Origin of the sequence: Lysinibacillus boronitolerans JCM 21713 = 10a = NBRC 103108, from assembly GCF_000772935.1 — a bacterium.
GTDB lineage: Bacteria > Bacillota > Bacilli > Bacillales_A > Planococcaceae > Lysinibacillus > Lysinibacillus boronitolerans.
Window position 1 is genome coordinate 1 of sequence record NZ_JPVR01000071.1, and the last position, 57,671, is coordinate 57,671.

The 57,671-nt window shown below is 37.4% G+C and carries 54 protein-coding genes; 36 read left to right on the forward strand and 18 right to left on the reverse strand.

Features of this window, described 5'->3' with window-relative positions:
• Window positions 1-156 precede the first annotated feature (156 nt).
• Window positions 157-1,404, reverse strand: coding sequence for an MFS transporter (locus tag CD31_RS08990; RefSeq protein ID WP_036077024.1), 1,248 nt, complete (start codon window positions 1,402-1,404; stop codon window positions 157-159).
• A gap of 548 nt (window positions 1,405-1,952) precedes the next feature.
• Here CD31_RS08990 and CD31_RS08995 point away from each other — a divergent pair.
• Window positions 1,953-3,518: a glycoside hydrolase family 10-like protein gene (locus tag CD31_RS08995; RefSeq protein ID WP_036077026.1), complete on the forward strand. Its 1,566-nt coding sequence runs from the start codon at window positions 1,953-1,955 to the stop codon at window positions 3,516-3,518.
• Between the two features lie 52 nt (window positions 3,519-3,570).
• On the opposite strand, the gene CD31_RS09000 is transcribed toward CD31_RS08995, so the two are convergent.
• The gene (locus CD31_RS09000) at window positions 3,571-6,660 is read right to left on the reverse strand and encodes an efflux RND transporter permease subunit (protein WP_036077027.1); all 3,090 of its coding nucleotides are present in this window, start codon (window positions 6,658-6,660) and stop codon (window positions 3,571-3,573) included.
• Window positions 6,661-6,759: 99 nt separating this feature from the next.
• Between CD31_RS09000 and CD31_RS09005 the strand changes: the two genes are divergently transcribed.
• Complete coding sequence (locus CD31_RS09005) at window positions 6,760-7,593, forward strand: TetR/AcrR family transcriptional regulator (RefSeq protein ID WP_036077030.1); 834 nt, start codon at window positions 6,760-6,762, stop codon at window positions 7,591-7,593.
• A 60-nt stretch (window positions 7,594-7,653) separates the two neighbouring features.
• Here CD31_RS09005 and CD31_RS09010 read toward each other — a convergent pair whose 3' ends face one another.
• The 3 genes from CD31_RS09010 to CD31_RS09020 form a co-directional block, all read right to left on the reverse strand.
• Entirely contained in the window at window positions 7,654-8,427 is a 774-nt protein-coding gene (locus CD31_RS09010) for a protein kinase domain-containing protein (RefSeq protein ID WP_036077032.1), read from the reverse strand.
• Between the two features lie 289 nt (window positions 8,428-8,716).
• Complete coding sequence (gene rnjA, locus CD31_RS09015; RefSeq protein WP_036077035.1) at window positions 8,717-10,384, reverse strand: ribonuclease J1; 1,668 nt, start codon at window positions 10,382-10,384, stop codon at window positions 8,717-8,719.
• Between the two features lie 5 nt (window positions 10,385-10,389).
• Window positions 10,390-10,599: a DNA-dependent RNA polymerase subunit epsilon gene (locus CD31_RS09020; RefSeq protein ID WP_004224712.1), complete on the reverse strand. Its 210-nt coding sequence runs from the start codon at window positions 10,597-10,599 to the stop codon at window positions 10,390-10,392.
• Between the two features lie 436 nt (window positions 10,600-11,035).
• On the opposite strand from CD31_RS09020, the gene CD31_RS09025 reads away from it, so the two are divergent.
• Window positions 11,036-11,806 (forward strand): Cof-type HAD-IIB family hydrolase, encoded by a 771-nt coding sequence (locus CD31_RS09025; RefSeq protein ID WP_016994990.1) that lies wholly within the window; start codon window positions 11,036-11,038, stop codon window positions 11,804-11,806.
• A 58-nt stretch (window positions 11,807-11,864) separates the two neighbouring features.
• Here the strand turns inward: CD31_RS09025 and CD31_RS09030 are convergent, their stop codons facing one another.
• Entirely contained in the window at window positions 11,865-12,620 is a 756-nt protein-coding gene (locus CD31_RS09030) for a DeoR/GlpR family DNA-binding transcription regulator (protein ID WP_052125362.1), read from the reverse strand.
• A gap of 151 nt (window positions 12,621-12,771) precedes the next feature.
• Between CD31_RS09030 and CD31_RS09035 the strand changes: the two genes are divergently transcribed.
• Genes CD31_RS09035 through phnX form a run of 5 tightly spaced genes read left to right on the forward strand, consistent with a single transcriptional unit; the run spans window position 12,772 to window position 18,047 of the window.
• Window positions 12,772-13,524, forward strand: coding sequence for an ABC transporter ATP-binding protein (locus tag CD31_RS09035; protein WP_016994994.1), 753 nt, complete (start codon window positions 12,772-12,774; stop codon window positions 13,522-13,524).
• The gene (locus CD31_RS09040) at window positions 13,517-15,148 is read left to right on the forward strand and encodes an ABC transporter permease subunit (RefSeq protein ID WP_036077041.1); all 1,632 of its coding nucleotides are present in this window, start codon (window positions 13,517-13,519) and stop codon (window positions 15,146-15,148) included. Before CD31_RS09035 ends, CD31_RS09040 begins: the two co-directional genes overlap by 8 nt.
• Window positions 15,145-16,131, forward strand: a complete 987-nt coding sequence (locus tag CD31_RS09045; RefSeq protein WP_016995002.1) for an extracellular solute-binding protein — start codon at window positions 15,145-15,147, stop codon at window positions 16,129-16,131. Before CD31_RS09040 ends, CD31_RS09045 begins: the two co-directional genes overlap by 4 nt.
• Before the next feature lie 13 nt (window positions 16,132-16,144).
• Window positions 16,145-17,245, forward strand: coding sequence for a 2-aminoethylphosphonate--pyruvate transaminase (gene phnW / locus CD31_RS09050; RefSeq protein WP_036077043.1), 1,101 nt, complete (start codon window positions 16,145-16,147; stop codon window positions 17,243-17,245).
• Window positions 17,235-18,047, forward strand: coding sequence for a phosphonoacetaldehyde hydrolase (gene phnX, locus CD31_RS09055; protein ID WP_036077045.1), 813 nt, complete (start codon window positions 17,235-17,237; stop codon window positions 18,045-18,047). The genes phnW and phnX overlap by 11 nt, the downstream gene beginning before the upstream one ends.
• A gap of 41 nt (window positions 18,048-18,088) precedes the next feature.
• Here the strand turns inward: phnX and def are convergent, their stop codons facing one another.
• Window positions 18,089-18,646, reverse strand: a complete 558-nt coding sequence (gene def / locus CD31_RS09060) for a peptide deformylase (RefSeq protein WP_016995004.1) — start codon at window positions 18,644-18,646, stop codon at window positions 18,089-18,091.
• 393 nt (window positions 18,647-19,039) lie between these two features.
• Between def and pdhA the strand changes: the two genes are divergently transcribed.
• The 5 genes from pdhA (at window position 19,040) to CD31_RS09085 (ending at window position 25,216) form a co-directional block, all read left to right on the forward strand.
• Window positions 19,040-20,155: a pyruvate dehydrogenase (acetyl-transferring) E1 component subunit alpha gene (pdhA, locus tag CD31_RS09065; protein ID WP_036077047.1), complete on the forward strand. Its 1,116-nt coding sequence runs from the start codon at window positions 19,040-19,042 to the stop codon at window positions 20,153-20,155.
• A gap of 3 nt (window positions 20,156-20,158) precedes the next feature.
• Window positions 20,159-21,136, forward strand: a complete 978-nt coding sequence (locus tag CD31_RS09070) for an alpha-ketoacid dehydrogenase subunit beta (RefSeq protein WP_004224734.1) — start codon at window positions 20,159-20,161, stop codon at window positions 21,134-21,136.
• Window positions 21,137-21,183: 47 nt separating this feature from the next.
• Window positions 21,184-22,533: a dihydrolipoamide acetyltransferase family protein gene (locus CD31_RS09075; protein ID WP_036077049.1), complete on the forward strand. Its 1,350-nt coding sequence runs from the start codon at window positions 21,184-21,186 to the stop codon at window positions 22,531-22,533.
• A 5-nt stretch (window positions 22,534-22,538) separates the two neighbouring features.
• A complete protein-coding gene (gene lpdA / locus CD31_RS09080; RefSeq protein WP_004224738.1) occupies window positions 22,539-23,954 on the forward strand; it encodes a dihydrolipoyl dehydrogenase in 1,416 nt (471 codons plus the stop codon).
• 479 nt (window positions 23,955-24,433) lie between these two features.
• Complete coding sequence (locus tag CD31_RS09085; RefSeq protein ID WP_016995007.1) at window positions 24,434-25,216, forward strand: SDR family NAD(P)-dependent oxidoreductase; 783 nt, start codon at window positions 24,434-24,436, stop codon at window positions 25,214-25,216.
• Window positions 25,217-25,269: 53 nt separating this feature from the next.
• Here CD31_RS09085 and CD31_RS09090 read toward each other — a convergent pair whose 3' ends face one another.
• From CD31_RS09090 to CD31_RS09110, 5 genes are all read right to left on the reverse strand, one after another.
• Window positions 25,270-26,796, reverse strand: coding sequence for a tripartite tricarboxylate transporter permease (locus tag CD31_RS09090; protein WP_036077051.1), 1,527 nt, complete (start codon window positions 26,794-26,796; stop codon window positions 25,270-25,272).
• A 17-nt stretch (window positions 26,797-26,813) separates the two neighbouring features.
• On the reverse strand, window positions 26,814-27,290 hold the full coding sequence (locus tag CD31_RS09095) for a tripartite tricarboxylate transporter TctB family protein (RefSeq protein WP_036077053.1): 477 nt from the start codon (window positions 27,288-27,290) through the stop codon (window positions 26,814-26,816).
• 95 nt (window positions 27,291-27,385) lie between these two features.
• Window positions 27,386-28,405, reverse strand: a complete 1,020-nt coding sequence (locus tag CD31_RS09100; RefSeq protein ID WP_036077055.1) for a tripartite tricarboxylate transporter substrate binding protein — start codon at window positions 28,403-28,405, stop codon at window positions 27,386-27,388.
• Window positions 28,406-28,530: 125 nt separating this feature from the next.
• Window positions 28,531-29,217, reverse strand: a complete 687-nt coding sequence (locus CD31_RS09105) for a response regulator (protein ID WP_016995009.1) — start codon at window positions 29,215-29,217, stop codon at window positions 28,531-28,533.
• Window positions 29,210-30,856, reverse strand: a complete 1,647-nt coding sequence (locus CD31_RS09110; protein WP_244905052.1) for an ATP-binding protein — start codon at window positions 30,854-30,856, stop codon at window positions 29,210-29,212. The genes CD31_RS09105 and CD31_RS09110 overlap by 8 nt, the downstream gene beginning before the upstream one ends.
• A 334-nt stretch (window positions 30,857-31,190) precedes the next feature.
• Between CD31_RS09110 and CD31_RS09115 the strand changes: the two genes are divergently transcribed.
• Together CD31_RS09115 and CD31_RS09120 are read left to right on the forward strand one after the other, a co-directional pair.
• A complete protein-coding gene (locus CD31_RS09115) occupies window positions 31,191-31,637 on the forward strand; it encodes a CidA/LrgA family protein (RefSeq protein ID WP_036077057.1) in 447 nt (148 codons plus the stop codon).
• Entirely contained in the window at window positions 31,630-32,307 is a 678-nt protein-coding gene (locus CD31_RS09120) for an LrgB family protein (RefSeq protein ID WP_036077059.1), read from the forward strand. The genes CD31_RS09115 and CD31_RS09120 overlap by 8 nt, the downstream gene beginning before the upstream one ends.
• A 191-nt stretch (window positions 32,308-32,498) precedes the next feature.
• Here the strand turns inward: CD31_RS09120 and CD31_RS09125 are convergent, their stop codons facing one another.
• Window positions 32,499-33,968, reverse strand: coding sequence for an aminotransferase class I/II-fold pyridoxal phosphate-dependent enzyme (locus CD31_RS09125; protein WP_016992872.1), 1,470 nt, complete (start codon window positions 33,966-33,968; stop codon window positions 32,499-32,501).
• A 145-nt stretch (window positions 33,969-34,113) separates the two neighbouring features.
• On the opposite strand from CD31_RS09125, the gene CD31_RS09130 reads away from it, so the two are divergent.
• Both CD31_RS09130 and CD31_RS09135 read left to right on the forward strand, forming a co-directional pair.
• The gene (locus CD31_RS09130) at window positions 34,114-35,073 is read left to right on the forward strand and encodes an NAD(P)H-dependent flavin oxidoreductase (RefSeq protein WP_036077062.1); all 960 of its coding nucleotides are present in this window, start codon (window positions 34,114-34,116) and stop codon (window positions 35,071-35,073) included.
• A gap of 20 nt (window positions 35,074-35,093) precedes the next feature.
• A complete protein-coding gene (locus CD31_RS09135) occupies window positions 35,094-35,381 on the forward strand; it encodes a UPF0223 family protein (RefSeq protein WP_036077065.1) in 288 nt (95 codons plus the stop codon).
• A gap of 102 nt (window positions 35,382-35,483) precedes the next feature.
• Here the strand turns inward: CD31_RS09135 and CD31_RS09140 are convergent, their stop codons facing one another.
• On the reverse strand, window positions 35,484-36,110 hold the full coding sequence (locus CD31_RS09140; protein ID WP_036077067.1) for a YktB family protein: 627 nt from the start codon (window positions 36,108-36,110) through the stop codon (window positions 35,484-35,486).
• A gap of 126 nt (window positions 36,111-36,236) precedes the next feature.
• Here CD31_RS09140 and CD31_RS09145 point away from each other — a divergent pair, with 126 nt between their 5' ends.
• Both CD31_RS09145 and CD31_RS09150 read left to right on the forward strand, forming a co-directional pair.
• Entirely contained in the window at window positions 36,237-36,434 is a 198-nt protein-coding gene (locus tag CD31_RS09145; protein ID WP_026023402.1) for a hypothetical protein, read from the forward strand.
• A 212-nt stretch (window positions 36,435-36,646) separates the two neighbouring features.
• A complete protein-coding gene (locus tag CD31_RS09150) occupies window positions 36,647-37,441 on the forward strand; it encodes an inositol monophosphatase family protein (protein ID WP_004224769.1) in 795 nt (264 codons plus the stop codon).
• 42 nt (window positions 37,442-37,483) lie between these two features.
• Here the strand turns inward: CD31_RS09150 and CD31_RS09155 are convergent, their stop codons facing one another.
• Window positions 37,484-37,669 (reverse strand): DUF5325 family protein, encoded by a 186-nt coding sequence (locus CD31_RS09155; protein ID WP_016992866.1) that lies wholly within the window; start codon window positions 37,667-37,669, stop codon window positions 37,484-37,486.
• Between the two features lie 138 nt (window positions 37,670-37,807).
• On the opposite strand from CD31_RS09155, the gene typA reads away from it, so the two are divergent.
• The 5 genes from typA (at window position 37,808) to CD31_RS09180 (ending at window position 42,889) form a co-directional block, all read left to right on the forward strand.
• Window positions 37,808-39,652, forward strand: coding sequence for a translational GTPase TypA (gene typA, locus CD31_RS09160; RefSeq protein ID WP_004224771.1), 1,845 nt, complete (start codon window positions 37,808-37,810; stop codon window positions 39,650-39,652).
• 30 nt (window positions 39,653-39,682) lie between these two features.
• Entirely contained in the window at window positions 39,683-40,081 is a 399-nt protein-coding gene (locus CD31_RS09165) for a YlaH-like family protein (RefSeq protein ID WP_036077070.1), read from the forward strand.
• A 259-nt stretch (window positions 40,082-40,340) separates the two neighbouring features.
• The gene (locus tag CD31_RS09170) at window positions 40,341-41,333 is read left to right on the forward strand and encodes an ABC transporter substrate-binding protein (protein WP_036077072.1); all 993 of its coding nucleotides are present in this window, start codon (window positions 40,341-40,343) and stop codon (window positions 41,331-41,333) included.
• A 1-nt stretch (window position 41,334) separates the two neighbouring features.
• Window positions 41,335-42,102 carry an ABC transporter ATP-binding protein gene (locus CD31_RS09175; protein ID WP_036077074.1) on the forward strand — a complete coding sequence of 256 codons (768 nt, stop codon included), beginning with the start codon at window positions 41,335-41,337 and terminating at the stop codon, window positions 42,100-42,102.
• Window positions 42,095-42,889 (forward strand): ABC transporter permease, encoded by a 795-nt coding sequence (locus CD31_RS09180; protein WP_016992766.1) that lies wholly within the window; start codon window positions 42,095-42,097, stop codon window positions 42,887-42,889. The genes CD31_RS09175 and CD31_RS09180 overlap by 8 nt, the downstream gene beginning before the upstream one ends.
• Window positions 42,890-42,943: 54 nt before the next feature.
• Here CD31_RS09180 and CD31_RS09185 read toward each other — a convergent pair whose 3' ends face one another.
• A complete protein-coding gene (locus CD31_RS09185) occupies window positions 42,944-43,147 on the reverse strand; it encodes a YlaI family protein (protein WP_004224776.1) in 204 nt (67 codons plus the stop codon).
• 11 nt (window positions 43,148-43,158) lie between these two features.
• Complete coding sequence (locus CD31_RS09190; RefSeq protein ID WP_036077076.1) at window positions 43,159-43,659, reverse strand: molybdopterin-binding protein; 501 nt, start codon at window positions 43,657-43,659, stop codon at window positions 43,159-43,161.
• Between the two features lie 182 nt (window positions 43,660-43,841).
• Between CD31_RS09190 and CD31_RS09195 the strand changes: the two genes are divergently transcribed.
• The 5 genes from CD31_RS09195 to CD31_RS09215 all read left to right on the forward strand — a co-directional run bounded on the left by CD31_RS09195 (window position 43,842) and on the right by CD31_RS09215 (window position 49,744).
• Window positions 43,842-44,123 carry an Fpa/YlaN family protein gene (locus tag CD31_RS09195; RefSeq protein ID WP_004224778.1) on the forward strand — a complete coding sequence of 94 codons (282 nt, stop codon included), beginning with the start codon at window positions 43,842-43,844 and terminating at the stop codon, window positions 44,121-44,123.
• Between the two features lie 60 nt (window positions 44,124-44,183).
• Window positions 44,184-45,365 (forward strand): FtsW/RodA/SpoVE family cell cycle protein, encoded by a 1,182-nt coding sequence (locus CD31_RS09200; protein WP_036077078.1) that lies wholly within the window; start codon window positions 44,184-44,186, stop codon window positions 45,363-45,365.
• A gap of 12 nt (window positions 45,366-45,377) precedes the next feature.
• Window positions 45,378-48,812, forward strand: a complete 3,435-nt coding sequence (gene pyc / locus CD31_RS09205; RefSeq protein ID WP_036077080.1) for a pyruvate carboxylase — start codon at window positions 45,378-45,380, stop codon at window positions 48,810-48,812.
• A gap of 130 nt (window positions 48,813-48,942) precedes the next feature.
• Window positions 48,943-49,563, forward strand: a complete 621-nt coding sequence (locus tag CD31_RS09210; RefSeq protein WP_036077083.1) for a TetR/AcrR family transcriptional regulator — start codon at window positions 48,943-48,945, stop codon at window positions 49,561-49,563.
• Window positions 49,556-49,744: a hypothetical protein gene (locus CD31_RS09215; protein WP_036077085.1), complete on the forward strand. Its 189-nt coding sequence runs from the start codon at window positions 49,556-49,558 to the stop codon at window positions 49,742-49,744. Before CD31_RS09210 ends, CD31_RS09215 begins: the two co-directional genes overlap by 8 nt.
• 51 nt (window positions 49,745-49,795) lie before the next feature.
• Here CD31_RS09215 and CD31_RS09220 read toward each other — a convergent pair whose 3' ends face one another.
• Window positions 49,796-50,719, reverse strand: a complete 924-nt coding sequence (locus CD31_RS09220) for a COX15/CtaA family protein (RefSeq protein ID WP_016992770.1) — start codon at window positions 50,717-50,719, stop codon at window positions 49,796-49,798.
• A gap of 336 nt (window positions 50,720-51,055) precedes the next feature.
• On the opposite strand from CD31_RS09220, the gene cyoE reads away from it, so the two are divergent.
• From cyoE to CD31_RS09255, 7 genes are all read left to right on the forward strand, one after another.
• On the forward strand, window positions 51,056-51,973 hold the full coding sequence (gene cyoE / locus CD31_RS09225; RefSeq protein ID WP_016992771.1) for a heme o synthase: 918 nt from the start codon (window positions 51,056-51,058) through the stop codon (window positions 51,971-51,973).
• Window positions 51,974-52,072: 99 nt separating this feature from the next.
• Complete coding sequence (gene coxB, locus CD31_RS09230) at window positions 52,073-53,161, forward strand: cytochrome c oxidase subunit II (protein ID WP_036077087.1); 1,089 nt, start codon at window positions 52,073-52,075, stop codon at window positions 53,159-53,161.
• Window positions 53,162-53,201: 40 nt separating this feature from the next.
• A complete protein-coding gene (gene ctaD, locus CD31_RS09235) occupies window positions 53,202-55,085 on the forward strand; it encodes a cytochrome c oxidase subunit I (RefSeq protein WP_004224787.1) in 1,884 nt (627 codons plus the stop codon).
• Complete coding sequence (locus CD31_RS09240) at window positions 55,085-55,711, forward strand: cytochrome c oxidase subunit 3 (RefSeq protein ID WP_004224788.1); 627 nt, start codon at window positions 55,085-55,087, stop codon at window positions 55,709-55,711. The genes ctaD and CD31_RS09240 overlap by 1 nt, the downstream gene beginning before the upstream one ends.
• Window positions 55,711-56,055, forward strand: a complete 345-nt coding sequence (locus CD31_RS09245; protein WP_004224789.1) for a cytochrome C oxidase subunit IV family protein — start codon at window positions 55,711-55,713, stop codon at window positions 56,053-56,055. The genes CD31_RS09240 and CD31_RS09245 overlap by 1 nt, the downstream gene beginning before the upstream one ends.
• 180 nt (window positions 56,056-56,235) lie before the next feature.
• Window positions 56,236-57,159, forward strand: coding sequence for a cytochrome c oxidase assembly factor CtaG (gene ctaG, locus CD31_RS09250; protein WP_016992773.1), 924 nt, complete (start codon window positions 56,236-56,238; stop codon window positions 57,157-57,159).
• A 40-nt stretch (window positions 57,160-57,199) separates the two neighbouring features.
• Window positions 57,200-57,661: a DUF420 domain-containing protein gene (locus CD31_RS09255; protein ID WP_016992774.1), complete on the forward strand. Its 462-nt coding sequence runs from the start codon at window positions 57,200-57,202 to the stop codon at window positions 57,659-57,661.
• Window positions 57,662-57,671: the final 10 nt, after the last annotated feature.

Below are 57,671 nucleotides of genomic sequence, written 5' to 3' on the forward strand. Positions count from 1 at the left end.
AAAGCCATCGAGAGTGAACCTCTCGATGGCTTTTGTCTACAGTCTGAAAGCCCTACATAAAGTAGGGCTTTTTTAGCGTCAAGATGCGTTTATGATTGTTTATAAGCTAAATTTTAATTGTTATTTTATCCTCAACAATTATCTGAAATAAAATCTTCACTTTTTTTCTAGCGAGTCACCATGCTCAGCAGTAGGTTTACCAGCTTTTAATAAGACTTTACTGCCCAGAAGGAAAAATCCTTGGATGAAGAGTAATAGTCCTGTACCGATGAGTAGCCACTCAATAGCAATAATATCAGCTATTGGCCCGAAAATTAGCATACCTAAAGGCATCATAGAGGTAGATATCATACTAAGAATGCCAAATACTCTTCCCATATAGTCACTTTCCACTTTTTCTTGTAATAACACCGTTGCAGGTGTATTAAAGATTGGCATGGCTATGCCAGTAAGGGCCATGATCCCAAGATACAGCCAAAAAACAGGGATGATTCCGAGAGCCATTGTACAAAGACCAAATAATAGAGCGGATAATGTCATCGTATGCACTTTATTTTTAAAGCCACCCCAAGTTGCGATTGCGATACCACCAACTAACATCCCAATGGCAAAGGCCATTTCGATGGCAGTCAAACGCCATACATCATTGCCAAAAGTTCGTGTAACTTGTAAAGGCGTTAAAAAGGCAGCAGGTGCAGCAAGCAGCATGAAAAAGGCAAAGAACAAGAATAATTGTTTCAAGAAAGCATGCTCTTTAATATAGATAAAGCCTTGTTTCATATCACTAAAATAGCCTGTTGTTTGTGGCTGATTAGCTTTTGCATGTGCAGGTATATGCAGAAATAATAAGAAGATAGCGATGGCAATAGCCGCTGTTGTCACATCAATAAAGAATATAGATTCGATAGAAGCCATCGTTAATAATGCACCACTTGCCATAGGAGCAAGAATCATGATAAACGCTTGAATGCTACTATTTGCGCCATTAACCTTCATTAAATGCTCTTCAGGCACAAATTGTGGTAAAATAGCGCCCACTGCTGGTGTTTGAATACCTGCACCAACTGCACGTACAGCTGATATAACAAATAGTAGCCAGAGCTCATCATAGCCGATCAAAAATAAAATCGCTAAAATTAGCGTAGATAAGGCAATCATACCATCAGCTAAAATAATAAGCCATTTACGGTTATAGCGATCTGCCCAGACACCAGCAATAGGTGCTAAGAAGAAGGTTGGTAAAAAGCCGCAAATAATCGCAATGGTCATCATGCTGCCTGATTGCGTTGTAAGTGTGATATACCATGTAATGGCATATTGCACAAGAGCAGAGCCAAAAAGTGAAATTGTTTGACTACTTAAAAAAAGTATCGTATTACGTTTCCAATGTTCCAAATTCGTCATTCCTTTCTAACAGTAGTGCCTGTGTGGAAAGTAAAAGACAACACAAAAAAAGAGGGGAGTAGCAGTCCCCTCTTTTCCAGTATTCCTAAAACAGACTAGACCTAATTCCATTTCCCTTGCACAGCAGGCAAAGTGTACACATATTTAATTAATAATGTGAAATCGTAGTCTAATTGAAGCTGTCATTTGGAATACCTCCGTTCTATATAAGTTGTGTTGATTGTAGCATAAAGTTCATCTATGCGTAAAGAATGAATGAAGCAAAAATTAGGTTGAATTTAAAAATATGGAAATTGTAAAGAAGCAACTCATCTACGTTTTTTTCACTCTTTTGCTATATTTATAGTTTTTGTTAAAGGAAAAGTATTACTCATCGCTTTTTCAGTAGTTTTTTATGGTTTGTATACATATTTTGAATCTTTCTGAAACGTTTGTAGACGTGAAACGTATTAACTGCTTCCATTCCTCCCGATAAAGTTGCTTCGGAGACGTGCATAAAGCGGGTACTTATCATATACTAAAATAGAAAAATAGAAAATGGAGGAAATATGAGAAAGAAAAATAGTAAATGGAAACTCTTAACTTTAGTCGCGATGATTTTTATGTTATGCCTATCGACAATCCCTGCAAAGACTGCCATGGCAAGCACGACACAGCCAAAAAGTGAAATGAGGGCTGTCTGGATTTCAACCGTTCTTAATCTTGATATGAAAGCAGGTATGACGAAGGAGCAGTACACGGCTTGGACACGCCAAACATTGGATCAACTTAAAGCTAATAAATTTAATACTGTTATTTATCAAGTAAGACCGACAAATGATGCAATGTATGCCTCTGAGCTAGCGCCGTGGTCATCTTACATAACAGGCAAAAAGCAAGGCACAAATCCAGGCTACGATCCTCTTGCGATCATGATAGAGGAAAGCCATAAACGGGGTATGGAGCTGCATGCATGGATGAATCCTTATCGTGTAACAATGTCTGGACAAAAACTGACAGACCTTGCTGCAGATAATGTGGCGAGAACACATCCAAACTGGGTTATCAAATATGGCAAGCAGTATTATTTAAATCCAGGTTTACCAGAAGTACAAGACTATTTAGTTGAAGTGGTAAGAGAGCTAGTAGCCAATTATGATATTGATGCAGTGCATATGGATGATTATTTTTATCCATATAAAATTGCTAATGAAGTTTTTCCAGATCAAGCAGCTTTTAAAAACTATGGAGGTTCCTTTAAAAAGGTGGAGGATTGGCGACGAGATAATGTCAACCGTCTTGTAGAAAATCTTTACACGGCCATTAAAGACACAAAGTCATATGTTCAATTTGGTATTTCACCATTTGGTGTATGGCGCAATAAATCGCTAGATAAAACAGGAAGCGATACAAAGGCTGGTGTTAATAATTACGATGATTTATATGCAGACGTCAGAACATGGATTCAAAATGGCACAATTGATTACGTTACACCACAAATTTATTGGTCAAGAACATTATCTGTTGCGAAATATGGAACGCTGCTAGATTGGTGGAGCCATGAAGTGCAAACCTACGCAACAACACACCCTGTCCATCTATACATTGGACTTGCTGATTACAAAGTTGGCAATGATAGTGATGCAGCATGGAAAAATAAAATGGAGCTGCCTAGTCAAATACTAGCGAATCGTTCGGAAAAGGTAGCGGCTAAGGGGCAAATGCATTTCTCCTTAAGAAGCTTTCAAAACAATAAACTAGGCTATGCAACGATTGTTAGTCAACAGCTATATAATTACACAGCATTGACACCAGAAACAACTTGGAATGATGACACAGTGCCGAACGTGCCAACTTTTGTGCAGGTGACAAAGGAAGCGACAGGTCGCAAAATAGAGATTATAGACGAAAATGAAACACAACCACGCAAGTATGTCATTTATCGTTTTACAGGAAACAAAGAAGGCTCTTATGATGACCCTCGAAATATAGTGGATGTTGTTTATAATATGGATGGCCTCACTAAATTTGTGGACAAGTCAGCTCTTGCTAAGCATAGCTATACATACGGCATTAAGGCTGTATCTGCTACAGGTGTGGAAAGCAAGGAAGCTTTTGTAGTGAAAGAAGATTAATAAAAAAAACAGCCACTCACATGCAATGACTGCATGAATGGCTGTTTTTTTATTAATTTTCTTCAATATCTTTACGGTTTTTCTTTAACATTTTAGATAGCATTTCATAAACAATTGGTACAACAACGAGTGTTAATAGGGTAGAAGATAATAAACCGCCAATTACAGTAATAGCTAAGTCTTTGGAAATTAATCCACTACCGCCAGTACCAAGTGCCATTGGAATCATAGCACCAATTGTAGCGATGGCTGTCATCAGGATAGGACGTAAACGTGTTGCCCCAGCTTCAAGGATCGCTTCACGCATGGCAAGACCATCATGTTCCATATGAATGATACGGTCAACTAATACGATGGCATTTGTTACAACGATACCAATCAACATCAATAGACCCATCATGACAGATACAGAAATAGTTTGCCCTGTAACGAATAAACCAATGAATGCACCAATTACTGCGAATGGTAGTGAGAAAAGAATAGCGAACGGAGCTAAACCTTCTCCGAATGTAACCACTAGAATGAAGTAAACAATGGCAATGGCTGCTAACATCGCAATACCAAGCTTAGTGAATGTTTCTTGCATATCTGCAGCAACACCAGCAACACCAAGTGTTACACCTTTTTGTAAATCTAATTTATCAATTTTTTTATCAGCAGCAGTAGTGGCTTTTGAAATATCGTCACCGATAATCGTACCAGATACTGTTGCAAAATATTCACCTTTTGAACGAGATAATGAGTTAAGTGTTGTACCTTCCTCAACATCTACTAATTCTCTGATAGTCATTGTTGTACCCAATGCTGTTTTAATTTCAGTGGCTAAGACATCATCAAGTGAAGTCGCAGCTGCTTTAGCATCGCGTTGAACGATGACATCGATATCTTTACCATCGTTTTTCACGGTAGTTAATATTTCTTGTGATGTATTTGAATTTAATGCCATCACGATTTGAGCTGTCGTTAACCCGTATTGAAGGACATTTTTTTGTTCAACTTTTAGCACATGCTCTACATATGGATCTTCATTATCAGATTTAATATCTTCTAAGCCATCCACTTCTTTTAGAGCGCCCTCTACTTGCTTCACAGCATCTCGAAGTTTATCTAAATCATCACTATACAGTGTATAGCTGACTTCGTTTGATGACATCGACATAGAAGTGAAGTTTTGAGACTTCCATTCTCCTGATTGCCCGATGTTAAATACATAGTCTTCAACCTCTTCACGAGCTTTAGGGAAGTCTTCCATATCCGGATCAAAGATAAGGTACATTAAGGCACCGCCAGCACCTCCACCCATCATCATTGCTGATGGATCGACATTCTTCGCATCTGTAATGGAAACTTGTAAAATATCAACATCTTTACGTTTCATTAATTCTTTTTCTACTTTTTCAACATTTGCTGCCGTTTCGTCAGCCAGCTCTCCCGTTGCAGGCGTATACGTTAAGTACATAACTTTTTCTTCTTGTGATCCCATAAAACTAAAACCAATAAGTGGTGTTAATGCAAGAGAACCAACAAGTAAAAGAATCGCAATGACAGATGTAATAATTTTGTGATTTAATACTTTTTCTAGGACACCTTTGTACCAAGTAGCAAGTTTACCAACTTCTTTATGTTGGCTTTCAGTCTTCTCACCGTATAATTTTTTACGGAATAAGAAGTGAGATAAAGCAGGTACGATTGTGATCGCAACTAATAATGATGCACCTAATGCAAATGTCATTGTAAGGGCAAATGGCATGAACAATTCGCCTACCATACCACCTACGAAAATAAGGGGAGCGAATACAGCTACCGTTACTAATGTTGAAGAAAGAATTGGTTTAAACATTTCAATTGTTGCTTCACGAATGAGGGTACGACCTGTAAGCTTTTCTTGCTTTAAGTGAATTCGTCGGTAAATATTTTCTACAACTACGATTGAGTCATCGATAACACGGCCAATTGCGACGGTAATCGCGCCCAGGGTCATGATATTTAATGTAATATCCATCCAGTTTAATAGAAGTAATGCCATGAAGATAGAAACTGGGATAGAAATAATTGAGATAATCGTTGATTTGAAATCACGTAAGAATAGTAAAATGATTAATACGGCAATTGCGCCACCAAATACTGCTTTTTCGATCATTGTAAATACAGAATCTTCGATTGGGGCACCTTGGTCAAGTGAGATCTCTACGTTTAAGCCGTCTAATCGTTTTTCCTCATCCTTCATAAGGTCTTTGACTGCATTGACAACTGTTACCGTATTGGCATCTTGGCCTTTCACGATTTGAATCGCAATGGCATCTTGACCATTTGTACGTGAAACAGATTGCACTTTACCTTCTACTTCAATTTTTGCAATATCACCTAGACGAACGAAAGGTGAAGGATTTGTAGCTGAAGGTGTAACAGGAATTAATAAGTCTTTCAGTTCATCCACTGATTTTACCTTACCGTCTACTGAAACTGCTTGTTCGCCGACAGTAAATTGATATAAACCAAGTGACAGTGACATATCACTTGCCTGAATCATTTGTTTAACAGTATCCTCTGTTAAACCAAGTGCTGCCATTTTTTCTTCATCATATTTAAATGATACTTGTTCAATATGCTGACCTGTGATAGTAGCGGATGCCACACCATCAATTTTTTCGATTTTAGGAAGTAGAACATCTTCAACTGTTGAAGTTAAATCAACAATATCTTCCTTAGAGCTACTTACAGATAAAGCGACTACAGGCATCATGTTCATGCTGATTGCCATAATAGTAGGCTCTTGAGCGCCTTCAGGTAGTTTAAGATTATCTAAAGCTGCCTCTAATTGTCGTTTTTTCTCATCCATATCAATTCCATAGTCGTATTCCACTTGAACTTGTGCTACGTTGGAAGAGGATGTTGAGTAAACAGCCTTCACATCTTCTAAACTTTCTATGGATTTTTCGAACGGAATGGAAAGCTCATTCATGACTTGTTCAGGCGTTGCGCCAGGATATACGCCCATGACAATTAAATACGGGATCGAAATATCGGGTATCGATTCCATTTTCATCCTTGTACCCGAATAAATACCAGAGACAGTGATGATAATTGTTAATAACCATACTGCCAATTTGTTCTTTAATACGAAATTAACTAAACCTTTCACCTTCACACCTACCCTTTATTGACTATCTAAATTCAATTATTTATACTAATGACTAATCGGTCATTTGTCAACGAAATGCATTAGGAGAGAGTTAAAAATATGTTAAAAAAGCAATTAATTATGGAGAAAGCGTTAGAACTGTTTTCTGAACAGGGTTTTGAAGCTACGTCAGTACAGCAAATTACAGACCGCTGCGGGATTTCTAAAGGTGCATTTTATTTATCCTTCAAAACCAAAGATGAGCTTGTTATATCAATGGTTGATTACTATTTACAGCAGTTTATTATAGATGTTGACCAAGTAGTCAGAGGAACGTATAACAAAGAAACTGTTTTGGTTGAATTTTATAAAAGCATTTTTCAAGCATTCAAAGACCATTCTGCATCCGCACGTGTATTCTTTAATGAAAAGGTCTTTTTAACAAAAAAAGAGCTATTTCATAAAATAACGGCGTATGAAGCAGAAATGTCGAAATCAATTCTCTATATGCTTGAGCAACTTTATCAGGATCAATTACAAGAAACGAAATATGATGTAATGTACTGCATAAAAGGATTTATGAAGAGCTATGCTGAGCTTTTTATTTTTTCAGATATGCCACTTGATTTAGAGCAATTAGCTAAATCTTTAGCAGAAAAGACAGATATTATTGCACATCATACAACTATTCCTTTTATTACAGCAGATCTTGTGCCGTTTATTGCAAAGCCGTGTGAGCAAGACGTGTCAAAAGATGCTGTACTACAATTATTGGAGCAAAATATAAATCATGCTGAGGATTCTATAGAAAAAGAATCCATTGAGTTGTTAAAGCAAGAAATAGAAAATCCTACTTATGGTAAAGCAATCATTAAAGGACTAATTGAAAATCTACGTTTAGACCCAGCGTATCATTGGATTGCATATGTAACTGCAAAATACTTTAATATTTGAACTCAAGGATAGAATTGTTCACGTTTGGTGGTGAACAATTCTATTTTTAATGGTTTTTATCTATGGATGGGGGCAAGATTGCAAGGCCTCTAAAGCACTTGCAAAGGGTTCTTGAATCCATAATAGGCGCTCAAGAAAATCTTGGACATTGGATGGTAACTTCAATTCCTGCTGCCAAGCTTTCTCTTTTTTATTGCTTGGCTTGTAGTCTGAGTATAGTAAAAATAATAAAAAATGGCCGACAAAATAAAGATCACTAATATGATTTTCAGCACGTTTTGGGTTTTCAATCGTAGAGATATCGATTTGCTTTTTGTAAGTGGTAGCTAGACCAAAGTCAATAATATGCAATTGTTGACCTACTAACAATATATTCGGAATCCGTAAATCGCGATGAACAATATCATAATTGTGTAACTGTACAATTTGTTCTAATAGTTGCTTTGTAATAGCAAGGGATTGAGCGGTTGAAAATTTGGCACCGTTTTGAAAAATAAGCTGCTCAAAAGTTTGCCCATTGACATAGTCCATCATAAAAAATGGGCAATCTTGAATTGTTCCTGTTGAATGAATGGTAGGAACATAGGGTAGTGATAGTTGCTGGAGTATGTGTATTTCTTGTTGAAATTTTTGAATGGTTTTCTGGTGATGACGATGTTTGGGACGCAAGCATTTTAAAACAAATAGACTTGCTGAAGAGCGATCTTCAATTAAATACGTACGACCATATGAGCCATAGCCAAGGAATTTTTTAAAAGAAAAATCGGGATGTTTGGCAATGTAAAGTTCAACAGCCTGGTCAAAACTTTTTTCGGATAGTCGTTTCCACCACATTAGCTACTAAAGAAACTCATAGAGCTGAAAAAACTGCGTGAACTTTTACGAGAGTTACGCTTATAATGCTTATGACCATAATAATTATGTCGTTTTGAATATCTGCTACGGCTACTTGATGAAGAGTAATGGCGTTTGGATTTACTATTGAGTAAGGAATGTAGAATTTTATCTAGCATAAAAACGCTCCTTTTTGATGTTGTTATTACTATATACGCAAAAATAAAAAGGAGGTTTCAAAAATAAAAAAGAAACTATGTAAATTTTTACATAGTTTCTTTTTATGAGGTTAAACCTCCATAATAATTGGTAAAATCATTGGACGACGTTTTGTTTTTTCGAATAGATAAGGTCCTAAAACGTCTGTAATTTCATTTTTCAATTCTGTCCATTGAGGTGTTTTGCTTTGAATTGTTTCATTCAGATGACGGTTTAACATTTTTTGTGCCTCATTGATCATCGTGCCTGATTCACGCATATAGACAAATCCACGTGAGATGATGTCAGGACCAGAAACAATTTTTTGTTTTTCCATATCAACGCTTACCACTACAATCACTAAACCTTCTTCAGAAAGAATGCGGCGATCACGCAACACAATATTACCGATATCGCCAATACCATTGCCATCAATGTAAACATCTCCTGAAGGGATTCGGCCCGCTACATGTGCTTCGTTGGCACTTAGTGCAAGAACATCACCATTTTCCATAACAAATGTATTATCTAGTGGAACATCGCAATCTTCCGCTAGATGTGTATGCATTTTTAACATACGGAATTCACCATGGATAGGCATAAAGAACTTAGGCTTCATTAAACGAAGCATCAGTTTTTGTTCTTCTTGAGATCCGTGACCAGATGTATGAATATTGTTTAATGCGCCGTGAATGACTTCAGCCCCTGCACGGAACAATAAATTAATGATTTTATTAACGCTTACGGTATTACCTGGTACTGGTGAAGAAGAAAAGATAACTGTATCGCCAGGTTGTATTTGAATCTGACGATGCGTACCATTGGCAATACGTGATAAGGCAGCCATTGGTTCACCTTGAGAGCCTGTACATAAAATCATCACTTCGTTGGCAGGCAGTCGATTGATGCTTTGAGCATCAATAAATGTATCCTTTGGCGCAGTAATATAACCTAGCTCACGACCAATTGTAATAGCGTTGTCCATTGAACGACCGAAGACAGCAATCTTTCTTCCATATTTTACGGCTGCGTCTGTGGCTTGCTGTAAACGGTGAATATTTGACGCAAAGGTAGCAAAAATAATACGGCTGTCCACCTTGCGGAAAATCTCATCGATACTTTTTCCAACTGTGCGCTCTGACATTGTGAAATTAGGCTTTTCAGCGTTAGTACTATCAGATAGTAAGCAAAGAACGCCATCACGTCCAATTTCAGCCATCTTTGTTAGGTTGGCTGGTTCACCCACTGGTGTAAAGTCAAATTTAAAGTCCCCTGTGTGAACGATATTACCAGGTGGTGTTTTAACAACAATTCCATAGGCATCAGGAATGCTGTGTGTTGTTCTAAAGAAGCTAACAGATGTTTTTCTGAATTTAATAACATCCTCTTCCTTAATTTCAATTAGTTTTGTTGTACGTAGCAAGCCATGTTCTTCTAATTTATTACGTAATAAGCCAAGTGCGAGCTTACCGCCATAGACAGGGATATTTACTTGACGTAAAAGGTATGGAATACCCCCAATATGATCCTCATGTCCATGGGTAATAAACAGTCCTTTGATTTTGTCGACATTACGTACTAAGTACGTATAATCAGGAATAACATAGTCAATGCCGAGTAAGTCGTCTTCTGGGAATTTAATACCGGCGTCAATTAAGATAATTTCATCTTGAAATTGAACGCCATAAGTGTTTTTGCCGATTTCGCCCAGTCCGCCGAGCGCGAAAACAGCTGCTTGGTCATTTTTAACAAACTTCATGTTTGTTAAATTTCCTCCAAGACGAAGTTCGGGCTTGCTTGTTCGTACTCTAAGTAGTTACCTTCAAGCAGTTGAATGAACTCGATGTTGTAGTTTCGGTCTTTTAGCTTTTCACGTACTTCACGTTCTGAAGTAGCTTCTAGGTATAGACTTTTAGTATTTTCGCGAACTGGAATCTCATTTGCATTTTCTTGATAATAAACTTTGTAAATCATAGTTTGCTCTCCTTTAATTGCGTACAATTTTCTTGCACCTTTGACTACTACCACACACGTGCTACAAGAAAACAACGAATTTCTTTTATTGAAGAAATGTACATTTGTAATACTTGTATCTCAATGCTTCAGATGTGCACTATGTTATAAAATTGTATAGGAAGTAGTGAGACAGTGGTTGCGTATAGCCAAATAAATGCATTTCCTTTATATTATCACGCACTTCCTCTAAAATAAAGAAAAGCCCTTCAAATAATGAAGGGCAAATGTTAGGCAATTGATTTTTTTCCGAGTACGCCACGAAGTTGCTTCAACAATTTCCGTTTGAGTTTCTTCAGCATGGCACATCACTCCTTAGGATCATTATAATTAAAATTATTGTCTGTGTAAAGTCATTAAACTTGAAAGAATAATATTTATGGAAAGGGTTAATAGAATGAACAAAATTTTATTTTTTGATGTCGATGGTACTCTCTATAACAGTGAAAAAAAATTACCCTCATCTGCAAAAGAGGCACTTTTAACAGCACGTCGTAATGGTTATGAATTGGCGATTGCTACTGGTCGAGCACCATTTATGATTGAGTCATTACTAGAAGAATTAGAGATCGATACGTATGTTACCTTCAATGGCCAATATGTTGTCTATAAAGGTGAGGTTGTCTATACAAATGGGATTGCCAAGGATGAACTAGCAAAAATTATTGCCTTTGGTGAAGCACGTAACGAACCCGTAGTGTTTTTAGATGATAAACGGATGATTGCCTCAGTTGGAGATCATCCTATGGTAGCTGAAAGCTTAGATACTCTTAAATATCCGTATCCAGAATTAGACTCATCTTATTATATGCAGAACAATGTATATCAAACACTTATTTTTATGGAAGAAAAAGATGAACCTTTATATAATGAAACATTCCCGAATGTTCAATTTGTACGTTGGCATCCCTATTCTTGTGATATTTTGCCAAAAGGAGGTTCGAAGGCCGCTGGTATTGAGAAGGTGCTTGAGAAAATGGGCATCACTTTACAAGATGCCTTTGCTTTTGGTGATGGCATAAATGATATTGAAATGCTACAGGCTGTTGGGACAAGTGTTGCTATGGGGAATGGCCATGAACGAGTGAAGGCAGTCGCTCATCATATTGCGGACCATGTAGATGAGGATGGTCTCTCAAAAATAATGCGCAAGCTATCCATTATATAAAATAAAAAACAACTAGTTGGAGAACTCACACTAGTTGTTTTTTTATTTATTTTTGGCTCTACGCTATATTGACGATTTTTATTTGAACACCTTTATCCGAAAAATGTTGGATCGTCTTTTTAGGTAGGGCGTCATCTGTGATAATGACATCTACTTCATTCACTGGACAAACTTGAATTGCTACATCTTTATTAAATTTTGAGGAATCTGTAGCTACATAGACTGTTTGAGAGATGGAAATAATTTGCTTTCTAGTAATGGCTTCATCCAAGCTAAAATCAGATATGCCTTTTTCAATTGAAACGCCGCTAGCGCAAATAAATGCTTTATTAATATTAAGGTGCTCGAAGCGAAATAAAAATTCATTCGATGTCACGGATTTTTCAGAATGACGTACTTTACCGCCAAGCAGTATAACCTCAATGTTAGAGCCAATTAGATCAAATGCTACAGGTAGTGAATTTGTTACCACTGTTAGTTTTTCCTTGTCCAATAAAAATGGCGTCATTTGATAGGTGGTTGTTCCACTATCAATAAAAATACACTCCCCATCTTGAACGAGCGAAGCACATGCTTTGGCAATGGCAATTTTCTCTGTTAACTGTTCGTGAAGTCGTTGATCAATTAGTCCCTCTATTGGCTCAATGTATTTAACGCCCCCATAAAATTTTTCGATTTTTTTGTCTTGCATCAACTGTTGGACATCGCGACGGATCGTCTCCATTGAAACATTAAACTCTTTTGTAAGTGTTACTAATTTTACTACCTTATGTTGACGTATAAACTGCAAAATTTGATGTTGCCTCTCTATCATATACATTTCATCACCTCTACTAGATATTTACTCAAAGTAATCATGACTTTGTCAACAGTTGGTCAGAATTTACTCAACATTTACACAAATAAGCAATTTCCTTTACAAATGGTCTCTATACTGAAGCTAAGAACTGAGTGAGGTGACCAATTTGTTAGAGCTAAAAAATATCTCAAAAAGCTATAAAAATAAGAAAGTTTTAGTAGATATCAACGTAACCATCGAATCAGGTGAGATCATTTCATTGCTAGGGCCGAGTGGCTGCGGTAAAACTACTTTGCTAAATATCATTTTAGGACTTGTAGATCCAACTGCTGGTCAGCTTGTCTACAATGGACAAGATATTTCCAAGCAATCAATGCAAGAAAGAGGATTTAATATTGTATTTCAGGATTTTGCGTTATTTCCTCATTTAAATGCATACGACAATATTGTTTATGGATTAAAAAATAGAAACCTGCAAATGTCCAAAGAGGAGATACAAGAATACATTGATTTTTTAGAGCTAGCTCCTCATTTGCATAAAAAGATTCATGAACTGTCTGGTGGGCAAAAACAACGTGTTTCCATTGCCAGAACACTCGTGATGCAACCTAAAATTCTATTATTAGATGAACCACTAAGTGCACTAGATGGCGTTATAAAGGAATCCATAAAGGAACGCATTAAATCCATCGCAAGTGAATTTAATTTGACGACGATTATCGTGACACATGATCCAGAAGAAGCGCTTACCTTATCAGATAAAGTCATGATAATTAATGAAGGTACAGTTGCTCAATTTGGCACACCTCATGAAATAGTAACAGCGCCGAAAAATCAATTTGTAGAGGATTTTATCTTAAGACAGCTTCAAATTAAGCGACATAACATCTATCAATTATTTGGAGAAACATATGCTTAAAACAAATAAAATGATGAAATTAATTTTTCTGCCGATTCTACTATTTTTTCTATTCTTCTTAATTGTGCCATTGCTTTATATGTTTTGGCAGTCATTCAAAATAGGTCATGTCGTGACCACTCAAAATTATATTGAGGCTTTACAGAGTATTGAAATTCGTGAAGCTTTTACGAATAGTTTTAAAGTTTCTTTTGTAGCATCGGTGATTACAACCGTTTTAGCCTTTTTGTTGGCCTATGCTGTTCATTTTACTACGATGCATCGCCATACAAAAAAGTTAGTGCAAATTGGAATTACCTTGCCTATGCTACTGCCAACGATTACATATGGCTTTGTATTGATTTATACATTTGGAAATCAAGGAATTCTAACAAAATTAGTGGGGCAGCCTCTTTTTACAATCTATGGGTATAACGGCTTGGTGATCGGTTACGTATTATACACATTACCAGTTGCTTTTATATTAATGCAAAACTCCATGCAATATATCGATAAACGTTTTTTACTTGTTTCCATGTTAATGCATGATCATTCAATGCGTCGTTTTTATCATACCGTATTCCGTCCTATGTTAGGGACTGTTGGTGGGGCATTTATTTTAACATTTGTTTTAAGCTTCACAGACTTTGGGATCCCTGCATCTGTTGGTGGAAATTACAGAGTGATAGCTACTGAGCTCTACCAAGCCATGTTAGGTTCCATTGTACATTTTGAACGTGGAGCAGTCATTTCGGTGTTCATGCTAGTACCTGCTGTACTAGGTGTTGTCATCCTAACGATTTTAGAGCGCTTCAATTTTCAATATAAACAAGTTGGGCAAAGTGAACTTGTTAAGCATCGTTTACGAGACGGGCTATTTACAATTTATTCAATTCTCTGTGTAACAGTTGTAGGTATTATTTTTTCAACCATGTTTATTGTGCCTTTTACCAAAGGCTATCCGTACGATTTCAGCTTTACATTAGAGCATGTTCAAAATGTACTTGCAGAGAAAGATTTGACGAAGGTTTACATCAATTCTCTCATCGTAGCGGTACTAACAGCCATATTTGGTGTGGGCATAACATTTATGTCAGCGCTTCTTAATGCAAGGACACCGTTAAAAGGACGGAAAAGCTTAGATGTAGCTTCTATGATGACAAATACAGTACCAGGTATGGTGCTTGGGTTATCCTACTTGTTTTTCTTTAATGGAAGTTCATTAAAAGGTACTTTTCTTATTATTATCGCATGTAATATAGTGCATTTTTTTACGACACCTTATTTAATGGCTAAAAATTCATTGCAAAAAATGGATCCTACCTGGGAAGTGACAGCTGAGCTGTTAAAGGATTCGTGGCTAAAAACCGTGATACGAATTATTTTACCGAATATTAGGCCGACGATTTATCAAATGTTTAGCTATTATTTTTTAAATGCTATGGTAACGGTCAGTGGCGTTATTTTCCTTGTCAGCACAAAGACAATGCTTGTATCGACAAGGATAAAAGAGCTACAGCATTTCGCAAAGTACACAGATATTTTTGTTTTATCAATATTTATTTTATGTACAAACCTCATTGTGAAATTAGGTTGTGATTATATAGCAGCACATAAAGAAAAAACGGAGGAGATTTCAAAATGAAGAAGTCAACAGGCATGATGTTAGGAACAGTGAGTGTAGCAGCAGTCGTTTTAGCTGCATGTGGAGGGGTAGCGGCAGATTCCAAAGAGCAAGTCATCATTTATTCAAATGCTGATGATGAAGCTATTGAAGTGATGGAAACTACATTGGATGACAAGGGCTATCAAGGTAAGTATTTAATCCAGTCGTTTGGTACTTCTGAGTTAGGTGGCAAAATGATGGCGGAAGGGACAGATATTGAAGCAGATGTTGTAACAATGGCTTCTTATTTTATAGAAAGTGCACAAACCTCAAAATCTATGTTTGTAGATATTTCTTCAGACTTAAAGCCTCTTGATGGGGGTGTTACGTATGCATTGCCGATTTTAGGTAACGTAGGCTCTATCTTTATTAATACAGAGGTATTACAGCAAAAAGGGCTATCTATACCGAAATCCATTAAAGATTTAACAGACCCTGCTTATAAGGATTTAGTGTCCTTCCCAAACATTATGGACTCCTCAACAGGATGGCTCTTAGTACAAGCTATTATAAAGGAATATGGTGATGAGGAAGGGAAAAAAGTTTTATCAGATTTAACTAAAAATGCAGGACCACATATCGAAAGTTCAGGCTCTGGCCCTATTAAAAAGGTGAAAACAGGAGAAGTTGCTGCTGGCTTTGGTTTACGTATCCAAGCTATTGATGCCAAAAACGAAGGGTTGCCGATTGATTATATTGATCCGACAGAAGGAAATTTCACTTTAACGGAATCTGTAGCTGTTGTAGATAAAGAAGGTGATGAAGCATTAGCAAAAGAAATAGCAAAGGTAATTGCAACAGAGGCTCGTAATGGTCTTTTAGAGCAATATCCTGTAGCTCTATATGAAGGAGAACAAGTAAAGGACGAGCACGTTCCGGCGTATTTGAAAAAATGGGATACAACTTTAACCGTAGATTTATTAGAAAAACACCAAGCCTTCTTTAAGGAAGCACAGAGATAAGGAGTTATAGCAGATGAGTAACTATAAATTATTGACGCCAGGTCCATTGACAACAACTGAAGCGGTGAAACGAGAAATGTTAAAAGATCGTTGTACATGGGATGACGATTATAAAAATGTGACACAAGTAATTCGTAAGCAGCTCTTAAAATTAGCACAAGTTGATGAGCCTGATTACACTACGGTACTGATGCAAGGAAGTGGGAGCTTTGTCGTAGAGTCTGTACTAACAACAGCAATTGGTGAGAATGATAAAGTGCTGATACTTACAAATGGTGCTTATGGTGAAAGAATTGTTGAAATGGCCAAAGTCTTAAAGTTGCAGCATATTGTTTATAGTGTTCCTTATGATGAACAGCCATCCTCATTAGAAGTTCAAGCCTTCCTTGAAAGTGATGCAAGTATTACCCATATAGCTATCGTACATTGTGAGACGACTACTGGTATTTTAAATCCAATTAAAGAAATTGGAGAAGTTGTTCATTCCTTCGACAAAACATTTATTGTAGATGCCATGAGTAGCTTTGGAGGCGTACCAATGGATTTATCAAGCTTGCATATTGATTTTTGCATTAGTAGTGCCAATAAATGTATTCAAGGTGTTCCAGGGTTTGGATTTGTTATTGCGAATACAAGAGCTCTAGAAAAATGTAAGGGACAAGCTCGAAGTGTTGCATTAGATTTGTATAATCAATGGGAGGTGATGAAGCAAGACGGGAAATGGCGTTTCACTTCACCTACACATGTAGTGGCTGCTTTTGCGAAGGCACTTGAAGAATTAATTGAAGAAGGTGGCATTCATGCTCGCTATAAGCGCTATGCGTATAATAATCATCTACTTCGCTCTCGCTTATCAGAGCTAGGATTGAAAGCGTATATTTCGGAGGAGCTTCAATCACCAATTATCACAACATTTTTATTCCCGCATAAAGAGTTTTCTTTTGAGCATTTTTATCAAGAAATGAAAAAGGCAGGTTTCGTTATCTATCCAGGTAAGCTTACGGATGTCGATACATTCCGTGTTGGCAATATTGGTGATATTCATGAGGATGATATGCTTGCATTATGTGAGGTTATTGAAAATTATATGGTGGTGAAAAACAATGAAAATTGAGACGGTAATTTTGGACTGGGCAGGCACAGCAGTTGACTTTGGTTGCTTTGCTCCTGTAAAAGTTTTTTTAACAATTTTTGAGGACGCTGGTGTTACAGTTACACTAGAAGAGGCTCGTAAACCAATGGGTATGCTGAAAATTGATCATATCCGCACTATGCTAGAAATGCCAAGAATTAAAGAAGAATGGCACCGTGTACATGGACAACCCTTTACGGAAGAAGACGTGCATGTATTGTATAGTCATTTCGAAACAAAATTAATGGAGTCTTTAGCAACTTATACAGATCCTATCCAGCATGTGAAAACAACAGTACAGCAATTAAGAAAAGCAGGTATTCATATAGGCTCTACAACTGGCTACACAACTGCAATGATGGAAGTAGTGACAAAGCATGCGGCTGACAAGGGCTATCAACCTGATTTTCTTGTAACACCTACACAGGTAGGCGATAAAGGGCGACCATATCCATATATGATTTTTAAAAATATGGAGGCGTTAGGATCGCAAGCGACGAAGCAAGTTGTGAAGGTTGGCGATACAACATCTGATATAAAAGAAGCCTTGAATGCAGGTGTTTGGGCTGTTGGCGTAATTATTGGAAGCTCGGAAATGGGCCTTTCCGAAGAAGAATTCCGTTCTCTATCTTCAGAAGAGCAGCAACAAATCATAACGAAAACAAAATGTATTTTTGAAGAAACTGGCGCTCATTATACCATTGAAACAATGGAGGAGTTGCCAGCGTTAATTGAGACGATCAATGCTCGTTTAAATGTGGATAGACAATTAGAATATAAATAAAAAATAACCTCGGCAGATAGTACTAACTGCCGAGGTTGTTTTTAGTCGCGCTCATATGGGATTGAATCTGGTATTTCCGCAAACGGATTCTTTTCATTGATGCGGTCATAAAACATAACGCCGTTTAGATGATCTAATTCATGCTGAAAGGCAATAGCTGGCAAGCCCTTAAGGCGCATTTTTTTCTCTTCACCATCAATTGTTTTAAATTTTACTGTGATGCGTGCATGGCGAGGTACATACCCAGGAATATTACGATCAACAGAAAGACATCCTTCTCCTGCTGATAGGTATGTGTTTTCAACAGAGTGGCTAACGATCTTTGGATTAATGGCTACAAAGCTTAATTGTTCACCAGCCTCATCTTTTAAATGAAGGGCAAACATACGCTGTAAGCTATTTACCTGATTAGCAGCCAAACCAATTCCACTACGTAAATTGTATTTTTCTGCCACTTCAGGGTCTTGGCTGTTGATTAAATATTGAAGCATATCCTCAGCAAGCTTTCTTGTTTCATCAGTTAAAGGGAATTTAACTTCCTCTGCTTTTGTGCGTAAAGTCGGATGACCTTCGCGGATAATATCATCCATTAAAATCATATAGTAATCTTCCTTTCAACTTTGTAGTGCTTATTAATAAGTATACATCACGTTTTCGTACAATCCCATGAAAAAAGACCTTATTTGAATATACTCAAAAAATTTTTCTAATGCTATTAGATTTTCGAGAATGGGGTATTCTACTAGGGGAAAACCTATTGGAAAACGTAACAGTTGTATGGTGTGAGCAAGGTGTTGTAATACAGAATTTGAATATTAGTAATACAGTATAGGACAGCGGCGTTTGATTGTTATTCTAGAAAAAATCTTTGTATATAGCAGTAATAGATGATTGACCGACAGTATTTTATTCAGTATACTGAGTGTCAAGAATAAGTTGTACTAGTTAAAAAGGTGATTTATTTTAATACAGCTGAAAGGGAGATGTGACAAATGAGCAAGAAAAACAATAATATTTTTGATGCTAAACAAACGCTAACTGAAATCGAAGATAAGTTTGAAATGTTTCAAATTTTGAATGAAGAAGGCGAAATTATAAATAAAGAGGCGGATCCGAAATTATCAGATGAGGAACTTGTTGAGTTAATGACGCGTATGGTTTACACACGTATTTTAGATCAACGTTCAATCTCATTAAATCGTCAAGGCCGTTTAGGCTTCTATGCACCGACTGCTGGTCAAGAAGCTTCACAACTTGCTTCTCACTTTGCATTAGAACAAGAAGATTGGATTTTACCAGGTTATCGTGATGTACCGCAAATTGTATGGCATGGCTTACCTCTTGAAAAAGCATTTTTATTCTCACGTGGTCACTTCATTGGGAACCAGGTTCCTAAAGGTGTAAACGTTTTAGCTCCACAAATTATTATCGGTGCACAGTATATTCAAGCTGCTGGGGTGGCACTTGGTATTAAAAAACGTGGGAAAAAAGCTGTTGCAGTAACTTATACAGGTGACGGTGGATCTTCTCAAGGGGACTTCTATGAAGGCATTAACTTTGCAGGTGCATTTAAATCTCCAGCAATCTTCATCGTACAAAATAACCAATATGCAATCTCAACACCTCGTGAATTGCAAACAGCTGCTAAAACAATTGCACAAAAAGGTGTAGCAGCAGGTTTACCAAGTATTTTAGTAGATGGAATGGATGCGCTTGCAGTTTATGTAGCAACTCGTGATGCTCGTGAGCGCGCGGTTAATGGTGAAGGCCCAACATTAATCGAAACAATGTGTTACCGTTATGGTCCTCATACAATGGCTGGGGATGACCCAACTCGTTACCGTACTTCTGATACAGATAATGAATGGGCTCAAAAAGATCCTCTAGTTCGCTTCCGTAAATACCTAGAAGCAAAAGGTATATGGGATGAGAAAAAAGAAGAAGCAGTTATTGAGCGAGCAAAAGAAGAAATTAAAGAAGCAATCAAAAAAGCAGATGCTGCTCCAAAACAAAAAGTAACAGAGTTAATGGAAAATATGTATAAAGGCGAAATGCCATCTAATCTAAAAGAACAGTATGAAATCTATAAAGAGAAGGAGTCGAAATAACCCATGGCACAAATGACGATGATTCAAGCAATTACAGATGCACTTCGCACAGAATTAAAGAATGATGAAAACGTTCTTGTATTCGGGGAAGATGTAGGTGTCAACGGTGGGGTATTCCGCGCGACAGAAGGCCTACAAAAAGAATTTGGGGTAGACCGCGTTTTTGATACACCATTAGCAGAATCAGGTATTGGTGGCTTAGCAGTTGGCCTTTCTCTTCAAGGATTCCGTCCAGTTCCTGAAATTCAATTCTTCGGATTCGTTTATGAAGTAATGGATTCAATCAGTGGCCAGCTAGCACGTATGAGCTACCGTAGTGGTGGCGTATACAATGCACCAGTAACAATCCGTTCACCATTTGGTGGTGGTGTGCATACACCTGAGATGCACTCAGATAGCTTAGAAAGCTTAATGACAGCACAACCAGGATTAACAGTTGTTGTTCCATCAACACCATATGATGCAAAAGGTTTACTTATTTCTTCTATTCGTAATGACAACCCAGTTATTTTCTTAGAGCATTTAAAACTATACCGTTCCTTCCGTGAAGAAGTGCCTGAGGAAGCATACGAAATTCCACTAGGAAAAGCGGATGTAAAACGTGAAGGTACTGATTTAACAATTGTTGCTTACGGTTTAATGGTTCATGAAAGCTTAAAGGCTGCAGAAGAACTTGAAAAAGAAGGACATTCTGTAGAAGTAATCGACTTACGTACAATTCAACCAATCGATGTTGAAACTATTATTGCATCAGTTGAAAAAACAGGTCGTGCAATCGTTGTCCAAGAAGCTCAAAAACAAGCAGGGATCGCTGCAAACGTAGTAGCAGAAATTACAGAGCGTGCAATTTTAAGCTTAGAGGCTCCTGTTCTTCGTGTGGCTGCACCAGATACTGTGTACCCATTCCCACAAGCTGAAGGTGTTTGGTTACCAAACTACAAAGATGTAATGGAAACAGCGAAAAAAGTTTTAACATTCTAATAAAGCTTCTAAACTTGAACAACAGTAAATAGAAAGGATGGGTACACATGGCATTTGAATTCAGATTACCGGATATTGGCGAGGGTATTCACGAAGGCGAGATTGTGAAATGGTTCGTTAAAGCTGGAGATACAGTAAAAGAAGACGATATTCTTTGTGAAGTACAAAATGATAAAGCGGTAGTAGAAATCCCTTCACCAGTTGAAGGAACAGTAGAGGAAGTTTTAGTAGGAGAAGGAACAGTTGCCGTTGTTGGTGATGTTTTAATCCGATTTGACGCACCTGGCTATGAAGACTTAAAGCTAAAAGGTGACGATCATGCTGAAGCAAAAACAGAGGCACAAGTTCAAGCAACTGCTGAATCTGGTCAGAACGTAGAGAAAGCTCCTGCTAAAGAGGAAAAGGCACCAGAAAACGCTCCTGAAAAAGCTACAGAAAAAGCGGAGACAGTAGTTGATGAAACTAAACGTGTGATTGCGATGCCTTCTGTACGTAAATTTGCCCGTGATAACGATGTAAATATCCGTGAAGTGAAGGGTACAGGCAAAAACGGTCGAATCCTTAAAGCAGATATTGAAAACTTCTTAAAAGGTGGCGGCACTGTAGAGGCCGAAACTGCAACTATCGAAGCATCAGAAGAAACAGTTCAACAAGAAACGTCTGCACCAGCAGCACCAGTAGTTCTTGAGGGGGATTTCCCAGAGACTCGTGAAAAAATGTCAGGTATTCGAAAAGCGATTGCAAAAGCAATGGTACACTCGAAACAAACGGCTCCTCATGTTACACTAATGGATGAAGTCGATGTAACAGCTCTTGTAGCACATCGTAAAAAATTCAAAGATATCGCTGCCGAAAAAGGTGTAAAATTAACATACTTACCATATGTAGTGAAAGCACTTATTTCAACTTTACGCGAGTTCCCAGAATTTAATCGCTCTTTAGATGATGCAACACAAGAAATTATCCAAAAGCATTACTATAACATTGGTATTGCAGCAGATACTGAAAGAGGCTTACTAGTACCAGTTATTAAGCATGCAGATCGTAAATCTGTATTTGCAGTGTCTAATGAAATTAATGAATTAGCGACAAAAGCCCGTGAAGGGAAGCTAGCACCACATGAAATGAAAGGTGCTTCCATGTCCATTACGAATATTGGCTCTGCAGGAGGACAATGGTTTACACCAGTTATTAACCATCCTGAAGTAGCAATTCTAGGTATTGGTCGAATTTCAGAAAAACCTGTAATAAAAAATGGTGAAATTGTAGCCGCACCTGTGTTAGCATTATCATTGAGCTTTGATCATCGTATGATCGATGGAGCCACTGCGCAAAATGCTTTAAATCACTTAAAGCGTTTGTTAAGTGAGCCAGAATTATTATTAATGGAGGCGTAACAAAAATGGTAGTAGGAGATTTCCCAATCGAAACAGATACTCTTGTCATTGGTTCAGGTCCTGGAGGATATGTAGCAGCAATTCGTGCAGCTCAAACTGGCCAAAAAGTAACAATCGTTGAAAAAAATGTACTTGGTGGTGTGTGCTTAAACGTAGGTTGTATCCCATCAAAAGCATTAATTTCAGTAGGTCACCGTTTTGAGCAAGCTAAACATTCAGATGACATGGGAATCATCGCTTCTGATGTGAAATTAGACTTCTCAAAAGCACAAGCATTTAAAGACAGCGTTGTTAAAAAATTAACTGGCGGTGTTGAAGGCTTACTTAAAGGGAACAAAGTTGAAATTGTACAAGGTGAAGCTTATTTCGTTGACGCTCATTCAGTGCGTATCATCAATGGTGAATCTGCTCAAACTTACACATTTAACAATGTCATTATTGCAACAGGTTCTCGTCCAGTTGAAATTCCAACATTCAAATTCACTGATCGCGTATTAAATTCTACTGGTGCACTTTCTTTACAGGAAGTTCCTGGTAAATTAGTTGTTATCGGTGGCGGTTACATTGGTACAGAGTTAGGATCTGCTTACGCAAACCTTGGCTCTCAAGTAACAATTATTGAAGGCGGAAAAGATATTTTAGCTGGCTTCGAAAAACAAATGACACAAATCGTGAAAAAAGGCCTTAAAAAGAAAGGCGTTGAAATTGAAGTTAACGCATCTGCAAAAGGCGTAGAAGAAACTGAAAACGGCGTTGTAGTAACTTATGAAGTTGGCGGAGAAGAGAAAAAAGTTGAAGCTGATTATGTATTAGTAACTGTAGGTCGTCGTCCAAATACAGATGAAATGGGCCTTGCTGAAATCGGAGTTGAATTCGGTGAACGTGGTCTAATCAATGTTGACAAACAATGTCGTACAAATATTCCAAACATCTATGCAATTGGTGATATCGTTGCAGGTCCTCAACTTGCACATAAAGCATCTTACGAAGGTAAAGTTGCTGCTGAAGCAATTGCTGGTGAAAAATCAGTAGTTGATTATCTTGCTGTGCCTGCTGTATGTTTCACAGATCCAGAAATGGCGACAGTTGGTTACAACGAAGAACAAGCAAAAGCAGAAGGCATCGAATACACTGCAGCGAAATTCCCATTCGCAGCAAATGGTCGTGCTCTTGCATTAAACCAATCAGAAGGTTTCGTGAAGCTTGTTGCTCGTAAAGAAGATGGCTTATTAATTGGTGCTCAAATCGTAGGTGCTGGTGCATCTGATATGATCGCTGAAATGGGCTTAGCGATTGAAGGCGGCATGACTGCTGAGGATATTGCATTAACAATTCACGCTCACCCAACATTAGGTGAAATTACAATGGAAACTGCTGAAGTATTACTTGGCAACCCAATCCACATTGTAGCAAAAAAATAATTTGAATAAAGGAGTGTAGTTAAAGCGGATGGATCATTCGCTTAACTACACTCCTTTTTTATTAGCTCTGGTTCAATTATTTACACGTATTGTCCTAATCATACCTTTTTATAGCTGGTCGGGTTTTGATGACGGCAAAGGATAAGGATGTTGTATAGGGTACTGTACATGAAATAATGTCAGAGGAGAGAATACAGTCGTTTTTTGGTATAGAGCTAAAAAATACTATATGAGGATGAAAACGATTAGTAGAAACGATGGTGCCTCGTGCATTAGGTGCAGAAAAATAAGAACGAAATAATAGTTAGCATGTAGTTAGAAAACACAATGATAAGTAAAAAGTAGCTCCTTATGGAAAATATTCCGTAACACTATTGCCATCAAATATTAATTCTATCATTTACAAGTTCCTTTGATTATTCTGAATAATCGATAAATGCTATAATGATAGCATTGTAGAAAGTAAGGAGGATTTAATAATGGAGCTTAATTTAACAGGGAAAGTAGCAATTATAACAGGATCGAGTAAAGGGATTGGCTATTATACAGCCATGCAGCTTGTTAAAGAGGGTGCGAAGGTTGTACTTTGCGCTCGTGGTGAAAAACAACTACAAGTGGCTGCTGGATGCATAAAAAATGAAACAGGCGTAGATGTTTTAATTGTTCCAACTGACATTACAAAAGAAAAAGATTGTAAATATCTAATCGAGCGTACTGTAGAACATTATGGACGTGTTGATATTCTTATTAATAATGCAGGTACAGCTTCAGCGAATCCCTTTGAAACGGTGAGTAGTGAGCTGTGGCAGGCAGATTTAGATCTAAAGGTATTTGGAGCTATTCATTGTTCAAAATATGCAGCTCCATATATGCGTAAGGCTGGGGGCGGTGCAATCGTTAATGTGACAGCGGTGATGGCGAAAACGCCACCTGCAAGCTCACTTCCTACTACTGTAAGTCGTGCTGCTGGTCTTGCCTTGACAAAAGCGATGAGCAAGGATTTAGGGAAGAATAATATTCGAGTAAACTCTGTATGTATAGGACTGATTCGTAGTGATCAAATCGAAAAGAAATGGAAAAAGGAAGAACCCAATTTATCGTGGGAAGAATATTCTCGTAAAGTGGGGCAAGCAATTCCGCTTGGTCGTGTAGGTGATACGCAAGAAGCAGCAAACGTTATCACTTTTTTAGTATCTGATGCGGCAAGCTATGTTACAGGAACAGCTATTAATATTGATGGCGGCTCTGGTCACGCATTATAGGAAAAAATAAAAATCCACTATATGGAAATTGTGTATAGTGGATTTTATATATTTTAACCTTCTTCGTTAATAAGAACATTTTTTCCACGCATTTTCATGAACAGTGGTATAAGTAACCAAGAAATCGCTACTACTAAAAATGTGAGAGATAAAGGCTTTGATACAAAAATAGAAAAATCTCCATTAGAGATAGTTAATGCACGGCGCATATTATTTTCAATCATCGGCCCTAGTACAAGTGCAAGGACTAATGGTGCTACTGGATAATCATTTTTAGCAAATAAATAACCAAGTACACCACAAGCTAGTAATAGATACAAATCAAAAGTAGCGAATTGTACAGCATAAACACCAAAAATTGAAATGGCGATAATAATTGGCAATAAATATTTTTTAGGTGTTTCTATGATTTTTGCAAAAATACGGACCAATGGCATGTTTAATGCTAATAACATTAAATTCCCAATAAACATACTAGCAATCAATCCCCAAGCAACTTGAGGATGCTCTTCGAATAATAGGGGACCTGGCTGGATATTGTACATAATAAGTGCACCCATTAAAATAGCTGTAGTACCTGAACCAGGAATTCCTAATGTTAGCAATGGAATCATTGCACCGCCTGATGCCGCATTGTTAGCTGATTCAGGTCCAGCTACACCAGCAATATGGCCTTTTCCGAATTGCTCAGGTGTTTTACTGAATTTTTTTTCGGTAATATAAGAAAAGAATGAGGCAAGGGTTGCGCCCGCGCCAGGCAATACACCAATGAAAAAACCTAATAATGAGCCACGGGCAATCGGAACAGCACTATCTTTTAAATCTTGCTTTGTTGGTAATACACGATTAATTTTTGCTATTTGACCATCTTCTTCGTCTTTTTCAAGAATCGTTTTAAACACTTCACCTAACGCAAATAAACCAACAGCAATCGTTAAAAATTCAATACCAGAGAATAGCATCGGCTGACCAAATGTAAAACGTTCGATACCGGATACTGCATCGATACCTACTGTGCCGAGCATAAGTCCTAAGGCAGTCATAATTAAAGCTTTTGTTATAGAGCGTCCTGCAAGTCCACTTACTGCCGCCAGCCCTAGTAACATTAACGAAAAGTATTCTGCTGGTCCGAATTTTAATGCTAATTTTGAAAGGGGGTTCGCTAATAATATCAGACCTAGTAACGCTACTACCCCAGCACAAAATGAACCGATGGCTGCGATAGAAAGAGCACTTCCAGCACGGCCTTGCTTCGCCATTTGATAGCCATCCAATGTTGTGACAACGGATGAGGATTCACCAGGCGTATTTAACAAAATAGAAGTAGTTGAGCCACCATACATGGCTCCATAATATACTCCTGCAAGTAAAATAATTGAGCTTGTAGCTGCCGCTTCCGTTGGTAAGCCAGCTGTAATGGTTGCTGTAACAGGGATTAATAAAGCAACACCACTCATGGGACCGATCCCCGGAAGTACACCAACTGCTGTTCCAATTATAACACCAACAAGAGCGAATAGAAGATTTTGCCATTGGAAGGCAATAGCAAATCCATCAACTAAAAATTGCAATGTTGACATATGTTCACTCCTTTATACTAAAAAGTCGGAAAACTAGGCAGAGACCCTCCTAGTAAACCTGTAAATACATAATAAACACCCAGTGAAAAACCAGCTGCAATAATGATTGAATAGATCAGTTTAGATCGTTCCATCATTTGGAAACTGATGCATAAAAATAAAAATGTAGTAATCATATATCCTATTTTTTCAAGGAAAAATACATACGCAAGAGCGCTACCTAAAATAATTAAGAACTTTTTGAGCTCTGTTGAAGATATTTTAGAAGAAGTAGTTGGTCCTCCTGTGATTCGCTCTTTCACAGCATTTTTCCACGATTCATAAAATAATTGAAGACTTAATAAACCTAAAATAATGCCTAAACAGAGTGGAAATATTTTAGGACCGACAGTAGATCCATAAGCACTATCAGAAATTTGTGTTGCTTGAAAGACAAATAAAATACTTAGTGTGAGTAAGATAATGCTAAATACTTTATCAAATGTGTGGTTCAATCGTTTTCACCTCCATAGAGAATAATAGAAGGTTACACAAGTAGTTCTATATTTCTTTGAAATACTTGTGTCCCTTTTCTTGACAAATATTATTCCTATTTTTGCATACCAAGAGCTGTTAACAGTTCAACAATTATTTTATTTTGATTATCTAGGTAGGTTGTAAATTCTTCAGCGTTGCGGTATTCGGCTTGCCAGCCATTACGTGTTACTTCAGCTTGCCATTCTTCTGATTCAGACATTGCTTGTAATTTTTCAGACCAATAAGCAACTGCATTTTCACTCATATTTTTCGGACCAAAAATACCACGCCAGATTGTAAATTCTTCATCAATACCAGCCTCTTTAAATGTTGGAACATCAGCTAGCTCACCCTCTAAGCGTTCAGATGAACTTACAGCTAATACACGGACATCTCCAGATTTAACATACGTAGCAATTGTAGAAGCATCTGTTGCAATCACATCTGCATTCCCTCCGAGTAAAGCTGTTACGGCCTCACCGCCCCCATCATAGGAAACATATTTGATTGTTTTTAAATCAATGCCTGATTTATAAGCTGGAATAATTCCCACTAGATGATCCATAGAGCCTGGTGCAGAGCCGCCTGCTAATGTGACATCTTTGGGCGAAGTTTTCAGTGCATTTAATACATCTTCAAGCGTTTGGAATGGAGAATCCTGTTTAACAACGATTGCACCATAGTCGCGCGTTAATTGCGCTAAAGGTGTAGTGTCTTTGTAGCCAAATTTACTATTTCCTTCAGCCTTTTCATGATTAATAAGAATAGGAGGCGATTTAACCATCAACATATAATCATTATTTACTTCCTTTGTAGCGAATGTTGCCATAAAGGCAGCCCCACCACCGCCTGGTTTGTTCTCAACTTGGATTGCCTTATCAATTAAACCTGTATCATTCATTGTTTTTGCTATTGCACGAGCTGTTAAATCCCATCCACCGCCAGCCCCAGATGGAGCAACAATAGTAATATTACTTTTCGGATAATCACTTGTTTTCTTTCCTTCTGTTGTTTCTCCATTTGATGCTGAACAGCCAACCAAACTAGTAAATAGTAAGCCAGCTACCATTATTTTTGATATTTTCCTCCACATAAAAATCCCCCTTAAAAATAAAATGGTAGCGCTATCAATCTAGCGCTACCAATACTATAACGTATATCAGAATTATTTAAATATTGTGTTAATAATGTGGATTAATATCATTTTGTTCATAAAGTTTATTTGGAAATAAAGTATCGTCGCTCAGGACGACCAACTGTACCATAGGTGAGTTCAGTGTATGCCTGCTTTTGTGTAACTAAAAATTCTAAATAGCGGCGAGCGGTGGAACGACTAACACCGATATTTCTTCCTAATAGTTCAGCTGTACTACCATCTTCCATCGTACTTAAATAATTGATAACATGATTCATTGTTGTTGAATCAATGCCTTTCGGTAGTAGTGGTGTATCTTGAGGAATAGTTAAAGTTGCTTTTGGCCATAAATATTGAATTTTTTCTTGTGTAAATTTCTCGTTCTTTTGCAGCAATAAATGCTTGTAACGGAATTTTTCTATACTTTCTTTTAGTTGATCGAATGTAAATGGCTTTAAAATATAGTCCGTAACATTTTTCAGATAAGCTTTTTGAACAATATGTGCCTCTGTAGCTGCGGTAATTAAAATGATGCTACTTGTTGGACTTAATTCATTGATTTTATCTATTAAATCAACTCCAAGAATATCTGGTAAAAATACATCCAGTAATATAAGATGTGGTGAAAATGATTGAAGCCAGTCTATAGCTTCTTCCCCAGTGTTGGCACGCGCAATTACTGTGAAACCTTCAATTTTCTCTAAAAAACGACAATGTACGTCTGCTACCCGTACATCGTCTTCAATGACTAGCACTTCAATATCATTCATTAATGATAATCCCCCTTTTGCTAATAGATACAATGAATAGGGCACCGCCTAAATCGCCTTCTCCAAGAGCGAGTGAGCCGTTTAAATCATGGATGCTGGAAATTACTTTCCTTAATCCGTAGCCTCGGAGCTTAGTATCTTTTGTAGAAATATTTTCTGAAAATAGTACATCTAGTTTTTCTTGTGCTAAACCATTACCAGAGTCCTCGACTTCAAAGATGATTTCCTCGCCATTATCCAAGATAAAGAGTCTGACGATTCGTTGTTGCTCTTTATTTTTTTCAACCTCTTCAAAAGCATTGGTTAATAAATTACCCATAATTGAAATGATCAGACTTTTTTCGATATTTTCAGGAAAATTTTCTAAATAACTATCCTCATCAAAAATCAATTGAATCTTTAATTCACGAGCACGGTTAAAAAATCCAATAATTAAACCATTTAAAAATGGGTCTTTCACACGATTTGTAATAAATTGTGTTAGAGAGGAATGTCCTTGTACTTCTTTATGAATAATAGATAGGGCTTCTTCGGATGCATTTAATTGAATAAGGCCTGAAATTGTATAAAGGACATTTTTAAATTCATGTGTTTGGGCACGTAAGGATTCCGTGTATTGTTTTACTTGTGATAATTCGATAGCCATTTGCTCAATTTCTGATTGTAAACGGAAGCTTGCAACAGCACCGACAATTTTACCATTCACCTTCATAGGAACACGATTTACAATAATTTCATGACCGTTGATATTCATTAATTTATCTAACTGTTTTTCACCGTTCATTAACACATTAAGAAGATGTGTATTTGGTATATGTTGCTCGATATTATCACCAATGATAGTCGTATTGTTTGCAAGATTTAAGATATTGGCTGCAGCATTATTCAATGTTGTAATTTCACCTTTATCATTTACGGTAATAATAGCTTCACGAACTGATTCAATTAAAACATTTTTTTCTGTTAACAGATTTGCAATTTCATTTGGCTCCAAATTAAAAATTTGCTTTTTAATATTTCGGGACAAAAATATAGAACCGATAATACCAATACTTAGTGCAATTACCATCGTATAAAAAATATTATCCAGGTATAAAAGGTATAGGTGATCTAATTCACTTGTTAAGTAGCCAATTGACACAACACCTATAATCGAGCCATTTGTATCAAAAATAGGTGCTTTGCCTCGAATTGATTGTCCCATTGAACCATTTGCAATTGAAATATAAGATTCACCTTTTTTCAATGCCCTGTCATTATCATCACCCACCATGGATTTGCCAATACGATCAGCAAGCGGATGGGTGTAGCGTATCCCTTCTTTATCTCCTATGACCACGTAAGTCGCTTTTGCAGCATGCATGATGTCATTGCTAATTTTTTGCAGAACCTCCGATGGGTTGTCTGTGTGAAAAGCTGCTATAACATCGCCTCTACTAGCTGTTGTTTCCGCCAAATATAGCGCTCTGTTACCAATTTGTGTTTGTAATGCATCCGAAATGGTTACATAAAAAAGTAGACCAGCTAAAGTGACGATAATAAAAATTAAAAAACTACTGTAATAGGCAAAGCGAGTTTGGAGTTTTAATGTTTTAAAGAAAATCGAAAATCCCACCTTAGAAATTTTAATAGTATACAAACTAGTATCTTGTGTAATTTTCGATTATATAGAAAATTTTAAAAATTTGCTAGATAGTGATTAAAATATATAATGAAATGCTTCTAATGAGCCAAGGATGCTGAAAATAACAAGAGAAGGAAGTTATTTTAACGGTCAGTGTATAAGAGGATCACAAAACAACAATACATTTTACATATGTAAAATCGTGATTTATAAAGGGAAAAGAATTTTAATAGCGTACCATAGAAAGGGTTGGTTTTTCTGTAACTGCTCATTATTTTTCTAAAATTATAATAGACAGAAAATTCCTGCAGATGTAGAATGAACGATATAGGGGGTGAAAAGTGGCGAAATGTTGAACGAAAATTTTGCTGCGTTGTTGTTACGTGTTGTTCGGATTATTGTGCAAATTGGGATACTTACTATTTTCTATTACATGGGGGTTGGCATTGTTTCTTACTTGCATATCCCTCTTCCAGGAAGCGTCATTGGATTACTTTTATTAGCACTTTCACTCAATTTTAAAATAATTAAGGTTGAATATATACAAGACGGAGCAGGTTTTTTAATTGGCATCTTAACGTTGTTTTTCATTCCAGCAACTGTTGGTGTTATTGATTATCCAGAACTCATGTCAATCACTGGTCTGCTCATTATTTTAGCAGTTATTGCTAGTACGTTAATTTCTATTTATGTAACAGGATTGCTGACACAACTTATTGAGAAAAGAGAATTGGCCAAAAAAGAAAGCTCGAAGACTACTGTGGAAGAAGGAAAGGGGGAATTAACTGTTGATTGAAGTAACTGTTGTCCTTAGTACCATCATCATGTTTATTTTATTTACAAAGCTCTATCAACGTTTTCCCCATCCTATCATGATTCCCTTGGTCACTACTACGATTGTCAGTGCAGTGATTTTACTTGTGTTTGATATTCCGTATTCAACTTATATGGAAGGTGGGGAATGGCTTCAGAAAATGCTAGGGCCAGCTGTGGTGGCACTTGCATATCCTCTCTATAATCAACGAGCAATTATTATGAAATATAAGTACTCTATTTTATCAGGACTCCTAATCGGCATGATAACAGGCTTAGTGACAATTTTTGTGTTACTAAAATGGATTGGTGTAGAACCTAGCTGGATGCTCACAGCATTACCTAAATCGTTAACAACGCCTGTTGGAATGCAGGTGAGCGAAACGATTGGTGGCATTCCTCCTTTAACCGCTGTTTTCGTCATGATTGCAGGGTTTGTAGGGGCCATTATCGGACCATTAGTCATTAAGTATGGCAAAATCGACTCTGCTGTGAGTAGAGGAGTGGCAGTAGGAAGTGCTTCACACGGGGTAGGTCTTGTGAAATTAAGAGAATATGGGGAACAGGAATTATCAGTTGGTTCCTTATCAATGGGTTTAACGGCTGTTATCGGAGCATTCTTCTGCCCTTTATTTGTTTATTTATTTTTATAGATGGTGATATGCATAAGCAATTTATCGTTATGAAAATGAAATTAAAAATACTTCTGATAATATTCTATTATATCTATTTTGTAATGAAGAGAATGTTTTTCTGCTTGTGTTCAACACGAAGGATATCTTCATTTCTGTGTTGTATAAATATAAAAGCTAGCCCTTCTTTTTGAAGAGCTAGCTTTTATTTTTTAGAAAATTGGCTTACGTTCTTTGATAACACGAATTGTTTTTAATGTTGTATCTTCTGGTCCTTGAACTGGTAAACCTGCTTCAATATTCATTTGAATATAATGAATATTTTCTTGTGTAATTATTTCCCCGGGAATAAAAATAGGAATCCCAGGAGGATACACCATAATAAACTCTGCACAAATACAGTTATCTGCTTCGGCAAGAGGAACGACTTCTGTATCTGCATAAAAAGCATCACGTGGGGACATGGCAAGTGCTGGAATTTCTGGCACATTCACCAAGGCCTCTGTTATAGCTGCTTCAGAATCAAATGCTTTTGACATACGAGTTAAGGCATTTACTAAAAGGTTAATTTCCTTTTTTGTATCTCCTAAAGTCACTAAACATAAGATATTATAAAGGTCAGACAGTTCTACTTCAATATTGGCATTATACCTCAACCATTCCTCAGCTCGATGACCAGAAATACCTAAATCTTTCACACTAATCAGAAGTTTTAATGGGTCCATATCATAAGTTGCAGATGAATGTAACTTTTCCTTACCTGCACACTTTAAATGTGGTATTTGATTAATGCGTTTACGAGCATCCTTTGCTAAACGTAATGCATCGTCAATTAAATCGTATCCATGAATGGCTAGCTGACGTCGCGCTGTGTCAAGTGAAGCAAGTAATGGATAGGATGTCGAAGTTGTTGTTAACATAGAAAATACAGCTTGTACACGTTTTGCAGAAACAAGACCTTCACGTACATTTAAAATAGACGTTTGTGTCATGGAGCCACCAAGCTTATGCACGCTTGTAGCTGCCATGTCAGCACCTGCTTCCATAGCTGAATATGGAAGGTCATCATGGAATTTTATGTGTACGCCATGCGCTTCATCTACCACTACCGGAATATTACGGTCATGAGCAATCTCAACAATGCGCTTTAAATCAGCTGTAAAGCCAAAATATGTTGGATTAATAACAAGTACTGCCTTTGTATCTGGATAAGCATTTAATGCTTTTTCCACAGCTTCAGGGGATATGCCATGAGAAATCCCATATTCGCTGTCGACTTCAGGATGAATAAATATTGGAATGGCACCAGCGAATACAATCGCTGACATAATAGATTTATGGACATTCCGTGGTACTAGAATTTTATCACCTGGACCGACGACGGTTAGAATCATCGTCATGATGGCGCCACTAGTACCTTGAACGGAAAAGAATGTATGATCAGCACCAAAGGCTTCAGCTGCTAAGTTTTGCGCTTCTTTTATAGCACCCTTTGGTGAATGTAAATCGTCTAGTGGAGCAATATTAATTAAATCAATTGATAAAACGTTGTCGCCGACGAATTCTCGGAAAGCAGGATCCATCCCTTGCCCTTTCTTATGGCCTGGAATATGGAACTGAATGGGATGTCTGTTCCGATGTTTTAATAATACGTCGAACAATGGAGTCTCTAATTGTGACAACGCAGGTACCACCTCACTTTATAATATCTAAGAAAACAAATGAATTATAGCACCTAACGACACGAAAAAATAGGCTTTTCCTAAAAAATAAAAGGATTTTTTTCAGGATATCGAGAAAATAGTATTGAACGAAAGGGGAGGTACTATGAATTGGAATACACGTGTGACGGACCTATTACAGGTTAAATATCCAATTATTCAAGGGGGATTAGCCTATTTAGCATATGCTGATTTAGCTGCAGCTGTGTCGAATGCTGGTGGTTTAGGGCAAATAACAGCTATGAGTTTACGAGATCCTGAATTGTTACGAGCAGAGATCCATAAAGTCCGAACATTAACAAATAAACCATTTGGCGTAAATTTTGCGATTGGCATGCATGGTACAGGCTATGAGGATATGGTGCGTGTGGCAATCGAAGAAGCAGTACCGGTTGTTACAATGACGGGGGGAAATCCAGCACCTATATTTAATTTGCTGGCAGGCACGGATATAAAAAAATTAGTCCTTGTAGCTGCTCGTAGACAAGCTCAAAAGGCTGAACAGCTTGGAGCAGATGCTGTGATGGTCGTGGGTCAAGAGGGCGGTGGTCATCTTGGTCGTGATGATGTCGGTACAATGGTTCTTGTTCCACAAGTGGTTGATAGCGTAAGTATTCCTGTCATTGCTTCTGGCGGAATTGGCGATGGACGTGGCTGGATGGCTGCTCAAGCCTTGGGAGCTGAAGGCATTGAAATGGGCACTCGCTTTATAGCAACAAAAGAGTGTGTTGATGCTTCAGAGGCTTACAAAGAGGCGCTAATTGCGAGTACTGAGGCAGATACAACCATTATTAAGCGCTCAATTGGTGCACCAGCTCGTGCCTTACGCAATGATTTTACTGCAAAGATTTTGGAGATCGAGGAAAAAACGCCAACATATGAGGCATTAAAAGAATATATTAGTGGCTCAGCGAATAAACGTTTTATTTACGATGGTGACAAGGATCAGGGCTTTGGCTGGGCTGGACAAGTGACTGGAATGATTCACGATATTCCAACCGTTGAAGACCTTATTAAGCGAATGGTTGCAGAAGCTGAAAGTATACGGTTAAAATGGGGGCAATAACGTAAAGGTGGTTTTGTCGAATGGAATACTCTTATCCGTTTTCAACTGATTGGTCCACAGAGGAGATCGTGGATGTTATTCAATTCTTCGAGGGAATTGAGAAAGCTTATGAAAAGGGCATCAAGCGTGAAGTTATGCTAGCTAAATATCGACGCTTTAAAGAGATTGTTCCTTCCCAAGCAGAGGAAAAATCAATTTTTCGCGAATTTGAAGAGGCGAGTGGCTACATTAGCTATCCTGTTGTAAAACAAACAAAGGAAGCCGAAGATGGGATGATCATAAAAGTTACCCCTAAAAATGGTCGTTAAAAGAGTGGATGTGAGTTAATCTCACATCCACTCTTTATTTTTTGGTGTTAGAAAACGACATTTTGCATAAACTACATCAATAAAAAGCTTTATAAGCTAATCCTATTTTCCCACAATAACGTTGTAAAGAGGAAGTAAGCTGTTAAATGTGTCTTCTATTAATTGATGTAATTCGCTTGCTGTTAGCTTTGTTGCTTGCTCTTTTGGAATATGACGGCCAATTAAGAATTCACCTTTTTTGACATCACGTAGGCGAATAAGTAGTTCTTCAAGCTTGTCTTCTTTTGCCACTTCGAGAGAAACGGCCTCAGGGGACATATGATCTCCTGACACAATAAAATCATCTGGAAGCTGCTCAATTAATGATTTTTGAGCTAGTAAACGCTCAGCCATAACATTTTTTTGAGGTGCTTCATAAATAATAGCTAAGACGATGAATAAATGTGTGTGCCATAGACCAATCTGAAAGTGAGGCAATGATTTATAGCCTCTTTTATAAGGGGCGAAGGCAACCCAGCTATCTTTTGGGGGGTTAACAGTTCTTCGAGCATGTTTAGCCACATGAGGGAAGAATTCTTCACCTAATTGGCTAGAGAAGTATGCAGAGAAATCTTCCCCTAGCTGATTAAATTTTGGACGTACATGTAAATTTAAAGCATCCATTCTCTGTTCTAAACCGTCTATTGTAAAAACCTTAAAGTCTTTGTTTGTCCACTTTATTTTTGGCAATTTTATTTTACTCCTTTCGTTTTATAAGGTTTATTTTACGCTGAATTTGGGAAAAAATCTTATAACAAGAACTTTATCAAATGAGCGAAGTTTTTGTAAAAAAAATAAAAAAAGGAAGTGTTTTTTATGAAACCGTTCGTAAAAATTATACGTAAAGTTGACATTGAAAAGCAATATGAGCACATATTACAATTAGAATTAGATTATGAATTAGCTTCACTTTTTGCAGCAATGAATGAAAAAAATGACATTGAAATTGAAAAAAGTAAAAAACGTCTGGCAGAAATTCAGATGGAACTTGAAAGTTTGCACGCCTATGCGTAATCAAAATCTAATACCCATTTAAAAAATCACTTGCTGAATATTCCGACAGCAGGTGATTTTTATTGTGACAAAGGGTAAAATAGAAATTATATCATAAGGTAGTATTAGATTTTATATAGCAAAAGTTATGAAGTAGTGGGAAAAGGTATCATACACATACGAGAGCGACCAACATAGATGGCCTTTTCTTATATTCGAAGGGTGGGTTATGAGTGGATTTACAACAAATTGATAAATTTGCAAAAGATATTATTTTTGAAGCTGGGCGACGTATTCGGGAGGCTTTTTCGTATAATCTAGTAATAGAGACAAAATCAGGTGCAAATGACCTCGTTACCAATATTGATCGAGAGACTGAGTTATTCTTTATTGAGCAAATTAAAGCTTTTGATCCAACCCACAAAATCCTAGGGGAAGAAGGAATGGGCGAACAGGTTAAATCGCTAGATGGTGTAGTTTGGATTATTGATCCAATTGATGGCACGATGAATTTTGTCAAACAGCATCGTCATTTTATGATTTCTATAGGTATTTTTGTCAATGGCGTAGGAAAATTAGGTTACATATTTGATGTCATGCGAGAGGATTTATTTAGTGCCATTGAGGGTCAAGGGGCATGGTATAATGATTCACCATTGCGAAAACTACAGTCTGTTACAATGGAAGAGTCTGTCATTGGCATCAATGCACATTGGGTCGCACCTAATCGACATATTCACCATGAAAAGGTGATAGATATGGTTCGTAAAGTTCGCGGTACACGGTCTTATGGCTCTGCGGCAATGGAAATTGCATTTGTTGTTAGCGGCAAATTAGATGCCTATGTCTCTATGCGTTTAGCACCATGGGATATTGCAGGAGGGACCATCATTGCTCAGGAAGTTGGAGCAGTTGCTACAAATCTACATGGTGAAGGCTTTGATTTCCTTCATCAGGATACATTTATTATTGCCAATCCCGCTATTCATAAAGAGTTATTAGAAAAATATATTGTGCCATATGAATAAAAAGGAGCAGTCTATTTACTAGACAGCTCCTTTTTATGTTCTTTAAAGTAATCCTTGCGCACGTAGTTTACGCTTCATTTTAAAGGCTGTCATGAAAATGACACAAGTAGCCACAATACCAGCTATTACACCAAATATACTACTAGCTGCAACAGAGTAGCCGATAGAGCACATTGCTAATACAGCTGCCAATGCATAGATGGCCATTACGATTTTTGCACGATTCATAGCCTAGCCTCCTATATAAAAAATTTGTCGATCAAATATATTTTTTAGAATGATGGAAATTCTAATAAGGACATTTCTATCCTTCTTGTGCTATAATATCACAGTTAAACATTCGAAAAAAGAATATGGAGTGGAATAATGACAAACTTACGTCAAGATCTTCGCAATATCGCAATTATCGCCCACGTTGACCATGGTAAAACTACTTTAGTCGACCAACTATTAAAACAATCAGGTACATTCCGTTCAAACGAACATGTTGAAGAACGTGCAATGGACTCTAATGATATTGAACGCGAACGTGGTATTACAATTTTAGCAAAAAATACTGCAGTAAACTATAACGGAACTCGTATTAACATCCTTGATACGCCTGGACACGCCGACTTCGGTGGTGAGGTAGAACGTATTTTAAAAATGGTAGATGGCGTTTTACTAGTTGTCGATGCGTATGAGGGTTGTATGCCGCAAACACGCTTTGTACTGAAAAAAGCGTTAGAACAAAAGTTAACACCGATTGTAGTTGTAAACAAAGTTGATAAAGACTCAGCTCGTCCATTAGAAGTGGTTGATGAAGTATTAGAATTATTCATCGAGCTAGGTGCTGATGATGATCAATTAGATTTCCCTGTTGTGTATGCATCAGGTGTAAACGGTACAGCTTCTCTTGATGCTGATCCAACAAAACAAGAAGAAAATATGCAATGTCTATTTGAAAAGGTAATTGAAGCAATTCCTGCACCAGTAGACAACTCAGCAGATCCATTACAATTCCAAGTGGCATTACTTGACTACAATGATTATGTTGGTCGTATTGGGATTGGACGCGTATTCCGCGGAACAATTGAAGTAGGACAACAAGTTGCTTTAATGAAGTTAGATGGGACTGTGAAACAATTCCGTGTAACGAAACTATTTGGTTTCTTTGGTTTAAAACGTGAAGAAATCCAATCAGCAAAAGCTGGTGACTTAATTGCTGTTTCAGGTATGGAAGACATCAACGTTGGAGAAACAGTTTGTCCAGTTGAACATCAAGAAGCTTTAACACCATTACGTATAGACGAGCCAACATTACAAATGACTTTCTTAGTGAATAATTCACCGTTTGCAGGTCGTGAAGGGAAATGGGTAACTGCTCGTAAAGTAGAAGAGCGTTTACGTTCACAACTTCAAACGGACGTATCTCTACGTGTAGAAGATACAGATTCACCAGATGCATGGACGGTTTCTGGACGTGGTGAGCTACATTTATCAATTCTTATTGAAAATATGCGCCGTGAAGGCTTTGAGCTACAAGTATCAAAACCTCAAGTTATCATTCGTGAAATTGATGGTGTAAAATGTGAGCCGTTTGAACGTGTACAAATTGATGTGCCAGAAGAAAATGTAGGTTCGGTTATTGAATCGATTGGTACGCGTAAAGGTGAAATGTTAGATATGGTGAACAATGGCAATGGCCAAGTTCGTTTAACTTTCCTTGTTCCAGCTCGCGGTTTAATTGGATATACAACAGAATTCATGTCTATGACTAAAGGTTTTGGTATCATTAACCATACATTCGATTGCTACCAACCATATATTCCAGGACGTATTGGTGGACGTCATCAAGGTGTTCTTGTATCAATGGAAACTGGTAAATCCACAACTTATGGTATGATGCAAGTAGAGGACCGTGGTACACTCTTTGTAGAACCAGGTACTGAAATTTATGAAGGTATGATCGTTGGTGAAAATACACGTGATAATGATATCACTGTAAACATAACAAAAATGAAGCAAAAAACGAATGTTCGTTCTGCGACAAAAGATGCAACAAACGTTATTAAAAAGCCACGTTTATTAACACTAGAAGAAGCATTAGAATTCTTAAATGATGATGAGTATTTAGAAATCACACCAGAATCTATTCGCCTTCGTAAACAAATTCTAGATAAAAATGAACGTGAAAGAATAGCGAAAAAATTAAAAAACGCTGAACAATAATTTTTTGCTTCCATGAAAGGAAGAGGAGTCTTGGATCTGAAGTCCGCTTTATTGGGTGAACTAAATGTTATTCAAGTTGCTGCACAGACAGGTACAGATGAAACAACACGAGTTTATGGGAGAATGGCTGGTATAACCAGATTTTTATATGAAAATTTACCAAGCTATGAAATAGCAGGTTATGTTGTATTTCTTCTTGTATTTGCACTTTCTGCCATTGTCTATAAGCTAGGCTTTGCCAAGAAATTAAAGTTATCTCAAAATATTATTATTTATGCGTTCCTATTTTTAGGGTGTATTATGCTTACGTTCTTTGCCCTATTCTTACCAATGATTGAAGGTCTGATTGTAGCGGCCTTAATTCTAATTGTCTATAAAACAAGATTATGGCGTGAAAAAAGAGAAGAGCAACAAGCTACCAATCAGTAACAATTACGTACTTTATAATAAGAACTTTTTATCTGTTATAAACAGTCTTAGCGGTTTTAATGCTAAGGCTGTTTTTTTGTATGTTTCCCCTTGTAGTCAAGCTGAAGAAAACACCCGCACTCATTTTCTCCGAGAGCGCTTTTTAAACCAAGAAGCTCCGTTTTCTACATAAACTAAAAAATGATAGGCACCGAAATCTTCTTATGTGAATAAGTTAATGTCGATAGGCTTATTTTCAACACATCAAGGAGGAAAGGGAATGCGTTGGCTTACAAAAGGTTTATTGTTAGGTGTCATTGCTTTGTTACTCCTTTCTTTGACGGCATGTAATAAAGCAGAGCTAGAAAAAGTCAAAGTAGGAGAAGTAACTCGTTCAATATTCTATGCGCCTCAATATGTAGCACTTGAGAAAGGATTCTTCGAGGAGGAGGGTCTTTCTGTGGAGCTACAAACGATTGCAGGTGGCGATAAAACGATGACGGCGTTACTGTCAGATGGAATTGATATAGCTTTAGTTGGATCGGAGACGTCTATTTATGTCACTTTACAAGGTGCAAATGATCCTATTCAAAATTTTGCACAGTTAACCCAAACGGATGGAACCTTTTTAGTGGCAAGAGATAAGATGGATAATTTTTCGTGGGATCAATTGAAGGGCTCAACGTTTTTGGGGCAACGTAAAGGTGGTATGCCACAAATGGCAGGTGAATTCGTGCTGAAAAAACATGGCATCGACCCTGTAAATGATTTAACGCTCATTCAAAATATTGATTTTGCCAACATTGCAACTGCTTTTGCATCAGGCACTGGTGACTATGTACAATTATTTGAACCTACTGCGAGTGTCTTCGAGAAAGAAGGGAAAGGTTATATTGTAGCTTCGTTTGGAACGGAGTCTGGTAATCTTCCTTACACGTCCTTTATGGCAAAAAGTAGTTATTTAAAGGATGAAGCTTCAACTGTTCAAGCTTTTACAAATGCATTACAACGAGCACAGGATTATGTGCAAAATGAGAGTGCTGCTGAAGTAGCAAAGATTATTCAACCATATTTTGAAAATGTAGATATAGAGATAATTGAAACTGTAATTGAGCGATATAAAGCACAAGGCTCTTATGCTACTGACCCAATCCTTGATGAAGGAGAGTGGGATAACTTGCAAACAATTATGGAGGAAGCAGGTGAACTTCCTCAACGAGTGGAGTATGAAAAACTTGTGAATACTACCTTTGCTAAAAAGGCTGCTGAGTAATATGGAATTTTTACAGCTAGAGAATATTCACCATAGTTATTTTTCAAGTACACAGGCAAAGGAAGTATTACGTGATATCAGTTTAGCCATTCATGAAGGAGAGTTTGTTTCGTTTATTGGTCCGAGTGGCTGCGGAAAAACCACATTATTATCAATTATTGCAGGATTATTCCCTGCCACTGAAGGCAATGTTTATATAGATGGTGAAAAGCTATCAGCAAATAATCAATCTAGCATTGGCTATATGCTTCAGCAGGACTATTTATTTCCTTGGAAGACCATTGAGGAAAATGTCACAATTGGCTTGAAGATAATGGAGAAAAGTCATAAAACACATAAAGTAACGGCCAACGCATTATTACAGGAAGTAGGATTACCGCATGTGGGGAACAATTATCCTCGAGAATTATCAGGAGGTATGCGGCAACGTGTCGCCCTTGCTCGTACCTTAGCTGTAAATCCTAAAATTTTATTATTAGATGAACCATTTTCTGCATTAGATTATCAGTCGAAATTAAAGCTTGAGGATTTAGTGGTGGAAACATTAAAAACTTATAAAAAGACTGCTATTCTTGTGACACATGATATTGGCGAGGCCATCGCGATGAGTGAGCGTGTAGTTCTATTTTCTGCAAACCCAGGGACAGTTCACAAGGTGTTTGAAATACCTAAAGCTCTTAGTGAGCTATCACCTTTTGATGTAAGACAGCATCCAGCCTATGCAGATATTTTCCAAACGATTTGGAAGGAGCTGGAGAGCCTTGGATAATACATTATTTAAGCAATATCAGCAATTGTTAAAAAGAGAAAAACGCTATGTTCGAGTATATCAGCTTATTATTTTACTGCTATTCTTTGGTGGATGGGAGCTGCTTTCACGATTAGAATGGATTGATCGTTTAATTTTTAGCTCGCCAACGCATGTATGGCATACATTTATTGAAAAAGTAAGTGATGGTTCTTTAACATTGCATGTAAGTGTTACATTAATGGAGACCGTAATTGGCTTTTTAGCGGGGACCTTATTAGGAACATTGATAGCTATTGTCTTGTGGTGGTCCCCGTTACTATCAAAAGTACTTGATCCATATTTAGTAATTTTAAACGCGATGCCAAAAGTTGCACTAGGTCCGATTTTGATTGTTGCACTTGGCCCAGGCTACTTTTCCATCATAGCGATGGGTGCATTAATATCCATCATCATTACAACAATTGTAGTATATACGGCATTTAAAGGAGTCGATCCAAATTATAGTAAGGTTTTACAAACATTTGGAGCGACCAGATGGCAAATCTTTCGTGAGGTCATTTTGCCAGCCTCATTTCCTACAATCATTTCAACCCTGAAAGTGAATGTTGGCTTATCATGGGTAGGGGTTATTGTAGGGGAATTTTTAGTAGCTTCAAAAGGACTTGGTTATTTAATTATCTATGGCTTCCAAGTATTTAATTTTAACCTTGTCCTTATGTCACTTCTGATCATTGCCTTTTTTGCTACCATTATGTATCAGGTTGTAGAATTAGTTGAAAAAACGATTATTAAAAATAACGGATAATAGAAAAAAGAGGTGTCTCAAAATAGAGGCACCTCTTTTAAAGCTGTTCTTTAGTTAAAATTCTTTATCCATCTGTGGTGACGTACGATAAAAACGGAAATTGCCTGTTTCCATTCGTGCGACAGTATTTTCCGAAATGCGATCATGACAAATATTGCACATATAAGTATGAATTGGTCGATTACGCAATTTTTTCGCTAAAGGTAAATTATCATCTAAATTATGAATCGTATCGCAAATAACGCATTTAACGCGCATTGCATTCCCTCCTATTCAGCGCGGATGGCTGATACGTTTTTAATAGGATTGTCAATATTTGAACCGTCTCTTAGTAATACATGGATTGGACCATCTTCTAAAAGAGGCTTCCCGTCTTGGCTATATTTTAAAATAAGTGTATAAGCTTCTTCAATTGTGAAAGGATATTCTTGACCATCTTTGCAAGTTAAGACGATTTTTGTCGCTTCAGGTTTAATTTCAGCATTCTTCAAGAAATGACTTAATTCGATACCGAATGTACCTGTTTCCATGCCTTTACGGTCAAATTTCCTCTCTGATTTTAATGTAGGTGGGAATGTTGCTCCTTCCATAATTTCACGTGACCAGTGTGCCCCTACTTCACGCATATATTTGACGTCAGCATCTTCCTCAACATTTTGAGTAGTGAAGTAAGTGTTTAAATCTAATTTACGATCATCAAAAATCCACACAGTAGGATCTAATGTTAGTTGGTATGTGACTGCACCTGTGATAGGAATTATTGTTTCCATAATAGAAATCCTCCTCAAATCTTGTATATCCATGACATAGTATAACGCTAATGCCTAGAGATAATAAAGAAATATAATTCGAATTCTCTATTTTCCAATGAAGACACTTGCATTTTTATCGACTAAAAGATAAACTTTATTAAGATAGAATCGAAGAAATATCAGATAATGGGGGCGTCCTCATGGATACGAAATCACAAACTTCTTTTCAAGAGAAGGCTTTGGAGCTATTAGTTGCTGATGCAGATAAGATTGCTCGCCTTATTCGAGTACAAATGGATCACTTAACAATGCCACAATGCCCTTTATATGAGGAAGTATTAGATACACAAATGTTCGGCCTGTCACGTGAAATTGACTTTGCTGTGAAGCTTGGATTAATTGAACGTGAAAAAGGCAAAGAAATTCTCGATTCACTCGAGAAAGAACTTTCTGTACTACACGACGCGTATACAGACAAATAAAAAGAAAAACTCAAACGCTTTTTTGCGCTTTGAGTTTTTTTACTAGAACGAGGTTTTCCAATGAGACAATACTTAAAACGTTATGCACAAAATTTTGATTACCCCTTATTTTTTACGGTCCTATTATTAAGTTTATTTGGATTAATTATGATTTACAGTTCAAGTATGATGGTTGCTATTGTTCAAAAAGGTCAAGCACCTGATTATTTTTATCAAAAGCAAGTGACCAATTTAATGGTGGCATTTCTTGGCTTTATCCTTACAGCATTTTTCCCATATAAGCATTATGCGAATAAGAATATTATGTTATTGCTAACTGTTGTGTTAGTTGTGTTATTTACATGGGTAAAAGTAGCAGGTAATGGGGCAGAGGAAGTAGGTTCTCAAAGTTGGATTGCTATTCCAGGTTTAGGGAATTTTCAACCTTCAGAGTATGCGAAGCTATTTATAATTTTATATTTTGCAGCTGCTTTTTATCGAAAAGCGCAAAAATATACGTTTGAAAAGCTACAACCTACTGAAATTTTTTACCCAATTTTTCTATGGATTTTAGTGGTTGCTGGGGTAGCCTTTGAAACAGACTTAGGAGCAGTGATTATTCTATGTGGTATTGCTGTTTCAGTTGTAGCTTCAAGTGGTATTCCATTTAAAACATTTTGGAAGTTTTTTGGTGTATTAGGTGCATTTGGTACAGCCATTCTTGGTATTCTATGGATATTTAAGGGAGAGCTACTAACAGGGAATCGAAAAGGACGGATATTGTCTTACTTAAATCCGTTTGAGTATGAGGATGGTAGTGGTCACCAAGTGGTGAATAGTTATTATGCCATTGGCGGAGGCGGCTTAGAAGGGCGTGGCCTTGGTCAATCCATTCAAAAATTAGGATACTTGCCTGAACCACAAACAGATTTTATTATGGCAATCATAATGGAAGAACTAGGGATTTGGGGCGTTTTAATTGTCTTAGGTGGTTTGGGATTTATTGTATATAAAGGTTTTTCTATTGCATTACGAACAAAAGATCCATTGGCACGCATGATTGCGGCTGGCATTGCGAGCTGGATAGGCTGGCAATCGTTTATTAATCTTGGGGGTGTAACCGGGTTAATCCCGTTAACCGGTGTAACGTTACCTTTTATAAGCTATGGCGGTACATCTATAATCATTCTATCTTTAGCGATGGGAATATTAATCAATGTTTCTATGTTTGAAAAGGTAGAGAGGAAAAAAACACAATCATAAAGGGGGATACCTATGGAATCAATCAACAAAATTCTCGTAGCCAATCGAGGAGAAATTGCAATTCGTATTTTCCGTGCCTGTACGGAGCTGAATATCCAAACTGTTGCCATCTATTCAAGAGAAGATAGTGGTGCTTTTCATCGCTTTAAAGCAGATGAAGCTTATTTAGTGGGAGCTGGCAAGAAACCAATCGATGCTTATTTAGATATTGAAGGTATTATTGCCATCGCAAAAGATGCAGATGTTGATGCGATTCATCCAGGGTATGGTTTTTTATCAGAGAACGTGGAATTTGCACGTCGCTGTGAGGAAGAGGGTATTGTCTTTATCGGACCAACTTCTCAGCATTTAGATATGTTTGGAGATAAGGTCAAAGCACGGTCTCAAGCCATTGCGGCTGAGATTCCTGTTATTCCTGGTACAGATGGCCCAGTAGCCGATTTAGCAGAGGTAGAGACGTTTGCTAGCAATTATGGCTATCCAGTTATGATTAAGGCAGCACTTGGCGGTGGTGGTCGAGGGATGCGTCTAGTCCATGCGCCAGAGGATCTTGCTTCTTCCTATGAAAGAGCAAAATCAGAGGCAAAGGCTGCTTTTGGTTCCGATGAAGTGTATGTAGAAAAAGCAATCATAAAGCCAAAACACATTGAAGTACAAATTATTGGCGATAAACATGGCAATATTGTGCATTTATATGAGCGTGATTGCTCAATTCAGCGTCGTCATCAAAAAGTGGTGGAAATTGCGCCATCTCATTCGATTTCACAAGAGTTAAGAAATCGTATTTGCGATGCTGCTGTGAAATTAATGAAGAATGTCTCGTACATAAATGCAGGGACAGTGGAATTTTTAGTCGCAGGAGACGATTTTTATTTCATCGAGGTAAACCCTCGCATCCAAGTAGAACATACAATTACAGAAATGATTACAGGTGTCGATATCGTCCATGCCCAAATTAAGGTAGCGGCAGGCTATGAACTACACAGTGAAGAAATTCATATGCCAAAGCAAGAAGATATGCCAATGATTGGCTATGCCATTCAGGCCCGTGTGACAACAGAAGACCCTGCAAATGACTTTATGCCAGATACAGGAAAATTAATGGTTTACCGTTCAAGTGGTGGTTTTGGCGTGCGGTTAGATGCAGGAAATGGATTCCAAGGCGCTGTTGTAACACCATACTATGACTCTTTGTTAGTAAAGATTTCAACATCGGGCATGAACTTTAAAGAAGCTGCAGCGAAAATGGATCGTAATTTGAAGGAATTCCGTATTCGTGGCGTTAAAACGAATATCCCGTTTTTAAACAATGTTGTAACACATGAGAAATTTTTATCAGGTGCCTTTGATACTAGCTTTATTGATACAACGCCAGAGCTTTTCGAGTTCCCTGTGCGTAAAGACCGTGGAACAAAGCTGTTAAGCTATATAGGGAATGTGACCTTAAATGGCTTCCCAGGTGTAGAGAAGAAGTCAAAACCTATCTTTGCTCAGCCGAACCAACCTAAAATTGATCCTTTAATTGTACCACCAGCAGGTACGAAGCAGATTTTAGATACACAGGGAGCAGATGGCTTAGTGCAGTGGATTTTAGCACAGGAAGACGTACTACTAACAGATACTACATTCCGCGATGCCCACCAATCTCTCCTTGCAACACGTGTTCGTTCACAGGATATGTATCAAATTGCAGATGCAACAGCTCGCATGATGCATCAGTTATTCTCGCTGGAAATGTGGGGCGGGGCAACATTTGACGTAGCCTATCGTTTCTTAAAAGAGGACCCATGGGAGCGCCTAGAGAAACTGCGTGAGCAAGTACCTAATGTCTTGTTCCAAATGTTACTGCGTGGAGCTAATGCCGTTGGTTACACGAATTACCCTGATAATCTAATCCGAGAATTTATCGCTGAATCGGCTTCATCAGGAATTGATGTATTCCGTATTTTCGATAGTTTAAACTGGATTAAAGGTATGGAAGTGGCGATTGATGCAGTGCGTCAATCTGGAAAAATTGCTGAAGCGGCCATCTGTTATACAGGCGACATTTTGGATGATAGTCGAGCGAAATATTCGGTGCAATATTATAAGGATATGGCGAAGGAGCTAGAGCTAGCTGGTGCACATATTTTAGCGATTAAAGATATGGCTGGTTTACTGAAGCCAGAAGCGGCCTATCGTTTAATTTCCGAGTTAAAAGAGACGACAAGTCTGCCAATCCATTTGCATACGCATGATACAAGCGGCAATGGGATTTACTTATATGCTAAAGCCATTGAAGCAGGTGTAGATATTATCGATACAGCGCTTGGGTCTATGGCGGGCTTAACATCTCAGCCAAGTGCAAATTCCTTGTACTATGCGATGAAAGGGAGTAAACGAGAAGTACGTGCGGATATTGATTCTTTGGAAAAATTATCGTACTACTGGGAAGATGTTCGTAAATACTATAAAGATTTCGAAAGTGGCATGATTAGCCCGCATTCTGAGATTTACGTGCATGAGATGCCTGGTGGCCAATATAGTAACTTACAGCAGCAAGCAAAAGCGGTAGGGCTTGGTGATCGTTGGGAAGAAGTAAAACGTATGTATTCCCGTGTAAATCTACTGTTTGGTGATATTGTCAAAGTGACACCATCCTCCAAGGTGGTAGGAGATATGGCTTTATTTATGGTGCAAAATGACTTAGACGAAAATACGGTCTTAACAAGAGGGAAAACAATTGACTTCCCAGATTCTGTGATTGAATTCTTCCAAGGTTATCTTGGACAGCCACATGGCGGGTTCCCAGAGGCATTACAACAAGTAGTGTTAAAAGATCGCGAAGCAATTACAGTTCGTCCAGGAGAATTATTAGAGCCTATTCAGTTTGATCAATTAGAGGCTGTGCTAGAGGAAAAGTTAAATCGTCCTGTTACGAAAAAGGATGTTCTGGCTTATGCTCTTTATCCAAAAGTCTTTGAGGAGTATGCGAAAACAGCAGAATCCTTCGGTAATATTTCAGTTCTTGACACACCAACATTCTTATATGGCTTAAAGCTTGGAGAAATTATTGAAGTCGAAATAGAAAAAGGGAAAACATTGATTATTAAACTCGTTTCAATCGGGGAACCACAACACAATGGAACACGAGTCCTTTACTTTGAGCTCAATGGACAATCGCGTGAATTGGTGATTCAAGATATGACTGTTGAGGTTGATGGCAATTTAGCATTAAAAGCCGATCCAAGCAATCCAAACCAAATCGGTGCTACAATGCCAGGTACTGTGTTGAAAGTTGTTGTTTCTAAAGGTAGTCCTGTTAAACGTGGAGATCACCTGTTAATTACAGAAGCGATGAAAATGGAAACAACTGTCCAAGCACCTAAAGACGGCATTGTAAAAGAGGTATATGCAAGTGCAGGAGATGCCATTTCAACAGGCGATCTATTAATTGAAATTGAATAGATAGTCTTAAAAAAGGTTATTAGATACTTTTATTAGTATCTACATAACCTTTTTTATTGTGTTTAAGCGATAAATCATATAAAATTTGATTACTTAATCAAAAAAATGTTCGACCAATCAGGAGGGGTCTATGGATAGCAGTAAAAATACCTTTATTCAGGAAGCAAGAAAGCAGCAAATTATTGAAGCTACGATAACGACACTTGATGATATTGGCTATGTAAAGGCGAGTCTAGCACAAATTGCTAAACGTGCTTCTATTAGCACAGCATTAATTTCTTATCATTTTGTAGATCGACAAGATTTAATCAACCAAAGTCTCCAAGCACTGATTGAGCAATCCACAACTTTTATTTTGACAAAAACATATACTGCCAGTGACCCTGTCACACAATTAGCAAACTTCATAGAGGCAAGCATTGCTTATCAAGCAACACACCCAAAAGAAAATGCAGCATTATTAGAAATTGTCTTCAACGCTCGAACTGAACAAGACATCCCTTACTATAAACTGCCAGATGAAGAGGAAGATCCACTATTGAAGGCATTATGTAATATTTTAGAAGATGGAAAAAAACAGGGGACATTTAGTGTTCGCTCTGTCGATGTAATGGCAAAAGTAATTCAAGGAGCGATTGGTGAATACATGCTTATAGGGGGACCGCTTGCTATTGCGGCAGAGGATTACAGTCTCGAAGTAACAAATATTATATGGACAGCAATGAAAGTAGAGGGGCCAAAAAATGCTTAAAGCACTATTTAACTGGATGTTAGTCATAGGTTTAATTTTATTAGGAGGCCGTCTCGTAACGCTAATTTGTCGATATTTCGACATTCCTTTTACAACATTTTTTAAAGATTATGCTTTGGTATCCATGATTATTTTAATTGTTGGAGTTATAGGGACTGAGGCTATGAAGAAACAAAAATAGTCATAGAAAAAAGATTCGACACATCGTTGGTGGCGAATCTTTTTTAATGGGCTATTTCTTTTTCTCATTATAATTACTTCGAGCGACTAGCATGATCATATAGCATAATAAACCGAATAAAAGGGAAATAAATAATGAATGCAGTAAAGCTACCGTTAAATTCAGTTTAGTAAGGACTACTAACATACCTGCAATAACTTGTAAAACTACTATTGTAAAGGCAATTATCCATCCATAGTATATAACACGTTGATGTTTATATTCCTTTACAGCATGCCAAGTTATGTATGCAATCCAAATGAAAATAATAAGAACTGCTAATCGATGTCCCATTTGCACCCATTCATACATATTATTCGGCGGTGCGAAAGGTGTTTCATTATAGCAAAATGGCCAATCAGGACAAATTAAGCTCGAATCTGTATGACGAACTAGCGCCCCAGTATAAACGACTAAATAAGAATAAATTGTGACAGCAATTGTATGCCAACGTAACTTTTTACCGATAAATACGTTATCAGCATCAAATTTCCGATCGACTTCAAATACAATCATAGAGAGAAGAAGAACCGCGGCAAAGGAAATAAGAGATATCCCAAAATGTAGTGCTAAGATGAAATCACCTTGCCCCCATAATACTTGAGCTGCTCCAATAAGAGCTTGCGCGATTAAGAAAAACATTGCTAAGAAACCTAATAGCTTTACTTCACGAATATGTCCGAGCTTACGCCATGTCCAAACGGTTAACACAAGAATTGAAATAGATACAACTCCTGTTACGAGACGATGTGAGAATTCAATAAGGACTTCTGGTGTAATCTCCTTTGGAATAAGAGATCCATTGCAATCAGGCCAGTTTCGACCACAGCCTAGGCCACTATCTGTTTTGGTAACGAGAGCCCCACCTAGTAATATAAGGAGCATCCCTACTGTAGCGGCAACAGCAAACCACTTCAAATACCTGTTGTGTTGCATAAAATGAGTCACCTACTTTATCTATCAACATTACAAGAACGTAATGTTTCTGCTACTAGATAATATCGAAAATACGTATAAAAAACAACTTGTAAAGAGAAGGGACTACTAGATGTCGATTCCATTTCACAAATTGTTCATAATTTCGTGCTTTAACCTTCACAATTCATTTTAGAAAATGTTTTACTATAGATATGTTGTTTTTAATTATATTTCTAGACAAAGCTAATTTTTACAACTTCATCTAAATTTCACTTAATGTCTAGAAATCAATCGCAAATTTCGCTATAGTTATTGTTAGCGGAATATGCTTACAAAAATGAAAGGAGAGGTATTATGTCAAACGGTCGTACACTGGCGGCTACTAGAAATCCTGGTCCAGAAACAACATCTGTTGTAAAAGATTTCTTAGCACTAATAAAAATTGGAATCGTTAACTCGAATCTTGTCACAACGTTTACAGGGATGTGGCTGGCTTTTCAGTTTACTAGTAGACATTTCTTGCAAGAGCTTGATGTCATATTTTACACCATGCTGGGTGCGGCATTAATCATTGGTGGCTCAGGTGCAATGAATAATTTCATAGATCAGGATATAGATCCTATCATGAAAAGAACAAAGGCAAGACCGACAGTGACAGGCAGATTTAAGCCAAACTTTGTGTTGACCATTGCCCTCTCATTTTTAATTGTAGGTGAAATTTTGTTATTTGCGGCATCGTTTGCAGCCGGCATGTGGGGACTAGTAGGAATATTTGCTTATGTCGTTCTGTATTCAATGTGGTCAAAGAGGAAGCATGTTAGTAACACGGTTGTAGGTAGTATTTCGGGGGCTATTCCTCCTGTTATTGGATTCGCAGCGATTGAGCCCGCCTTAGGTCCAGGAGCACTAGCCTTATTCCTTATTATGTTTGCATGGCAACCACCACATTTCTATGCGCTTGCCATGAAACGGACTGAGGAATATCGTGCAGCTAAAATACCAATGCTACCTGTTATAAAGGGATTTAAACGTACAAAGTACTCAATGTTATTCTGGATTCTTTTATTATTACCGTTACCTTTCCTTTTAACAGAGCTTGGAATTGGCTTTTTAACTCTTGCTACTGCATTGAACTTGGGTTGGTTAATACTAGCTCTGAAAGGCTTTACAACAAAAGATGATATGAAATGGGCAAATAAAATGTTTATTTATTCGTTGAATCATATGACCATACTATTTGTAGCCATCATAATATTTGCGGTGTTTAGCTAAAGTTAGGGATTCTTTCTTTTTATAAGAATTCATATAGACAGAACTGATGTCCTAGGTACACATGAAAATACAACAAAGAAAGAGGGGTTTAATTAAGCTATGATGAAAGGGCTTAAAAAATGGCGTCTTTTTTCACTTCTAGCAGTGATGATGGTTTTCCTTTCAGGTTGTGGTGAAGATTATCTTTCTACACTAAAACCATCTGGAGAAGTAGGTAAACAACAATTGAATTTATTACTGTTAACTACTGTAATTATGACGCTAGTAGTAGTAATAGTATCCGTTATCTATTTACTTGCATTCCTAAAATACCGTCGTGCACGCGTGGGTGAAAATGTTATCCCTAAGCAAGTAGAGGGTAGTCATACTTTAGAAGTGATTTGGACAGTTATTCCGATTATTTTATTATTAATTATCGCTGTACCAGTTGTTACAACTACTTATAAATTTGCAGATGTTGCTGCAATGGATGAGGTAGATGAAGAAGGGAACAAAACAGCCCTAACAATCAATGTAACGGCAAAATTATACTGGTGGGAATTCGAATATCCTAACCAAGGTATCGTAACGGCTCAAGAGCTAGTGGTACCAACAGGTGAAAAAGTTTACTTTAATTTAAAAGCTGCCGATGTTAAGCACTCATTCTGGATTCCTGCTGTAGGCGGTAAAATGGATACAAACGTGGAAAACTTAAACAAATTCTACTTAGTATTCGATAAAGAATCAAAAGATCTTAAAGATGGCGTATTTTATGGAAAATGTGCTGAATTATGTGGACCTTCACATGCTTTAATGGACTTTAAAGTAAAAACATTAAGCCCAGATGCATTTGATGCATGGGTTGATGCAATGAAAGCAACTGAAGGACAAACTGCTGACAAAGCTTCAACTGATCTTGGTGAAGCAACTTTTGCTAATAGCTGCTTAGGCTGTCATGCTATCTCTGGTTCAGGAGCAGGCGGTACACCAGGTCCAAACTTAACTACGTTTGGTGACCGTAACCGTGTTGCTGGTTTCTTAGAGCATAATGAAGAAAGCTTAAAAGCTTGGATTAAAAACCCTGAGGAATTTAAACCAGGTAACTTAATGATGAATTCTGATGGCACTGCGCCTATTTACGGTAATTTATCTGATGAAGAAATTGAAGCTCTTGCAACTTACATCATGGGCTTATCAGTAGAAAAATAATTTTCGTTTTATGTAACAAATTTTGAGGGAGGTAAAAGTTGTGAGCTCATACACACAGAAAAAGGGCTTTGGAGCAGCTGTCTGGGATTACATCACTACTGTCGACCATAAAAAGTTAGCAGTGATGTATTTATTAGCCGGTACATTGTTCTTCGCTATCGCTGGTTTTGAAGCATTATTAATGCGTATTCAATTAATGAAACCAAATAATGATTTCGTATCAGCTGGTTTTTTCAATGAATTATTAACAATGCACGGAACAACAATGTTATTCCTAGCTGCTACGCCACTACTATTCGCATTTATGAACATGCTTGTACCATTACAAATTGGTGCGCGTGACGTTGCATTCCCGTTCCTTAACTCATTAGGGTTCTGGTTATTCTTCCTAGGTGCAGTATTCCTTCACCTGTCATTCTTTATGGGTGGCGCTCCTGATGCGGGCTGGACTTCTTATGCATCATTATCTTTATACTCTCCAGGACATGGTATTGATTTCTATGTACTTGGTTTACAAATTTCAGGGGCAGGTACTTTAATTTCAGGTCTTAACTTTATCGTTACGATTATTACAATGCGTGCTCCAGGTATGACATTTATGCGTATGCCATTATTCACTTGGACTGCTCTTGTATCAAGTGCCTTAATTTTATTCGCATTCCCTCCATTAACAATTGGTTTATTAATGATGTTATTTGACCGTATGTTCGGTGGTAACTTCTTTGACCATACAATGGGTGGTAACACAGTAATTTGGGAACACTTATTCTGGATCTTCGGACACCCAGAGGTTTATATCTTAGTATTACCAGCATTTGGTTTATTCTCTGAGATCATTCCAGCGTTCTCTCGTAAACGTCTATTCGGATACTCTTCAATGGTATTCGCTACAATTTTAATTGGTTTCTTAGGGTTCATGGTTTGGGCTCACCATATGTTTACAGTTGGTCTTGGGCCAACAGCAAACGCAATCTTCGCTGTTGCAACAATGGCAATTGCGGTTCCAACAGGTATGAAAGTATTCAACTGGATCCTAACTATTTGGGGTGGGTCAATTAAAGTTACAACTCCAATGCTTTATGCACTTGGATTCATCCCGTCATTCGTTGCGGGTGGTGTTACAGGGGTAATGCAAGCATCTGCACCTCTTGACTATCAATTACACGATTCTTACTTTATCGTTGCTCACTTCCACTACGTAATCGTTGGTGGTATTGTTACAGCACTATTCGGTTCAGCGCACTTCTACTGGCCAATTTTCTTCAACCGTATGTTAAACGAAACGCTTGGTAAGATTACTTTCTGGGTATTCTTTATCGGATTCCATTTAACATTCTTCCTTCAACATTTCTTAGGTTTGATGGGTATGCCACGTCGTGTATTCACTTACATGGAAGGTCAAGGTTGGGATCAATTCAACTATATCTCTACAATCGGTGCATTAATGATGGGTGTAGGGGTTATCTTAATGGTAATCAACTGCTTAATGTCTATTAAGGGCAAACCAGCAGGACGCGACCCATGGGGCGATGGACGTACTTTAGAATGGTCAATTCCACAACCAATTCCATTCTATAACTTCCGTCAAACACCACTTGTTCGTGGTTTAGATCCATGGTGGATTGAAAAGCAAGAAGGTAATAAAGAAGTTACATTTGCTGAGCCACTAGGTGATATCCATATGCCAAATAACTCAGCGATTCCATTCGTTATTTCATTAGGTATGTTTATTGCAGCATTTGGTGCACTTTACAATCCAGACGCAGATAAACCATGGTCTATCTATGTATTAATCATTGGTTTAGCAATTACATTTGGTGCGATGATTGCTCGTTCTGTTAAAGACGATCATGGCTTCCATTTACACAAAGAAGAAATTCTTGAAATTGAAGAACATCTTTACGGCAAAGGAGGAAATAAATAATGGATTTCAATACTAAATTTACTCCTCATACTTGGCCAGATCATCCTGAACAAGCTACGATGGAAGGTAAAAATAAAGTCGTTGGTTTCTGGATTTTCCTTGCCTGTGAAGTTGTACTTTTCGCAAGTTTATTCGCTACTTATTTAGCGCTTAAGAACAAAGGGCCAGCTGGCATGGAGTTCACAACTCAAGGTTTATTTGAATTACCATTAGCATTTGCTATGACGATGTTATTATTAACATCATCATTAACATCTGTTTATGCAATTTACCATATGCGTAACTTTAACTTTAAAGGTATGCAAACTTGGTTAGCGATTACATTAGCTTTAGGTCTTGGATTCTTAGCACTTGAAATCTATGAGTTCAACCACTATGTGCACCTTGGTTTTACATTTAACCAATCTGCATTCGCAACAGCTTTCTATTCTTTAGTTGGTACACACGGTTTCCACGTAACTTTAGGTCTTGTATGGATTGGTACTTTAATGATCCGTAATGCTAAACGTGGATTAAACCTGTACAATGCACCTAAATTCTTCGTAGCTGCTTTATATTGGCACTTTATCGACGTAGTTTGGGTATTTATCTTCACAGTAGTTTACTTGATGGGAGTGATCGGATAATGTCTTCACACGATACACCTATAGTTGCTAAGTCTCAAGCACAGTATGAGTATGATCGTCATCATAATGCCGTTCATATGCGTAAACAAGTAATCAACTTTGCGATTATGATTTTCTTCACTTTTATCGCATTCGCAGTAGTTGCAGCTGATTTTTCTAAATACTTAATTATGCCATTCGTATTATTATTGGCTGGCGTTCAAGTTGTACTTCAACTTTATTCTTTCATGCACTTAGAAGACAAAAAAACGCACTTTGGTGGCGTTATTGGATTCTTCATGTGGATGGGAATCTTAATCGCATTTACATTCTTCTTAGCATTTTTAACAATCATTTGGTGGTAATCACCAAAAAAGCACGTTCGTTATTTTGTACGAACGTGCTTTTCTTATGTTTTGAAGTTATTAAGGTATCAAAAGAGGCAAACGCTGTTAAACTTAACATTTGTTCACCTTTCGTTCATTGCAGTATAGCTGTAAGCGTTTTATAATAGGAGTACTGAAGTTTAAAGGAGTGCGTTCTATATGCCACTTAGTATATTTGGTTTCCAAGCATTGTGGAGCCCGTATTTAATAGGGGTTCTTGTTTTTATAACAATCATTTATTTTTTAGTCACAACAAAGTGGCGTAAAGATTTTAAAGTAAGTGAACCTTTGAAAAAAAGTGAAGCTATTTACTTTGTTTTAGCTATGATTACCATTTATATTATCAAAGGATCACCTATCGATTTAATGGCTCATATTATGTTTACCATGCACATGGTGCAAATGGCTATTCTGTTATTGCTTGTTCCTATTTTCCTAATTAAAGGGATTCCTTGGTGGGTTTGGAAGGTGGCTATTGAGGCGCCGGTAGTTAGAACGTTGTTTAAAGTGCTAACATTACCAGTTGTTGCAGTCTTTGTATTTATCGGTCTATTTTCTATCTATCATTTACCGTCCGTATTGGATTACATTAAATTAAATGAAACATTACATGGTACCTATACATTTGTATTATTTCTTTCAGCAGTGTTTATGTACTGGCCTTTAATTCAAAATATGCCAAATAGTGATCAAATGAAGCCTTTGCATAAACTGGCGTATATTATTGCCAATGCCGTTTTAATTACACCTGCTTGTGGATTAATCATCTTTGCTCCAAATGCAATGTATGAGACATACACAAACGGTGATGCATGGTTAAAGGCAATGGAGCTTTGTGTACCAGCCTCTACATTGTCAGGATTATCTTTATCTGGACCAGAGCTATTTACAGACATGAAACCCGTTGCAGATCAGCAATTAGGTGGCGTGTTAATGAAAATCCTACAAGAACTTATTTTTGGTGTACTTATTGGTACAATCTTCACAAGATGGTATCGTTCTGAGCAAAAAGATCCAGATAAAATCACTGCTGACGCTTTAGCTGCCCACCAAAAGAAGTGGGAAAGTCAACAGCAACATTAAATGAAGAATAGAAATTTACTTTGTGTAAGGAGTTTTGACAATGGAATTGCAAATTTTGCCTACTATTAGTACATCGTTTATCGTTATTAGTGCTGTACTAGTAGCAATAGGGTGGGGCTTAATTATAAAAAGAAATGTAGAGGGACATAAGAAAGTGATGCTTGCTGCAGGTGTTGCAGCACTGATTTTCTTTATCATCTATGCGTCCCGTACAATCTTTATTGGAAATACGGCTTTTGGCGGTGGAGAAGATTTAAAACCATATTATACGTTCTTCTTGATTTTCCATATTATTTTAGCGACATCTGGAGCAGTGTTTGGTATCGTTAGTATTATTTCAGGTTTGAAAATGAACATTAAATTACACAGACGAATTGGGCCAATTACAAGTATTATTTGGTTCTTTGTTGCCATAACAGGTGTATTAGTTTATTTATTATTGTATATTTTATTTGAACCTGGTGAAACAACATCAGTAATTAAAGCCATTTTAGGATTTTAAAAAAATCTCC

Excerpts from the sequence above, each read along its gene's own strand:
- CD31_RS08990 (WP_036077024.1), bottom strand. The coding sequence starts at position 1,404 with ATGACGAATTTGGAACATTGGAAACGTAATACGATACTTTTTTTAAGT.
- CD31_RS08995 (WP_036077026.1), top strand. The coding sequence starts at position 1,953 with ATGAGAAAGAAAAATAGTAAATGGAAACTCTTAACTTTAGTCGCGATG.
- CD31_RS09005 (WP_036077030.1), top strand. The coding sequence starts at position 6,760 with ATGTTAAAAAAGCAATTAATTATGGAGAAAGCGTTAGAACTGTTTTCT.
- CD31_RS09010 (WP_036077032.1), bottom strand. The coding sequence starts at position 8,427 with ATGTGGTGGAAACGACTATCCGAAAAAAGTTTTGACCAGGCTGTTGAA.
- rnjA (WP_036077035.1), bottom strand. The coding sequence starts at position 10,384 with ATGAAGTTTGTTAAAAATGACCAAGCAGCTGTTTTCGCGCTCGGCGGA.
- CD31_RS09020 (WP_004224712.1), bottom strand. The coding sequence starts at position 10,599 with ATGATTTACAAAGTTTATTATCAAGAAAATGCAAATGAGATTCCAGTT.
- CD31_RS09025 (WP_016994990.1), top strand. The coding sequence starts at position 11,036 with ATGAACAAAATTTTATTTTTTGATGTCGATGGTACTCTCTATAACAGT.
- CD31_RS09030 (WP_052125362.1), bottom strand. The coding sequence starts at position 12,620 with ATGATAGAGAGGCAACATCAAATTTTGCAGTTTATACGTCAACATAAG.
- CD31_RS09040 (WP_036077041.1), top strand. The coding sequence starts at position 13,517 with ATGCTTAAAACAAATAAAATGATGAAATTAATTTTTCTGCCGATTCTA.
- CD31_RS09045 (WP_016995002.1), top strand. The coding sequence starts at position 15,145 with ATGAAGAAGTCAACAGGCATGATGTTAGGAACAGTGAGTGTAGCAGCA.
- phnW (WP_036077043.1), top strand. The coding sequence starts at position 16,145 with ATGAGTAACTATAAATTATTGACGCCAGGTCCATTGACAACAACTGAA.
- phnX (WP_036077045.1), top strand. The coding sequence starts at position 17,235 with ATGAAAATTGAGACGGTAATTTTGGACTGGGCAGGCACAGCAGTTGAC.
- def (WP_016995004.1), bottom strand. The coding sequence starts at position 18,646 with ATGATTTTAATGGATGATATTATCCGCGAAGGTCATCCGACTTTACGC.
- pdhA (WP_036077047.1), top strand. The coding sequence starts at position 19,040 with ATGAGCAAGAAAAACAATAATATTTTTGATGCTAAACAAACGCTAACT.
- CD31_RS09070 (WP_004224734.1), top strand. The coding sequence starts at position 20,159 with ATGGCACAAATGACGATGATTCAAGCAATTACAGATGCACTTCGCACA.
- CD31_RS09075 (WP_036077049.1), top strand. The coding sequence starts at position 21,184 with ATGGCATTTGAATTCAGATTACCGGATATTGGCGAGGGTATTCACGAA.
- lpdA (WP_004224738.1), top strand. The coding sequence starts at position 22,539 with ATGGTAGTAGGAGATTTCCCAATCGAAACAGATACTCTTGTCATTGGT.
- CD31_RS09085 (WP_016995007.1), top strand. The coding sequence starts at position 24,434 with ATGGAGCTTAATTTAACAGGGAAAGTAGCAATTATAACAGGATCGAGT.
- CD31_RS09090 (WP_036077051.1), bottom strand. The coding sequence starts at position 26,796 with ATGTCAACATTGCAATTTTTAGTTGATGGATTTGCTATTGCCTTCCAA.
- CD31_RS09100 (WP_036077055.1), bottom strand. The coding sequence starts at position 28,405 with ATGTGGAGGAAAATATCAAAAATAATGGTAGCTGGCTTACTATTTACT.
- CD31_RS09105 (WP_016995009.1), bottom strand. The coding sequence starts at position 29,217 with ATGAATGATATTGAAGTGCTAGTCATTGAAGACGATGTACGGGTAGCA.
- CD31_RS09115 (WP_036077057.1), top strand. The coding sequence starts at position 31,191 with ATGTTGAACGAAAATTTTGCTGCGTTGTTGTTACGTGTTGTTCGGATT.
- CD31_RS09130 (WP_036077062.1), top strand. The coding sequence starts at position 34,114 with ATGAATTGGAATACACGTGTGACGGACCTATTACAGGTTAAATATCCA.
- CD31_RS09135 (WP_036077065.1), top strand. The coding sequence starts at position 35,094 with ATGGAATACTCTTATCCGTTTTCAACTGATTGGTCCACAGAGGAGATC.
- CD31_RS09145 (WP_026023402.1), top strand. The coding sequence starts at position 36,237 with ATGAAACCGTTCGTAAAAATTATACGTAAAGTTGACATTGAAAAGCAA.
- CD31_RS09155 (WP_016992866.1), bottom strand. The coding sequence starts at position 37,669 with ATGAATCGTGCAAAAATCGTAATGGCCATCTATGCATTGGCAGCTGTA.
- typA (WP_004224771.1), top strand. The coding sequence starts at position 37,808 with ATGACAAACTTACGTCAAGATCTTCGCAATATCGCAATTATCGCCCAC.
- CD31_RS09170 (WP_036077072.1), top strand. The coding sequence starts at position 40,341 with ATGCGTTGGCTTACAAAAGGTTTATTGTTAGGTGTCATTGCTTTGTTA.
- CD31_RS09175 (WP_036077074.1), top strand. The coding sequence starts at position 41,335 with ATGGAATTTTTACAGCTAGAGAATATTCACCATAGTTATTTTTCAAGT.
- CD31_RS09185 (WP_004224776.1), bottom strand. The coding sequence starts at position 43,147 with ATGCGCGTTAAATGCGTTATTTGCGATACGATTCATAATTTAGATGAT.
- CD31_RS09190 (WP_036077076.1), bottom strand. The coding sequence starts at position 43,659 with ATGGAAACAATAATTCCTATCACAGGTGCAGTCACATACCAACTAACA.
- CD31_RS09195 (WP_004224778.1), top strand. The coding sequence starts at position 43,842 with ATGGATACGAAATCACAAACTTCTTTTCAAGAGAAGGCTTTGGAGCTA.
- CD31_RS09200 (WP_036077078.1), top strand. The coding sequence starts at position 44,184 with ATGAGACAATACTTAAAACGTTATGCACAAAATTTTGATTACCCCTTA.
- pyc (WP_036077080.1), top strand. The coding sequence starts at position 45,378 with ATGGAATCAATCAACAAAATTCTCGTAGCCAATCGAGGAGAAATTGCA.
- CD31_RS09210 (WP_036077083.1), top strand. The coding sequence starts at position 48,943 with ATGGATAGCAGTAAAAATACCTTTATTCAGGAAGCAAGAAAGCAGCAA.
- CD31_RS09215 (WP_036077085.1), top strand. The coding sequence starts at position 49,556 with ATGCTTAAAGCACTATTTAACTGGATGTTAGTCATAGGTTTAATTTTA.
- CD31_RS09220 (WP_016992770.1), bottom strand. The coding sequence starts at position 50,719 with ATGCAACACAACAGGTATTTGAAGTGGTTTGCTGTTGCCGCTACAGTA.
- cyoE (WP_016992771.1), top strand. The coding sequence starts at position 51,056 with ATGTCAAACGGTCGTACACTGGCGGCTACTAGAAATCCTGGTCCAGAA.
- coxB (WP_036077087.1), top strand. The coding sequence starts at position 52,073 with ATGATGAAAGGGCTTAAAAAATGGCGTCTTTTTTCACTTCTAGCAGTG.
- CD31_RS09240 (WP_004224788.1), top strand. The coding sequence starts at position 55,085 with ATGGATTTCAATACTAAATTTACTCCTCATACTTGGCCAGATCATCCT.
- CD31_RS09245 (WP_004224789.1), top strand. The coding sequence starts at position 55,711 with ATGTCTTCACACGATACACCTATAGTTGCTAAGTCTCAAGCACAGTAT.
- ctaG (WP_016992773.1), top strand. The coding sequence starts at position 56,236 with ATGCCACTTAGTATATTTGGTTTCCAAGCATTGTGGAGCCCGTATTTA.
- CD31_RS09255 (WP_016992774.1), top strand. The coding sequence starts at position 57,200 with ATGGAATTGCAAATTTTGCCTACTATTAGTACATCGTTTATCGTTATT.